This is a genomic window from Streptococcus infantis, assembly GCF_047464615.1.
Classification (GTDB): Bacteria; Bacillota; Bacilli; order Lactobacillales; family Streptococcaceae; genus Streptococcus; species Streptococcus infantis_Y.
Genome location: NZ_JASHBO010000003.1, coordinates 57,672 through 115,342, shown reverse-complemented (window position 1 = coordinate 115,342; position 57,671 = coordinate 57,672). Strand labels below are relative to the sequence as shown.

At 40.1% G+C, this 57,671-nt stretch carries 58 protein-coding genes and 1 pseudogene (1 of these 59 only partly in view); 12 read left to right on the top strand and 47 right to left on the bottom strand.

The features are described 5' to 3' along the window. The 33 genes from rpsH to QM450_RS02580 form a co-directional block, all read right to left on the bottom strand. On the bottom strand, window positions 1-237 hold the 5' portion of the coding sequence (gene rpsH, locus QM450_RS02740) for a 30S ribosomal protein S8 (protein ID WP_000245504.1). Its footprint begins 162 nt before the window's first position; the window shows 237 of its 399 coding nt (coding positions 1-237); it begins with the start codon at window positions 235-237; the stop codon falls past the left edge of the window. A 284-nt stretch (window positions 238-521) separates the two neighbouring features. Next, window positions 522-707 carry a type Z 30S ribosomal protein S14 gene (locus tag QM450_RS02735; protein WP_001085699.1) on the bottom strand — a complete coding sequence of 62 codons (186 nt, stop codon included), beginning with the start codon at window positions 705-707 and terminating at the stop codon, window positions 522-524. A gap of 17 nt (window positions 708-724) precedes the next feature. Beyond that, window positions 725-1,267: a 50S ribosomal protein L5 gene (gene rplE, locus QM450_RS02730; RefSeq protein WP_000013542.1), complete on the bottom strand. Its 543-nt coding sequence runs from the start codon at window positions 1,265-1,267 to the stop codon at window positions 725-727. Between the two features lie 23 nt (window positions 1,268-1,290). Further along, complete coding sequence (gene rplX / locus QM450_RS02725; protein ID WP_000497691.1) at window positions 1,291-1,596, bottom strand: 50S ribosomal protein L24; 306 nt, start codon at window positions 1,594-1,596, stop codon at window positions 1,291-1,293. 83 nt (window positions 1,597-1,679) lie between these two features. Beyond that, window positions 1,680-2,048, bottom strand: a complete 369-nt coding sequence (gene rplN / locus QM450_RS02720) for a 50S ribosomal protein L14 (protein WP_000616548.1) — start codon at window positions 2,046-2,048, stop codon at window positions 1,680-1,682. 25 nt (window positions 2,049-2,073) lie between these two features. Next, complete coding sequence (gene rpsQ / locus QM450_RS02715; RefSeq protein ID WP_000440801.1) at window positions 2,074-2,334, bottom strand: 30S ribosomal protein S17; 261 nt, start codon at window positions 2,332-2,334, stop codon at window positions 2,074-2,076. Window positions 2,335-2,358: 24 nt separating this feature from the next. After that, window positions 2,359-2,565: a 50S ribosomal protein L29 gene (rpmC, locus tag QM450_RS02710; protein ID WP_000772918.1), complete on the bottom strand. Its 207-nt coding sequence runs from the start codon at window positions 2,563-2,565 to the stop codon at window positions 2,359-2,361. 9 nt (window positions 2,566-2,574) lie between these two features. Continuing rightward, window positions 2,575-2,988: a 50S ribosomal protein L16 gene (gene rplP, locus QM450_RS02705; RefSeq protein WP_000960948.1), complete on the bottom strand. Its 414-nt coding sequence runs from the start codon at window positions 2,986-2,988 to the stop codon at window positions 2,575-2,577. A 3-nt stretch (window positions 2,989-2,991) separates the two neighbouring features. Then, window positions 2,992-3,645 (bottom strand): 30S ribosomal protein S3, encoded by a 654-nt coding sequence (gene rpsC, locus QM450_RS02700; protein ID WP_000529936.1) that lies wholly within the window; start codon window positions 3,643-3,645, stop codon window positions 2,992-2,994. Between the two features lie 12 nt (window positions 3,646-3,657). Further along, entirely contained in the window at window positions 3,658-4,002 is a 345-nt protein-coding gene (gene rplV, locus QM450_RS02695) for a 50S ribosomal protein L22 (protein ID WP_000818137.1), read from the bottom strand. 11 nt (window positions 4,003-4,013) lie between these two features. Further along, the gene (rpsS, locus tag QM450_RS02690) at window positions 4,014-4,295 is read right to left on the bottom strand and encodes a 30S ribosomal protein S19 (protein ID WP_000533766.1); all 282 of its coding nucleotides are present in this window, start codon (window positions 4,293-4,295) and stop codon (window positions 4,014-4,016) included. Window positions 4,296-4,397: 102 nt separating this feature from the next. After that, complete coding sequence (rplB, locus tag QM450_RS02685) at window positions 4,398-5,231, bottom strand: 50S ribosomal protein L2 (RefSeq protein ID WP_000512914.1); 834 nt, start codon at window positions 5,229-5,231, stop codon at window positions 4,398-4,400. Between the two features lie 17 nt (window positions 5,232-5,248). Further along, the gene (locus QM450_RS02680) at window positions 5,249-5,545 is read right to left on the bottom strand and encodes a 50S ribosomal protein L23 (protein ID WP_001055347.1); all 297 of its coding nucleotides are present in this window, start codon (window positions 5,543-5,545) and stop codon (window positions 5,249-5,251) included. Next, window positions 5,545-6,168 carry a 50S ribosomal protein L4 gene (gene rplD, locus QM450_RS02675; protein WP_000024549.1) on the bottom strand — a complete coding sequence of 208 codons (624 nt, stop codon included), beginning with the start codon at window positions 6,166-6,168 and terminating at the stop codon, window positions 5,545-5,547. The genes QM450_RS02680 and rplD overlap by 1 nt, the downstream gene beginning before the upstream one ends. A gap of 24 nt (window positions 6,169-6,192) precedes the next feature. After that, a complete protein-coding gene (gene rplC / locus QM450_RS02670) occupies window positions 6,193-6,819 on the bottom strand; it encodes a 50S ribosomal protein L3 (protein WP_000160197.1) in 627 nt (208 codons plus the stop codon). Between the two features lie 82 nt (window positions 6,820-6,901). Further along, on the bottom strand, window positions 6,902-7,210 hold the full coding sequence (gene rpsJ, locus QM450_RS02665) for a 30S ribosomal protein S10 (protein WP_001284513.1): 309 nt from the start codon (window positions 7,208-7,210) through the stop codon (window positions 6,902-6,904). Between the two features lie 264 nt (window positions 7,211-7,474). After that, on the bottom strand, window positions 7,475-8,098 hold the full coding sequence (locus QM450_RS02660; RefSeq protein ID WP_414319578.1) for a uridine kinase family protein: 624 nt from the start codon (window positions 8,096-8,098) through the stop codon (window positions 7,475-7,477). After that, complete coding sequence (nrdG, locus tag QM450_RS02655) at window positions 8,095-8,691, bottom strand: anaerobic ribonucleoside-triphosphate reductase activating protein (protein WP_045613165.1); 597 nt, start codon at window positions 8,689-8,691, stop codon at window positions 8,095-8,097. The genes QM450_RS02660 and nrdG overlap by 4 nt, the downstream gene beginning before the upstream one ends. A gap of 4 nt (window positions 8,692-8,695) precedes the next feature. Then, complete coding sequence (locus tag QM450_RS02650) at window positions 8,696-9,196, bottom strand: GNAT family N-acetyltransferase (protein ID WP_414319577.1); 501 nt, start codon at window positions 9,194-9,196, stop codon at window positions 8,696-8,698. 37 nt (window positions 9,197-9,233) lie between these two features. Further along, window positions 9,234-9,374, bottom strand: a complete 141-nt coding sequence (locus QM450_RS02645; protein WP_000521611.1) for a hypothetical protein — start codon at window positions 9,372-9,374, stop codon at window positions 9,234-9,236. An 11-nt stretch (window positions 9,375-9,385) separates the two neighbouring features. Continuing rightward, the gene (gene nrdD, locus QM450_RS02640; RefSeq protein WP_414319576.1) at window positions 9,386-11,593 is read right to left on the bottom strand and encodes an anaerobic ribonucleoside-triphosphate reductase; all 2,208 of its coding nucleotides are present in this window, start codon (window positions 11,591-11,593) and stop codon (window positions 9,386-9,388) included. Window positions 11,594-11,711: 118 nt separating this feature from the next. Beyond that, window positions 11,712-13,265: a damage-inducible protein CinA gene (locus QM450_RS02635; RefSeq protein ID WP_414319575.1), complete on the bottom strand. Its 1,554-nt coding sequence runs from the start codon at window positions 13,263-13,265 to the stop codon at window positions 11,712-11,714. A 269-nt stretch (window positions 13,266-13,534) separates the two neighbouring features. After that, window positions 13,535-15,451, bottom strand: a complete 1,917-nt coding sequence (mnmG, locus tag QM450_RS02630; protein ID WP_414319574.1) for a tRNA uridine-5-carboxymethylaminomethyl(34) synthesis enzyme MnmG — start codon at window positions 15,449-15,451, stop codon at window positions 13,535-13,537. Then, on the bottom strand, window positions 15,441-15,872 hold the full coding sequence (locus QM450_RS02625) for an NUDIX hydrolase (RefSeq protein ID WP_414319593.1): 432 nt from the start codon (window positions 15,870-15,872) through the stop codon (window positions 15,441-15,443). The genes mnmG and QM450_RS02625 overlap by 11 nt, the downstream gene beginning before the upstream one ends. Before the next feature lie 8 nt (window positions 15,873-15,880). Then, a complete protein-coding gene (locus QM450_RS02620) occupies window positions 15,881-16,336 on the bottom strand; it encodes an NUDIX hydrolase (protein WP_414319573.1) in 456 nt (151 codons plus the stop codon). Between the two features lie 139 nt (window positions 16,337-16,475). Next, window positions 16,476-17,597 (bottom strand): tRNA 2-thiouridine(34) synthase MnmA, encoded by a 1,122-nt coding sequence (gene mnmA / locus QM450_RS02615; RefSeq protein WP_414319572.1) that lies wholly within the window; start codon window positions 17,595-17,597, stop codon window positions 16,476-16,478. Between the two features lie 202 nt (window positions 17,598-17,799). After that, window positions 17,800-18,441 carry an ABC transporter ATP-binding protein gene (locus QM450_RS02610; protein ID WP_414319571.1) on the bottom strand — a complete coding sequence of 214 codons (642 nt, stop codon included), beginning with the start codon at window positions 18,439-18,441 and terminating at the stop codon, window positions 17,800-17,802. After that, the gene (locus QM450_RS02605) at window positions 18,438-20,546 is read right to left on the bottom strand and encodes a bacteriocin-associated integral membrane family protein (RefSeq protein WP_414319570.1); all 2,109 of its coding nucleotides are present in this window, start codon (window positions 20,544-20,546) and stop codon (window positions 18,438-18,440) included. The genes QM450_RS02610 and QM450_RS02605 overlap by 4 nt, the downstream gene beginning before the upstream one ends. Window positions 20,547-20,831: 285 nt before the next feature. Then, entirely contained in the window at window positions 20,832-21,419 is a 588-nt protein-coding gene (locus QM450_RS02600) for a hypothetical protein (RefSeq protein ID WP_414319569.1), read from the bottom strand. 362 nt (window positions 21,420-21,781) lie between these two features. Continuing rightward, window positions 21,782-22,429, bottom strand: a complete 648-nt coding sequence (locus tag QM450_RS02595) for an ATP-binding cassette domain-containing protein (protein WP_414319568.1) — start codon at window positions 22,427-22,429, stop codon at window positions 21,782-21,784. Between the two features lie 13 nt (window positions 22,430-22,442). Continuing rightward, on the bottom strand, window positions 22,443-23,249 hold the full coding sequence (locus QM450_RS02590; protein ID WP_414319567.1) for a hypothetical protein: 807 nt from the start codon (window positions 23,247-23,249) through the stop codon (window positions 22,443-22,445). Further along, window positions 23,236-24,027 (bottom strand): hypothetical protein, encoded by a 792-nt coding sequence (locus QM450_RS02585; protein WP_414319566.1) that lies wholly within the window; start codon window positions 24,025-24,027, stop codon window positions 23,236-23,238. The genes QM450_RS02590 and QM450_RS02585 overlap by 14 nt, the downstream gene beginning before the upstream one ends. Before the next feature lie 73 nt (window positions 24,028-24,100). After that, window positions 24,101-24,502 carry a hypothetical protein gene (locus QM450_RS02580; RefSeq protein ID WP_414319565.1) on the bottom strand — a complete coding sequence of 134 codons (402 nt, stop codon included), beginning with the start codon at window positions 24,500-24,502 and terminating at the stop codon, window positions 24,101-24,103. Window positions 24,503-25,029: 527 nt separating this feature from the next. On the opposite strand from QM450_RS02580, the gene QM450_RS02575 reads away from it, so the two are divergent. After that, the gene (locus tag QM450_RS02575; RefSeq protein ID WP_414319564.1) at window positions 25,030-25,893 is read left to right on the top strand and encodes a helix-turn-helix domain-containing protein; all 864 of its coding nucleotides are present in this window, start codon (window positions 25,030-25,032) and stop codon (window positions 25,891-25,893) included. Window positions 25,894-25,944: 51 nt separating this feature from the next. On the opposite strand, the gene QM450_RS02570 is transcribed toward QM450_RS02575, so the two are convergent. Next, window positions 25,945-26,571, bottom strand: a complete 627-nt coding sequence (locus tag QM450_RS02570) for a LysM peptidoglycan-binding domain-containing protein (protein WP_414318133.1) — start codon at window positions 26,569-26,571, stop codon at window positions 25,945-25,947. A 241-nt stretch (window positions 26,572-26,812) separates the two neighbouring features. On the opposite strand from QM450_RS02570, the gene sdaAB reads away from it, so the two are divergent. Genes sdaAB through QM450_RS02555 form a run of 3 tightly spaced genes read left to right on the top strand, consistent with a single transcriptional unit; the run spans window position 26,813 to window position 29,030 of the window. Beyond that, window positions 26,813-27,484: an L-serine ammonia-lyase, iron-sulfur-dependent subunit beta gene (gene sdaAB, locus QM450_RS02565; RefSeq protein WP_001191178.1), complete on the top strand. Its 672-nt coding sequence runs from the start codon at window positions 26,813-26,815 to the stop codon at window positions 27,482-27,484. An 8-nt stretch (window positions 27,485-27,492) separates the two neighbouring features. Then, complete coding sequence (gene sdaAA, locus QM450_RS02560) at window positions 27,493-28,365, top strand: L-serine ammonia-lyase, iron-sulfur-dependent, subunit alpha (protein WP_414318132.1); 873 nt, start codon at window positions 27,493-27,495, stop codon at window positions 28,363-28,365. Between the two features lie 23 nt (window positions 28,366-28,388). Beyond that, entirely contained in the window at window positions 28,389-29,030 is a 642-nt protein-coding gene (locus QM450_RS02555; protein WP_414319563.1) for an HAD hydrolase-like protein, read from the top strand. A gap of 86 nt (window positions 29,031-29,116) precedes the next feature. On the opposite strand, the gene QM450_RS02550 is transcribed toward QM450_RS02555, so the two are convergent. The 3 genes from QM450_RS02550 to QM450_RS02540 all read right to left on the bottom strand — a co-directional run bounded on the left by QM450_RS02550 (window position 29,117) and on the right by QM450_RS02540 (window position 32,545). Next, entirely contained in the window at window positions 29,117-29,533 is a 417-nt protein-coding gene (locus QM450_RS02550) for a DUF805 domain-containing protein (RefSeq protein ID WP_414319562.1), read from the bottom strand. 261 nt (window positions 29,534-29,794) lie between these two features. After that, a complete protein-coding gene (locus QM450_RS02545; protein WP_001035795.1) occupies window positions 29,795-31,645 on the bottom strand; it encodes a polysaccharide biosynthesis protein in 1,851 nt (616 codons plus the stop codon). Window positions 31,646-31,714: 69 nt separating this feature from the next. After that, a complete protein-coding gene (locus QM450_RS02540) occupies window positions 31,715-32,545 on the bottom strand; it encodes a glycosyltransferase (protein WP_414310782.1) in 831 nt (276 codons plus the stop codon). A 218-nt stretch (window positions 32,546-32,763) separates the two neighbouring features. Here QM450_RS02540 and QM450_RS02535 point away from each other — a divergent pair, with 218 nt between their 5' ends. From QM450_RS02535 to QM450_RS02510, 6 genes are all read left to right on the top strand, one after another. Beyond that, window positions 32,764-33,930 (top strand): CynX/NimT family MFS transporter, encoded by a 1,167-nt coding sequence (locus QM450_RS02535; RefSeq protein ID WP_414310781.1) that lies wholly within the window; start codon window positions 32,764-32,766, stop codon window positions 33,928-33,930. A 212-nt stretch (window positions 33,931-34,142) separates the two neighbouring features. Beyond that, window positions 34,143-36,740 (top strand): hypothetical protein, encoded by a 2,598-nt coding sequence (locus QM450_RS02530; RefSeq protein WP_414319561.1) that lies wholly within the window; start codon window positions 34,143-34,145, stop codon window positions 36,738-36,740. 160 nt (window positions 36,741-36,900) lie between these two features. Continuing rightward, window positions 36,901-37,227 carry a PadR family transcriptional regulator gene (locus tag QM450_RS02525; RefSeq protein ID WP_000273853.1) on the top strand — a complete coding sequence of 109 codons (327 nt, stop codon included), beginning with the start codon at window positions 36,901-36,903 and terminating at the stop codon, window positions 37,225-37,227. Beyond that, window positions 37,214-37,807, top strand: a complete 594-nt coding sequence (locus QM450_RS02520; protein WP_414310779.1) for a DUF1700 domain-containing protein — start codon at window positions 37,214-37,216, stop codon at window positions 37,805-37,807. The genes QM450_RS02525 and QM450_RS02520 overlap by 14 nt, the downstream gene beginning before the upstream one ends. After that, a complete protein-coding gene (locus tag QM450_RS02515) occupies window positions 37,800-38,747 on the top strand; it encodes a DUF4097 family beta strand repeat-containing protein (protein WP_414310778.1) in 948 nt (315 codons plus the stop codon). The genes QM450_RS02520 and QM450_RS02515 overlap by 8 nt, the downstream gene beginning before the upstream one ends. Window positions 38,748-38,777: 30 nt before the next feature. Continuing rightward, window positions 38,778-39,752, top strand: coding sequence for a DUF6574 domain-containing protein (locus tag QM450_RS02510; protein ID WP_414310777.1), 975 nt, complete (start codon window positions 38,778-38,780; stop codon window positions 39,750-39,752). Between the two features lie 104 nt (window positions 39,753-39,856). On the opposite strand, the gene QM450_RS02505 is transcribed toward QM450_RS02510, so the two are convergent. The 10 genes and pseudogenes from QM450_RS02505 to QM450_RS02460 form a co-directional block, all read right to left on the bottom strand. Beyond that, the gene (locus tag QM450_RS02505; protein WP_414310776.1) at window positions 39,857-40,717 is read right to left on the bottom strand and encodes a DUF4299 family protein; all 861 of its coding nucleotides are present in this window, start codon (window positions 40,715-40,717) and stop codon (window positions 39,857-39,859) included. 123 nt (window positions 40,718-40,840) lie between these two features. Then, window positions 40,841-41,827, bottom strand: coding sequence for a rhodanese-related sulfurtransferase (locus QM450_RS02500; protein ID WP_414310775.1), 987 nt, complete (start codon window positions 41,825-41,827; stop codon window positions 40,841-40,843). A gap of 132 nt (window positions 41,828-41,959) precedes the next feature. Further along, a pseudogene (locus tag QM450_RS02495) lies at window positions 41,960-42,573 on the bottom strand (lysostaphin resistance A-like protein); the annotation flags it as partial. A 334-nt stretch (window positions 42,574-42,907) separates the two neighbouring features. Continuing rightward, a complete protein-coding gene (locus QM450_RS02490; RefSeq protein WP_414319560.1) occupies window positions 42,908-44,374 on the bottom strand; it encodes an ABC transporter substrate-binding protein in 1,467 nt (488 codons plus the stop codon). A gap of 109 nt (window positions 44,375-44,483) precedes the next feature. Further along, window positions 44,484-45,404 carry a carbohydrate ABC transporter permease gene (locus tag QM450_RS02485; protein ID WP_001074703.1) on the bottom strand — a complete coding sequence of 307 codons (921 nt, stop codon included), beginning with the start codon at window positions 45,402-45,404 and terminating at the stop codon, window positions 44,484-44,486. 13 nt (window positions 45,405-45,417) lie between these two features. Next, entirely contained in the window at window positions 45,418-46,347 is a 930-nt protein-coding gene (locus QM450_RS02480) for an ABC transporter permease (RefSeq protein ID WP_001032156.1), read from the bottom strand. A gap of 204 nt (window positions 46,348-46,551) precedes the next feature. Beyond that, on the bottom strand, window positions 46,552-48,432 hold the full coding sequence (locus QM450_RS02475) for a beta-N-acetylhexosaminidase (protein ID WP_414319559.1): 1,881 nt from the start codon (window positions 48,430-48,432) through the stop codon (window positions 46,552-46,554). Then, a complete protein-coding gene (locus QM450_RS02470; RefSeq protein WP_414319558.1) occupies window positions 48,426-49,295 on the bottom strand; it encodes an ROK family protein in 870 nt (289 codons plus the stop codon). The genes QM450_RS02475 and QM450_RS02470 overlap by 7 nt, the downstream gene beginning before the upstream one ends. 83 nt (window positions 49,296-49,378) lie before the next feature. Then, window positions 49,379-52,024, bottom strand: coding sequence for an alpha-mannosidase (locus QM450_RS02465; RefSeq protein WP_414319557.1), 2,646 nt, complete (start codon window positions 52,022-52,024; stop codon window positions 49,379-49,381). A 240-nt stretch (window positions 52,025-52,264) separates the two neighbouring features. Further along, window positions 52,265-53,545 carry a glycoside hydrolase family 125 protein gene (locus QM450_RS02460; RefSeq protein WP_414319556.1) on the bottom strand — a complete coding sequence of 427 codons (1,281 nt, stop codon included), beginning with the start codon at window positions 53,543-53,545 and terminating at the stop codon, window positions 52,265-52,267. A 171-nt stretch (window positions 53,546-53,716) separates the two neighbouring features. Here QM450_RS02460 and QM450_RS02455 point away from each other — a divergent pair, with 171 nt between their 5' ends. Beyond that, window positions 53,717-55,801 carry a GH92 family glycosyl hydrolase gene (locus QM450_RS02455; RefSeq protein ID WP_414319555.1) on the top strand — a complete coding sequence of 695 codons (2,085 nt, stop codon included), beginning with the start codon at window positions 53,717-53,719 and terminating at the stop codon, window positions 55,799-55,801. 414 nt (window positions 55,802-56,215) lie between these two features. Beyond that, on the top strand, window positions 56,216-57,664 hold the full coding sequence (locus tag QM450_RS02450) for an APC family permease (RefSeq protein ID WP_223140384.1): 1,449 nt from the start codon (window positions 56,216-56,218) through the stop codon (window positions 57,662-57,664). Window positions 57,665-57,671: the final 7 nt, after the last annotated feature.

The following is a 57,671-nucleotide window of genomic DNA, read 5'->3' as shown; positions in this document are numbered from 1 at the left end:
ACGTTTCAAGTTTGTGATAACTTTTTCACCGTTTGGTCCGTATTTAAGGAATACACGGATGATGCCTTGTTTGTCATCTTCGATGATTTCTACGTTCTTAACAAAACCTTCGCGTTTAAGGATTTCAGCAATCCCTTTTTTAATGTTTGATGCAGGTACTTCAAGTACTTCGTGTTTTGCTTGGTTAGCATTACGAATACGAGTTAGGAAGTCTGCGATTGGGTCAGTCATAACCATTTTATTTTTCTCCTCTTACTAGTAGTTTGCAAGTTGCACTTGCTAGTTAATACATGATACAAAGAGCGTAACAGCAAGTGCAAAAATAGGCAATTTGATGCAGGAGCGATGCTCCAAAGCAAATTGGTCTTTTTTGCCAAAGCTGTAGCTCGTGTTCAAATTGGCAAGCCCAACTGAACCCGGGCTAAACTCTGTGTGAAAAAGATAAACTTTTCTAGAAACTAAAGTTTCTTCGTCAAGTTTCCTATTTTCACTTGGAGTTTTGACGCCCTTGATATCTTAAATTACCAAGATGCTTTTGTTACACCAGGGATTTGACCTTTATATGCCAATTCACGGAAGCAAACACGGCAAAGTTTAAACTTGCGGTAAACTGAGTGTGGACGTCCACAACGTTCACAGCGAGTGTATGCTTGAGTAGAGAACTTCGCTGGGCGTTTGTTCTTAGCAATCATAGATTTTTTAGCCATTAGTTATACCTCCTATATTATTTTGCAAAAGGCATTCCAAGGCCTGTAAGCAATGCACGTGACTCTTCGTCAGTGTTAGCAGTAGTTACGATAACGATGTCAAGACCACGAGTTTTGTCAACGTCATCGAAGTTGATTTCTGGGAAGATCAATTGTTCTTTCACACCAAGTGTGTAGTTTCCGCGTCCGTCAAATGATTTTGTTGGAACACCGTGGAAGTCACGTACACGTGGAAGTGAAACTGAAACCAATTTATCCAAGAATTCGTACATACGTTCACCACGAAGGGTAACTTTTGCACCGATCGCAACACCTTCACGAAGACGGAAGCCGGCGATTGATTTTTTAGCTTTAGTGATAAGTGGTTTTTGACCTGAGATAAGTGCCAATTCTTCAGCAGCTTTTTCAAGACTTTTAGCGTTTGATACAGCTTCACCAACACCCATGTTCAAAACGATCTTATCTACTTTAGGCACAGCCATCACTGATGAGTAGTTGAATTGTTCTGTCAAAGCAGGAACTACTTCATTAAGATATTTTTCTTTTAAACGATTTGCCATTATACTTCTCCTTTCCTTCGTGATTAATCAAGCACTTCGCCTGATTTTTTGTTGTAGCGAACTTTTTTACCGTCTACAAATTTGTAACCAACACGACCAGCTACACCATTTTTGTCCAAAACTTGAACGTTTGATACGTGGATAGCTGCTTCCTTCTCGATGATACCACCTTGAGGAAGTTCGTTAGTTGGACGTTGGTGTTTCTTAACGATGTTAACACCTTCAACGATAACTTTGTTTACTTTTGGAAGGGCAGTAAGGACAACAGCTTCTGTTCCCTTATCTTTACCAGCGATTACGCGAACTTTGTCGCCTTTTTTTACAAACATTTTTTTCTCCTTTTATTCTTACGCCCAATGGGCACCCTGGCTAGGCCAGGGGACTGTGTTTGTTTGTTTTTGCTCTGTGAAAATTAAAGTACTTCTGGAGCAAGTGACACGATCTTCATGAAGCCACCTTCACGCAATTCACGTGCAACTGGGCCAAAGATACGTGTTCCGCGAGGAGTTTTATCTTCACGGATGATAACTGCTGCGTTTTCGTCAAATTTGATGTATGAACCATCAGCACGACGAGCACCTGATTTAGTACGAACGATAACTGCTTTAACAACGTCACCTTTTTTAACCGCACCACCAGGAGTAGCTTGTTTTACAGATGCCACAATAACATCACCGATGTTCGCAAATTTACGTTTAGAACCACCAAGAACTTTGATAGTCAAGATTTCGCGTGCACCGCTGTTGTCTGCGACTTTCAAACGAGTTTCTGTTTGAATCATTTCAGTTTTCTCCTTTCAGGTTTGATTAGATGATAACCGCTTCTTCAACGACTTCTACAAGACGGAAACGTTTTGTAGCTGAAAGCGGACGAGTTTCCATGATACGTACGATATCGCCTTCTTTGGCAACATTGTTTTCATCATGTGCTTTGTATTTTTTAGAGTAGTTAATACGTTTACCATAGACTGGGTGGTTACGTTTTGTTTCAACTACAACTGTGATTGTCTTGTCCATTTTGTCAGATACAACACGTCCAACAAGAACTTTACGATTATTGCGTTCCATTGAAATTTCTCCTTCCCTAGTCTATTATTTCGCTTCAGATTGAACTGTTTTGATGCGAGCGATTTGTTTTTTAACTTCTTTCAAGCGAGCTGTTTGTTCTAATTGACCAGTAGCAGCTTGGAAACGAAGTTCAAACAATTCTTTTTTCAATTCGTTTTCGCGCTTCGCGAGTTCTTCTTGAGAAAGACCACGAAGTTCTTTAACAAATTCTTTTACTTCATTAAGTTTCATGCCTTCTCCTTATTCTGCTTCACGTTTTACGAATTTACATTTAACTGGCAATTTGTGGCTTGCAAGACGAAGCGCTTCGCGAGCGATCTCTTCAGATACACCAGCAACTTCAAACATTACTTTACCACGTTTAACTGGTGCTACCCAACCTTCAGGTGCCCCTTTACCAGATCCCATACGAACCCCGATAGCTTTAGCTGTGTATGATTTGTGTGGGAAGATTTTAATCCAAACTTTACCACCACGTTTCATGTAACGAGTCATGGCGATACGAGCAGCTTCGATTTGGCGGTTAGTGATCCAGTGGCTAGTTGTAGCTTGAAGACCGTATTCACCGAATGCTACTTCTTTTCCACCTTTAGCTTCACCGCGCATTTTACCACGGAATTCACGACGGTGTTTAACACGTTTAGGTACTAACATTGGTTATTTACCTCCTTTAGTGTTTTTACGAGCTGGAAGAACTTCACCACGGTAGATCCATACTTTAACACCAAGTTTACCGTATGTAGTGTCTGCTTCTTCCCAAGCATAATCGATATCTGCACGAAGTGTGTGAAGTGGAACAGTTCCTTCAGAGTATCCTTCAGCACGGGCGATATCTGCACCGTTCAAACGACCTGATACTTGAGTTTTGATTCCTTTAGCTCCAGCACGCATTGCACGTTGGATTGCTTGTTTTTGTGCACGACGGAAAGCAACACGTTGCTCCAATTGTCGAGCAATTCCTTCACCAACAAGGTGAGCATCCAAATCAGGTTGTTTGATTTCGATGATGTTGATGTGTACTTGTTTTCCAGTCAATTTGTTAAGTTTTGCACGAAGTGCATCAACGTTAGCACCACCTTTACCGATAACCATACCTGGTTTAGCAGTGTGAAGTGAAACGTTAACTTTGTTTACTGCGCGTTCAATTTCAATAGTTGAAACTGCTGCGTCAGCAAGTTCTTTTTGAACGAATTTACGGATTGCAAGATCTTCATGAAGGTAATCCGCGTATTCTTTTTCAGCATACCATTTGGCATCCCAATCACGGATGATGCCGACACGCATACCAATTGGATGTACTTTTTGACCCACGATTTTACCTCCTTATTTTTCTGCAACAGCTACAGTGATGTGAGCTGTACGTTTGTTGATTGGTGAAGCTGAACCTTTCGCACGTGGACGGAAACGTTTCATAGTTGGTCCTTCGTTTGCGAATGCTTCAGATACTACCAAGTTAGCTTTATCCAAACCAAAGTTGTTTTCAGCGTTAGCTACAGCTGAGTTCAAAACTTTCAAGATGATTTCAGCAGCTTTGTTTGGAGTGAATGTCAAAATTGCGATTGCATCGGCTACGCTTTTACCACGGATGTTGTCAAGAACAAGACGTGATTTACGAGGTGAAACACGTACTGTGCGAGCCATTGCTTTAGCTGAAGTAATTTCTGCCATTTATGTTCTCCTTATTTTCTACGTGTCTTCTTGTCGTCTGCGGCGTGACCTTTGTAAGTACGAGTTGGTGCAAATTCACCAAGCTTGTGACCTACCATGTCTTCTTGGATGTAAACAGGTACGTGTTTACGTCCATCATAAACTGCGATTGTGTAACCAATGAAACTTGGGAAGATCGTTGAACGACGTGACCAAGTTTTGATAACTTTTTTCTTTTCGTCGTTAGCTTGAGCTTCAACTTTTTTCATCAAATGCTCATCGACGAAAGGTCCTTTTTTAAGACTGCGTCCCATTTTTATTTTTTCTCCTTTAAATGTTGTACCACAGCGGCTTGCGCTCTCAAGGAGCGCTACCGAGCTGGCGGATTATCTAGTGCTTAAGCGACTAGTTTTAAATTATTTCTCGTTGCGACGACGAACGATAAGTTTGTCAGATTTCGCTTTCTTGTTACGAGTTTTAAGACCAAGAGCAGGTTTGCCCCATGGAGTAGATGGTGCTTTACGACCAACTGGTGCTTTACCTTCACCACCACCGTGTGGGTGATCGTTAGGGTTCATTACAGAACCACGAACTGTTGGGCGGATACCTTTCCAACGGCTACGTCCTGCTTTACCAAGGTTTACAAGTCCATGTTGTTCGTTTCCGACAACACCAACTGTAGCACGACAAGTTCCAAGAATCATACGAACTTCGCCTGATTGAAGACGAACAAGAACGTATTTACCTTCTTGTCCCAATACTTGAGCAGAAGCTCCAGCAGCACGAACCAATTCACCACCACGACCTGGTTTCAACTCAATGTTGTGAACCAAAGTACCAACTGGGATGTTAGCAAGTGGAAGAGCGTTACCTACTTTGATATCTGCTTCAGGACCTGAAACGATACGTTGACCAACTTCAAGACCTTTTGGAGCGATGATGTATGCTTTCACACCGTCAGTGTAGTGTACAAGAGCGATGTTTGCAGAACGGTTTGGATCGTACTCGATAGTTTTAACAACTGCTTCAACGTTATCTTTGTTACGTTTAAAGTCAACCAAACGGTAGAAACGTTTGTGTCCACCACCTTGGTGACGAACTGTGATACGACCGTTGTTGTTACGACCAGCCTTGTTCTTCAAAGCAACAAGCAAAGTTTTTTCTGGTGTGCTTGTTGTGATTTCAGCGAAATCCAAAGAAGTCATATTACGGCGACCGTTTGTTGTTGGTTTATAAACACGAATTCCCACGATATTTCCTCCTTAGATTATTCAGCTTCAGCAGCAAACAACTCGATTGCTTTTGAATCAGCTGTAAGTGTGATGATAGCTTTTTTAGTTTTGTTAGTAAAACCAGTGTAACGTCCAACACGTTTAGCTTTAGGTTTTACGTTGATTGTGTTAACATTTGCAACTTTAACACCTTCGAAAGCAGCTTCAACAGCTTGCTTGATCAAAAGTTTGTGCGCACGAGTGTCAACTTCAAATACATATTTGCCTGCTTCAAGTTGAGCCATTGAGCTTTCAGTGATAACAGGTTTTTTGATAACATCATACAAATTCATTATGCAAGAACCTCCTCGATTTTAGAGATAGCTGCTTGAGTAACAAGAAGTTTGTCACTATTTGCGATGTCAAGAACACTTGCAGTTGTAGCAGTCGCAACTTTCACGTTTGGAAGGTTACGAGCTGAAAGAGCTGCGAATTCGTTTCCTTCTTCAAGAATAACAAGGACTTTAGAATCGATGCTCAAAGCTGCAAGAACTTTTGCAAATTCAGCAGTTTTTGGAGCTGTAAATTCAAGAGAATCAACGGCTACAAATTTGTTTTCAGCAACTTTTTCTGAGTAAACAGATTTTAGTGCAAGGCGACGAACTTTTTGAGGAAGTTTGTACGCATAGCTACGTGGAGTTGGTCCGAAGACGATTCCACCACCACGCCATTGTGGAGAGCGGATAGAACCTTGACGAGCACGTCCAGTTCCTTTTTGACGCCATGGTTTGCGTCCGCCACCTGAAACGGCTGAACGGTTTTTAACAGCGTGAGTTCCTTGACGAAGGCTAGCACGTTGGCTGATGATGACATCAAACACAACAGATTGGTTTGGTTCGATACCAAAGATTGCATCGTTAAGAACAACTTCGCCCGCTTGTTTACCAGTTTGGTCGAATAATGTTACATTTGCCATTTTGACTGTATTCCCCTTTCCTTATTATTTACCAGCTTTAACTGCTGATTTGATAGTGATAAGAGATTTCTTAGCACCTGGTACGTTACCTTTGATAAGGATAACGTTCTTTTCTGGAACAACTTGTACAACTTCAAGGTTTTGAATTGTTACACGGTCGCCACCCATACGTCCTGCAAGGTTTTTACCTTTGAATACGCGGTTAGGTGCAACAGGGCCCATAGAACCTGGACGACGGTGGTAACGAGAACCGTGAGCCATAGGTCCACGTGATTGTCCGTGGCGTTTGATAACACCTTGGAAACCTTTACCTTTAGAAGTACCAGTTACGTCAACAACATCTCCAGCTGCGAAAGTTTCAACTGTGATTTCAGCACCAACTTCCAAGCCTTCAACGTTTTTGAATTCACGAATGAAGCGCTTAGGAGCCGTGTTAGCTTTTGCTACATGTCCTTTAGCAGGTTTGTTGCTCAATACTTCGCGTTTGTCATCGAAACCAACTTGGATAGCGTTGTATCCATCTGTTTCAACAGTTTTAACTTGAAGAACAACGTTTGGAGTTGCTTCAATAACTGTTACAGGGATCAATTCGCCAGCTTCAGTGAAGATTTGAGTCATTCCCACTTTTTTCCCTAAGATTCCTTTTGTCATGAGAAAATAGTTCCTTTTCTATATTTTTTATTCAAAAAGTTTTTAACGAGCGTTTTTTATGCTCAAGTTATCAAGCTTTAAATTAAAGTTTGATTTCTACGTTTACACCACTTGGAAGATCCAATTTCATCAAAGCGTCAACTGTTTTTTGAGTTGGGTTAACGATATCGATCAAACGTTTGTGTGTACGCATTTCAAATTGTTCGCGAGAGTCTTTGTATTTGTGAGTCGCACGAATGATTGTGTAGAGGCTACGCTCAGTTGGAAGTGGGATTGGACCCGCAACTTGTGCACCTGTACGAGTAGCTGATTCTACGATTTTTGCAGCCGCTGTGTCAAGCGTACGGTGTTCGTAAGCTTTCAAACGGATACGGATTTTTTTGTTTGCCATCTTTTTCTCCTTTTCGTCTATTTAAGATAATAGGCTAGCTCCACAAGAAAACCGACGCGCGTTGTGTGGCAATGCAACCGAGCGTGTCGCAACCTCTTGCATCAAAGCTAAAGCTGTAATTTACAGCACCATAATAGAATAACACAAAGCCCCTGCGATTGCAAGGGATTTGACAGATTTTTTTAAATTTTTTAGATGAAACTGTTTTCTTATTCCATTTTAATAAATTTTCATATTTAAGTGCTAGATTATCTGCCTTTTCTTCTATATAATGTTAGTTTTAATTTGAAATTTATCATCTGATTGATCTACCAAGATATCAGCTCTTGACTCGGTTTCTTTATAGTATTGTAGATACTGCTCTCGTCTCATCTGCTGACTAGCCAATATAATGGATGCATCACCATTTCTCACAGTCGTATCTCGAGCTAATCGCCTCTTTAATTCGGTCTCCTCATCTGTGTAGAAACAAATGGTTTTGTCAAAAAGTTCCTTGGGTAAAAAACCCACAGACATCCCTTCGACAATCAAAATCGTTTTTTCTCCAGATAAGATCTCACTAGCTTTCCAAGGTTCTTCTATTGTCAAGACATCCATACCCGCTTGCAGAGCAAGAATATCTCTTTGTAAACTTGCCAGCTCATGTGCTACCGGTAAACATGCTGTCACCTTTTGGTCTGGTGTCTCTTTAGGTACCACTAAATGTCGTCCCGAAGTAATGTAGGGATCTGTCTCTAGTAAATTTACCTTTTGGGAATCAAGTTCTTGGTACAATTCTTGAGCAAAAGTTGATTTTCCTGAAGCGCCGTGACCGTAGATACCCAGTGTTTTTACTTTTCCCGAATCTATTTCTGATACTAGTCTTTCTATTAACTCTTTTTTATTCATTCTCTCTTCACCTGTTCATAGCTTTCTTTTCCATCGTTAAGCTTGTCCCAAATGACTACCTTTCCACTTTGGAGAGACTTTTGCACATCGATAATCCGTTGGTTGGAAGAGCCACGGAACTGAAGCATGAGATTACGCTTGCTTTTATCATAGCGACCATCTACCAGGATATCAATCAGGGATAAAAGTTCGAGTTTGTCAGGAGTTTCCAACATCATTTCTTCCCAAGTGTAGCCTGTCCAAGACCAGATGTCTTTTTCTGGCAATTCCTTTCGAATGCGTTTTACAAGGGGCAAAAGAATACCTGTATTAAGGAATGGCTCTCCTCCTAGCAAAGTCAATCCTTGAACATAGGGCTGGGCTAAGTCTGCCATGATTTGTTCTTCCAATTCTGGCGTATAAGGAATTCCTGCATTAAAGGACCAGGTCGCTACATTGTAGCAACCTTCACAGTGAAACATACATCCTGCCACATAAAGCGAATTGCGCACCCCTTCGCCATCCACAAAGTTAAAAGCCTTATAATCAATAATACGTCCCTGACTTAGCTCTTCACTCTTCCACTCGCCTGGTTTTGGTGTATTCCATGTCATCCTTCTACTCCACCTCTATCCAATAACGCTCCGTTCCATTTCGAACATCCTCTAACTTCCCACCATTAGCTAAGATAACAGCTCGGCTGGCAGGATTTTCTGTGCTACAAGTCACCAAAGCACGATGGATGTTCTTTTCCTTGGCAATTTGCAAGCCCTGACGGAGAGCTTCCTTAGCATAACCTTTTCCCCTTTCAGAAGGGCGGATGGAATAGCCGATATGGCCAGCATAATTCAGTAAACCCTCATTCAGTCTCAATCGTAAATTTAAAAAACCTAAAGCATGACCTGATTCATCAAACAATACGAACTGAATTGATGGAACGCGATTTTCAGGCAAGTTTATTCCCATTTCTTTATTAAGGTTAGTTTCTAGCCAATTCTCGTAAGAAAAACCCTCAGCATCCCAAAAGCCACCGTCGTGGGCTGATTGAGTCTGCTCAAACTCTGCCATCATCTCTAAAATTGTTTCTTTATCTGCCAATCTTGGTCTGCGTAATATCATCTTTACCTCCAACTAAGAGAAAAGTGAGAGGGAACTCTCACTTTTTCTTATTCTTATTTAAAAATTGCTCTCTAAGACTAGCCACTCGGTCTTTTTTATTAACTCCACCTTTTGAATGTTTTTCGTGGAATCGTTGTACCAAGGCCTTGCCCTTATCATCTAATTGATATTTTCCCATTTCACTTCTTTCTAATTTGTTACTTGATGCCCAGCTATTTTAATCGTTGAACCATTCATATGTTTGACACGCGCTGCGATTTCCTTGTGACGTCCATTAACCATCGGACGCGCTTGAGGATTGCCTAAATAGCCACAAGTCCGTTTAACAACGTCTACTGTTTTAGGGTCGCTATTTCCACAGTTTGGACAAGCAAATCCTCTCTCAGTTGGTTCAAAATCCCCTTCAAAGTCACACTTGTAGCAACGGTCTATTGGAGTATTGGTCCCAAGATAGCCCACACGGTCATAGGCATAATCCCAAACAGCTTCCAAGGCCTTTGGATTTTGCTGAAGGACTGGATACTCACAATAATGGATGAAACCACCTGACGCACCTGCTTCCGGATAGACTTTCTCAAAGTCTAATTTTTCAAACGGTGTTGGATTTTTACGAACATCGTAGTGGAAAGAGTTGGTGTAGTATTCCTTATCTGTAATATCAGGAATAGAACCAAACTTCTCTGTATCTAGTCGGCAGAAACGATCTGTCAAACTTTCAGATGGTGTTGAGTAGATAGAGAAATGATAGCCATATTGATCTGACCACTCTTCTACACGGCGTTTCATATCGCGAATGATGTCTAGCGTGAATTCCTTAGCATCTGGATTGCTTTCCCAGCTGTTACCAAAGAAAACAGTTGCTACTTCATACAAACCGATATAGCCTAGCGAAACTGTGGCACGACGATTCTTAAAGAGCTGGTCAACACTTTCTTCTTTACCTAGACGATGACCAAAAGCACCGTATTGATACAGGATAGGAGCATTTGCTGGTGTTGCTTCCTTGGTTCGTTCGACACGATAAACCAGAGCATCTTCCGCAATGTTCATTCGCTCGTTGAAGATTTCCCAGAACTTATTCATATCACCTTCAGACTCAAGAGCAATACGAGGCAGGTTAACTGTCACAACACCCAAGTTCATCCGACCTGAATTGACTTCTACGCCATTCTCGTCTTTCCACCCTTGAAGGAACGAACGGCAGCCCATAGGAACTTTGAAAGAACCTGTCAACTCAACAATCTTATCATAAGACAAGACGTCTGGGTACATCCGTTTGGTTGCGCACTCTAGAGCCAATTGCTTGATATCGTAGTTGGGTGTCCCTTCCTCTAAGTTAAGGCCTCTTTTAAGCGTGAAAATAAGTTTAGGAAAGATAGCTGTACGGTGTTCTGAACCAAGCCCATTGATACGAATGTTTAAAATTGCCTTTTGAATTTCCCGCTCAAAACGATTAGTTCCTAGACCAAAACCTAGCGAAGTAAAAGGTGTTTGTCCATTTGAAGTAAAGAGAGTATTGATTTCATACTCGAGTGATTGCATGGCATCGTAGATGTCTTTTTGCGTTTTCTTCCAGGCATAATCTTCCCGTTTTTCAGGCAAGACCCACTCTTCCGCATCTTTGAGGTGTTTTTGGTAATTCTTTTCTGCATAAGGCGCCAAGACTTCATCGATACGGTCAGCTGAACAGCCCCCGTACTGGCTAGAAGCAACGTTGGCGATGATTTGGGAAATCTGAGCTGTTGCAGTCTGGATAGACTTAGGACTCTCCACCTCCGCATTTCCAATCTTAAAACCATTCTCCAACATCCCCTTGAAATCAATCAAACAGCAGTTGGTCATCGGTGTGTAGGGGCTGTAGTCCAAATCGTGATAGTGGATATCTCCCTTTTGGTGGGCATTGGCTACATGCTTAGGAAGCATTTGCAGTCCGATTGACTTCCCAACAATCCCTGCTGTCAAATCACGCTGGGTATTAAAGACATCACTGTCTTTATTAGCATTTTCATTGACAACTGCCTGGTCTTTGTTGAGTAGTTTATGGATACTAAAGTTGATATCTGTCGCTTTTGATCGCTCAAAATCCCTTTGTGTCCGATAAGTAATATACTCCTCAGCCAGCGCATATTCTTTGGCTTCAAGCAATTCATGTTCTACAATATTTTGGATTTCATAAATCTTAACTCCCTGCGGAAAGCGACTATGAATCTCTTCTACAATACGTTCAACTAGAGTATTAAGACGCTTTTCTACCAAGGGGGTTACATCCATGACTTTTTCCGCAGCCTTATGCAAGGCTTTGTCAATCTTATCTATATCAAAAATGACGCGTCTACCGTCGCGCTTTTCAACAAATAAGGTTGGATCAGGGGTTGTTTTCTCTTCCAATACAATCATATCCAGGCTCTTTTCTTAAATATTCTTTCTTAAAGTATTATATCACTATAAAAATAAAAATCAATATCTAGTATTAAAATTCATATTTTCATAAAATTTACACTAGATATTGATTATTTTATTTTAATTTGTAAAGTTTAAAGTCTTTGACTTCACTTTGAACTGGTTGATAACTTTCTGCCAGAAGCTGTTCTACTTCTGTCCAGAGAGTTGTTTTGGTATTGACCACAATCACTTTAGGCTGATTATCACGTAAATCATTGACAAGTTTGCTACGATTTGCATCAAGGCCAGTATATAATTTTGGTGATAGCAACTGACTAGCTGCTAAACGTTCACTAGTCTTATAACCATTAGTAAGATCATCCCATATATAAATACGATCTGTTGCCTGTGTTTGTCCTTTAACCGTAGTTTCGATACGAGCACGTTCTTGATATTGTTCTGAGTGAAGAACATAGCGTGCTACCAGAGGGGCTAAAAATAGGTAAGCCAGGGCCAAGATAGGCAGGTAAGCATTCCCTTTAAGGAAGATTGCCCATACCGAAGGGGCTTCGCTATATCTTCTTCGACGACTCACTCCTTCTGTATCATTGGCACGAATTCGAGTCAATAGTAAAATAGACAAGAAAGGAAGCAACTCAGCTAGACGACTACCGTGAATCGGTTCTGTAGAGAAAATTTCCAATCCTAGTAACAATAAGATAGCTACTGAAGCAAATATGGATAAGACGTATTGTTTGCTTGGTTTAGACTGGAAAAATCCTGTGAAGACCGATGTCAAGCCTCCAAGACCAATTGCTAATAATCCATAAAAGAGAAGATTATCTAACAGACCTGGATTGGACATGAAATTCAAACTATCAATTGGATAGAGAATTTGACTGATAGCACTTCCGAAACTCCCATTATAAGCCGTATAATAACCAATCGGATAAAAGAAGAGTGAAAATCCTAGACTAACCGCAAGAAATTGATAAAAGCCACGAGCCCAGTAACCACGTCCAATATTAAAGGCTAACAAAGCAAAGGATAAGACTAGAGCATATAAAGTTGTGACTAGCGGGGCAAAGAAAAATGCTAGAGCCAGGCTAATCCCAATACGTACGAAACCTTTGTCATGATTATACTCTACCAAATACCTTGTTACTAAACTAAGAGCGTAAAACAGGAATGGAAGGGCAAGAATTGTGGCATAGCCACCACCAAAGCTAAGACCTCCCGCAAGAAGGTAAAAAACCGTCAACACTTGTCGCGACTGCTCATCCTCTTTCGTCAAGTCATAGGTTGAACGGAAAAGAAAAATTCCAGCACCCACTAGAGCAAGCCAAGTAAAGGCTGCAAACAAAATACTACCCTTGCTTAGATACTGTAAAAAGTAATAGAGAAGACCACTCGTTCCAAAATAGTCTGTGTAGATATCTCCCCCCTGGTGCATAGCCCATCCCATATAAAAATCTTGTGCCTGCTCTGGGCTAGTTAGTCCTAGCAAGAAAGGAAGAACTACAGATACAAGTACAACTAGAGTGCTCCAGATTAGGATCTTAAATAATGGTAAGGGAGCAAATGAACTTGGTTCATCCTCGAAGCGCTCCTCTCTCCCAACTAAATCATCCTGAATTCCCGTCCAAGATGGAGTTGGTTCCTCTTCTAATCTGCCATATACGTTCATTCATTCTCTCCTATGTTTTAATTTGTTCTAGTATATCAAAAAGTCTAAAGCTTGTCAGCCTATGGTGGCCATTTGTCTAACTTTTGACAGAGACTAGTGAAGCGCTCAATCTCATAAAAACGATGATAGGAAGCATTTTTATAGTGGTCTAAAAAATTTTTTTCTTCTACTGTCAGCATGGTCATTCCTCCTTTTCTCTTTATTCGAAAATAGAGGACGATTCTATCAAAAAAAGCTGAATTCCCAAAAGAGAATTCAGCACTTTTTCTTTAGTCAGCCTTTTTTTCTAAATTTTTTGAAATACTTCGATTTTTACCTTCCAGATACACCATCAGAATGGAAATATCTGCTGGGTTAACCCCAGAAATACGGCTGGCTTGACCGATGGTTTCTGGATTAATGAGCTTGAACTTCTGACGAGCTTCAGTCGCGATAGAGTCAATATCATCCCAGTCGATGTTGGCTGGAATCCGTTTTTCTTCCATGCGTTTCATCTTGGCAACTTGATCCATGGCTTTTGAGATGTATCCTTCGTACTTGATTTCTGTTTCAATCAATTCGATAATCTTGTCATCTAACTCTTCAGCGGCAGGTCCGATGAAGGCAACCACATCTTGGTAAGAGACTTCTGGACGACGGAGAAATTCCTTGGCTGTCACTGCATCTGTCAACGGCTTGAAGCCCATCTCCACAACCTTGGCATTGGTTTCCTTGACTGGCTTGAGTTTGATACTGTCTAGGCGCTTCATCTCATTGTCAAATTGATTTTTCTTGATCTCAAAGCGTGCCCAGCGTTCATCATCCACAAGACCAATCTCGCGTCCCATCTCAGTCAAACGCATATCGGCATTGTCATGACGGAGGATGAGACGGTATTCAGCACGACTGGTCAAGAGACGGTAGGGTTCAATGGTTCCTTTTGTCACCAAGTCATCAATCATCACCCCGATATAGCCGTCACTGCGCTTCAAAATCAACTCAGGATTGCCTTGGATTTTCAGCGCTGCGTTGATACCAGCGATAATCCCTTGGCCAGCAGCTTCTTCGTAACCTGACGTTCCATTTGTCTGACCAGCAGTAAAGAGACCTGAAATTTTCTTGGTTTCCAGAGTCGCACGTAATTGATGAGGCAAGACCATATCGTACTCAATAGCATAACCAGTACGCATCATCTCTGCATTTTCCAACCCTTTGATGGAATGTACCAAGTCACGTTGGACATCCTCAGGCAGACTGGTTGAAAGTCCTTGAACATAGACCTCCTCTGTATTGCGCCCTTCTGGCTCAAGGAAAAGTTGGTGGCGTTCCTTGTCCGCAAAGCGCACAATCTTGTCCTCAATCGATGGACAGTAACGAGGCCCCACTCCCTTGACCACACCTGTAAACATAGGCGCACGGTGGAGGTTGTTTTGGATAATTTCATGACTGGTACCATTGGTATAGGTCAACCAGCACGGTACTTGGTCTTTAACATAGTCCTCATCACGTGAAGTGTAAGAGAAGTGATTTGGCGCTTCGTCTCCTGGCTGAATCTCTGTCACATCGTAGTTGATAGAGGAAGCCTTGACACGTGGAGGGGTTCCTGTCTTGAAACGACCGATTTCGAGACCAAGTTCCTTGAGATTGTCAGCTAGATTAATAGAAGCTAGGCTGTGATTTGGACCTGATGAGTACTTAAGGTCTCCGATGATGATTTCCCCACGGAGGGCAGTCCCTGTTGTAACGATAACAGCCTTGGCAGCATATTCTTGATGGGTCGCTGTACGAACACCGACAACCTTGCCATCTTCCACCAAAATCTCATCAATCATGGTTTGACGAAGGGTCAGATTTTCTTGATTTTCAACCGTCTTGCGCATTTCCTTAGAGTAAAGTTCCTTATCAGCCTGCGCACGAAGGGCACGAACCGCAGGACCCTTACCAGTATTGAGCATTTTCATTTGGATGTAGGTCTTGTCGATGTTCTTCGCCATTTCTCCACCGAGGGCATCGACTTCACGCACGACAATCCCCTTAGCAGAACCACCGATAGAGGGATTACAAGGCATAAAAGCCAGCATTTCAATGTTAATAGTCGCAAGCAAGACCTTACAGCCCATACGGCTGGCAGCCAAGGAAGCCTCAACCCCAGCGTGTCCCGCACCGATTACAATAATATCGTATTCTTCAGTAAAATTATAAGTCATTTCTTAACCTTTCAAAAATTTCTCGCAAATAAGGAACTAACTTCTCCTCCTCTAGAGCTTGATCCATAGTAACCCATTTAAAGTGCGTATGCTCTTCAGGATCTAATCTGATAATTGGCTTCTCCCCAACCCACTCTGCTTTATAAACTAAGCGAGTAAAGACAGTATCCTTAGAGGTATCCAGTTGACTATCTTCGTGAAGAAGTTTGAGCGAACTGCCGTCTAACATAACTCCCGCTTCTTCAATACATTCTCTAAGAGCTCCATCTCGCGGAAGTTCACCCTTTTCAACCCCGCCACCAGGAATATCCCAGTAAGTTGGATAAACGTTGGGTTGTTCTCTTTTAATTTCCGAACGCTGAATGAGCAAATAATCACCACCACTATGAACAAGCACATGGGCAATAAGCTTAACCATTATTTTCTCTCCTATTCGTTAAGATGGATGTGTCGTAATTGTCCGTCCCATTCTGGTAAGGCGGTTTTTAAAAATGCCGGAACCAACTGAATATTCTGGAGCTTATCCAAGTCAATCCACTCACAGGGTTGCGTTTTCTCATCTTCCTGCATGGTCAATGGAGCATCTTCAAGCAAGTCTACCAGATAATGAAACTCGATATTGTGATAGTAAACACCGTCCTGTTCAAAACGATTTTCAACCACGAAAGCTAGTTGTCTAGCCTCAGCTTTGACACCTAATTCTTCCCTGACTTCACGGACTACCGCGTCTTCCGTGCTTTCATTGACTTGAATCGCACCGCCAATAGTGTAATACTTGCCCTTATCTTTGGTAACTAGGAGCTTGCGATTTTGGAGAATCAAGGCTGTCGCCCGAACACCAAAAACAGTGTTTCCCACCTTTGTCCGAAAGTCTTGTTGAGTCATTTTTATCCTCTCCTTTAAACGACACAAAAACAGTCAAAACTCCAAAGAAGTGCAGGACAAAAAGCCTGCAACATCCATGAGCTTTGACCATCATTTCTATTGCTTTTATTATTGTAGCAAATTGAGAAAATTTGTCAATCTAAATGTACTGACAAACCTTGCCATCACGGTAGGCATTGTCAATCAAACCGCCACCGAGACATTCTTCACCATCGTAAAAGACAACTGCCTGTCCTGGTGTAATGGCGCGTTGTGGCTCCGCGAAAATGACCTCTGCCTTGTCTCCTTTGACATGCACTGTCACCTTAGAATCAGGCTGACGGTAGCGGAATTTAGCCGTACATTCTAGCGTAAATTCCTCTGGCATCTCACGAGTAAAGTGGACTTGGCTAGCCTCTAGGCTGGTTGACATGAGCGAATCATGGTAGAATCCTTGACCGACATAGAGGATATTCTTACTTAGGTCTTTGCCGACAACAAACCAAGGGGCATTGTCACCGCCGTGTTGTCCACCGATACCGAGACCGCCACGCTGACCAATCGTATAGTACATAAGGCCGGCATGCTCGCCCATATCGCGACCATCCACAGTCATCATGCGACCAGGCTGAGCTGGTAGGTAGTTGCTGAGGAAGTTTTTAAAGTTCTTTTCTCCGATAAAGCAAATCCCTGTCGAGTCTTTCTTCTTAGCCGTCGCAAGTCCTGCTTCTTCAGCTATTTTTCGTACTTCAGGTTTTTCCAAATGTCCCAGTGGGAACATGGTTTTTTGGAGTTGTTCTTGCGAAAGTTGACTGAGAAAATAGGTCTGATCCTTGCCATTGTCCACACCACGAAGCATGTGAACGATGCCATCCTCATCACGCGCCACACGAGCATAGTGCCCAGTTGCCACATAGTCCGCTCCCAAGGTCATCGCATAGTCCAAAAAGGCCTTGAACTTGATTTCCTTGTTGCACATAACATCTGGATTTGGTGTGCGTCCTGCACGGTATTCCGCTAGGAAATACTCAAAAACGCGGTCCCAGTACTCTTTTTCAAAGTTGACAGAGTAGTAAGGAATACCGATTTGATCTGCCACTGCAGCCACATCCTTGTAATCTTCGGTCGCCGTACAGACGCCGTTTTCATCTGTGTCATCCCAGTTCTTCATGAAGATACCGATCACATCGTAGCCCTGCTCTTTGAGCAAGAGAGCCGTCACCGACGAATCGACACCACCACTCATCCCCACGACAACACGTGTTTTAGAGTTATCACTCATGGTAGTTCTCCCATCTATTCGTTTATTCACGATTGAAGGTCGTGTGTGCTTCACGATTGAAGGTCGTTTGAGCAGTTTTCATTATAACATGCTTAGATAGAGAAGACAAGGAAGAGGCTGATAATCTACCAACCTCTGATATTCTCTTTCACTAACTACCTTTTATAATTTAAGTCAAGTTAGAAGATTTTTGACAACATAGCTACATCCCCTTGCCCAATTCAATGATCCGATGACATTGTTGGGCTACATAAGCATCGTGGGTCACGATAATGACTGTTTTCCCTTCTCGATTCATCTCTAAGAGAAACTTCAAGACCAAATCTCTATTTTCAGGATCCAGAGAACCTGTTGGTTCATCGGCTAAAATTAGCTGGCTGGGTTTTAAGATGGCTCTAGCAACTGCAATTCGTTGTTGTTCGCCACCAGACAACTCGGAGACCTTTTGATGCAAAGTAGCTGACAAACCTACTCTATCTAAAATCTCTTCCACCTTTTTGAGCTTGTCTTTCTTAGACAATTTCACATATTTCAGCGCCAGCATGAGATTGTACTCGACCGTTTCATCATCAATCAGGGCAAAATTTTGAAACAGATAAGAGATATGTTCACGGATTATTATTTGCGACTTAGCAGAATTGACCGCTAGATTTGTCTGACCAAAAATCTCATACCGTCCACTATAATCACCATCTATCAAACCTAATAAATTTAACAAGGTCGACTTACCACTACCACTTTTTCCAACGATGGCAACCAAATCTCCCTGATCAATCCTGAGAGACAAGTGATCCAAAATCACTTTTCCTCCAATGGTTTTCGTAATATTTTTCAACTCAATCATAAGATGCCCCCTTTCAATAACTCTACTAGACTTCTTTTCTCCATCCTAGAAGCCAAGGCTAGCACAAATAGTATATCCAAACATGTAAAACCTGCAAACAGTAGAAGTGGCAGGAGCGCATGGGCAAAGAAAATCAAGACTAGAAGAGGGAGACTATAGCCCAACAAGAGCAGAACGAGGAGAGGACGGTAGCGATCGACCAATTTCCACCCCATAAACTTCTTGGTAATGATATCCCTGCGCTTCAACAAGAAAGTGGTAACGAGTAAAAAGTAGGAGATAATCATACTGAGAAGAGCAAATAAGGCAAACAGAACGTTAAAATTGCGAACAGAATCCCGATAGGTATCAACCATCTCCTCTTGAATTGCTTGAATCGATGAAAATTTTAAATAGCTACCATCAGATAAGTTATCGACTAACTCTGTAATCACTTTTTGATTTTGTTCTGTATTTTCAATTTTCATCGGGTTGTTTAAACCTGTCGTTGACAAGTGAGTCTTTTCTTCCCACATCATGTCTTGATCATTTACCAGACTAATGATTGGATTGTGGAGATTTTCCTTTCGCTCATTATTATAAGGGAAGAAAGACCAATCTCCTTCATAGTAGGCAATTTCTACATCCATATCTTCTATTGTTTGCTTTTGCTGATCTTCATACCTCATAGAAAGATAGGCGATGGATTTTCCCAAGAACTGATTCTTGCCTTCTTGTCCTTTATCACTGGCTGGCATCAAAATAACTTTTTTAGTGCCGGTATCTGGTAACTTGAATCCCTTACTCTCTAAAAATTGACGGTTTGCATAGTAAACATCTACCTTATCAGGCAGTTGGTACTGCTGCACTTGTTCAGCTTTGATGACTGGTTTGATAGGAAGACTCGCACTTCGCACATAGTTTACTTGTGTTTTTGCTAGCAAGTCTTGATAAAATTGGTAGAAATAATCTGTAGATTTCCCTGAACCTGCTAGCTCTTCTTGCCACAGGTTATCATTGAGTTTGAAGGTTTCTAAGGTCAGGTAATTACCTTGGCTTACCCACTGTTGCTGATAAGCAAGTTCTTTGTTTTCTTGTTCTAGACTTTTGCCCACCCCAATCAGTAAGGCCGTCAGTAAAATAGTTGTCCCTATTTTCATCACATAATTGAAGATGAGACCAAGTTTGACAGATGAAAAACCTTTCAACATGGAACTGACTGTCATTTTCTGAATCATCAGGTAGGTCAGCCAACTGATGAACAAATACAACTGTAAAAGCAGAAATTGGGATAAGAGTAAACTTGGGAACAGAAGTTTTGGTCTGTAGTCCAGCACTAAAAATAGCCCCAAGTCAATGATAAGACTTCCACCCAAGAGAAGATAAAAATTAGTCTTTACAAAACCAGCCAAAATCGCCCTACTTTGAAAACCAAGTAACTTTTGAACCCCCACTCGTTTCATCTCCATCATCGGCTGATAAACTGTCATTAAAATCACAAGCAAGATTGCCAAGATAAAGATAATGATAGATAGTAACAAAGCTTGATTTAGCACTCCAACCTGACTTCGGTAAGTGGGTTCTAATAAAATCGTCTTATCTATCTGGAAAAAATCACTCCACTTTTGTAGAATGGTATCGCGATCTATTTCTTTGCTGGAGGTAATCATGTAGCGTCCATTTATAGTATGGGATTTATCCTCAATATAGGATCGAAAGGTCTGGAGTCGAATGAGTTTCACCTTTAAAAAGGTGGGAATGGTTCCTAGATTATTGGGAAGATCCTGGTTGCTGTAGACTCCCTTCTCATTCTTTGAAAAATCAAGAGAAGTCAGACCGAACTCCTGATAAGGGAAGGTTTCCTTATCAAAAACACCAGCCTTGACCACCTCATCGCCATTATCTACTTTGATAATAGAGACCTTGTCTTGACTTGCAACCTCTTCAAAAAACTGGAGAATAGTTTCTGTCGGTTTAGTGACATCTTTCAAGTACAAGTCAAATGAATAAGTTGTCTTGCCCATCTCCTGAATCCGCACTATTTCTCGTGTAACATTTACATTCAGGACAAAAAACGTAGTACACAGCAAGAGCAAGAGCATACAAAGATGACTGATTTTTTTCATAGAGATACCTCCCGTGAAGAGACGAAAGCGAGATAGGTGCAGGTACTTTTTATTTTTTACTAAATTTTAAGTAGATGTAAATAAATCCTGCACTTATAGCCAAAGTTGTCCACCATTTAAAATCAATATGCAAAAGTGAAAAGATTATAAAACTGATGATTAGCGAGGCTAAAATATAAACAATGATTAAAATTTTATTTTTCATAGGAATTGCCTTTCTGAATGGATTCTAGTGTTTGCAGCTCATTTGTAAAGTTTACAATAAACAACTAGGGCAATTGTCAATCAGAATGTTCTTTTATCTGTCAATAATCCTAAAAAATCTTGTCGTTTCAAGTCTGAGAAGTGTTTGGTAGAAAGGCTTCCCTTTTGAAGTCCATCATCTCTAACCTGTAAATAATAGCTATGTTGGCTTGTTTTAATTGTCAAAAAATCGCCAAATACAAAAAATTTTTTCCAGTTACGAATCTCAAATTCTTTCATCTCTGATTTTGGAATGCGGATAAGTCCTTGTCGCAAATCACGATGATGCTCACTTGTGAAAGTCATCCCATTCCCAAGATTTCTTATCAGCAGTTCATCTGGGGTTACCATCACCAACGCTATTTTAGTTAAGAAAATTTCAACTGTTGGTGGTAAAATAGCCAAATCAAACCAAGGATGTAGGTAGCGATAGGCTAAGAAATAATGAGGCTCCTCACCCAATCCTAGTTGTTTAAATAAGGCCTTGACCTCACTATCTAACCTCGCTTCAAAAGACACATCCGAATGCTCTTCTTCCTTCCTCTGATTAACATAACTCACCCAGACTAGGAAACCTATAAAGACTATGATAAATAGTCCTGATAAAAGATATTTTAAATTGTAGTTCATCACTTAACCTCCTGATTCACGACTCCGCCTAAAGCAGAGTCGTATTTATTTTGAAAATAGTTCCATGACAACTTTAAATAAGACGGGTGTCATTAAAATTAGGATGGTTCCTATCACAAATATCATGACTACTCGAAAAAGCTCCTTATTTTTAAACATTTTTCCACCTCTTTTCTAGCTACATCATAGTACTCCTTAAACTTATTTTAGTTTTCTCCCTTACTTTCTATATTACTATTATACAATATTTTTGCTAGGATTTTATTATTTGTTAACTTTTTCACAAAAAGGAGTAAATCATGCGTTATGATTTCGGGAAAGTGTATTGAAAGACCTATAATAAAGTTAGCCACCTACCATTACTAAAAGTTAGATGTCTCAACTAATTTACCGTTTTTCAATTCAAGAACAATATCAGATAATACTTCAATATCCTCTTTATTGTGAGATGTGACCAACATAGTAATATGATTCTTTCGAGCATAACTCTTAATTATTTTTCTAAGTTCTTCTACACCTTCATAGTCCATACTATTAAATGGTTCATCTAGGAGTAAAATCTTAGGATTTTCCATCAATGCTTGGGCAATCCCTAATCTTTGTAGCATGCCTAATGAATAATTTTTTACTTTTACATCTTTATCCTGATATAAACCTACCTTATTCAATACTTCCTCAATCTCTTTCTTAGTAATTTTATTTTTGATTGCAGCTAATTGCTCTAAATTCTCTAATGCAGTTAGACTAGGCAAAAATCCCGGATGTTCAATAAGTAACCCTACATCAAGTGGCATAGATCCATTTTCCCCAACAATTACACTCCCAACTGTAATCTTACCAGTAGTAGGTTTCATTAATCCTGAAAGCATTTTAAATAATACACTTTTCCCGCATCCATTGGTTCCTACAATTCCATATATTTTACCTGATTCAAAAACATAACTAACATCATCTATAACATACTTTTTCCCAAATATTTTTGAAAGATGATCTACTTTTATACAATCCATACGTTTCAACTCCTTACTCATTTTGATACTGCTTACTTCCTTTAGGTAATGTAATATCTTTATTTTCAAATATTTTAAAATTTAATAGAAGCAACATTGCATCAACAAATACCAATATCCCACATCTACCAATGAAATTTATGCCGTAACCATACACTGAGCCAGAAATGGAAAACAATGAAAATGCTCTCAGATGTTCTCCTAAAAAGCCCAATGCTGAACCCGCCATTACAATCAAAGTGCCCGTATAGATAACAAATACTAACGATTGTGATATTCTAAACTGTGTTAAAAGTGCATGGAGCAGGGAAAAGAAATATAGCAACAATCCTTGTAAAATTATTATCTTTACTATCTCATAAATTACTATATTCGTTTCAAAATTTCCAAATAAATACGTTTCTGAAAATTTTTTTGTGGCTGTTGAAATGCCGATGCCAAAGTTAGAATCTCCTATTCCTACTATGGTGGAAAATATACAAATACTAACCACATAATAAATTACACTTTTCAAAATTTTGAAATGCTTATTTCTATAAAAATCATTTCTACTTGAATACCTACTTAGTACAAAAAATATATTTTGTTCAACTGGGCTTTGTAGCATCATTATGAAAGCTAATAAAAACGGAAAGGTGAAATATCCAGTATAGGAATCATTAAACATGATAAGAATCAGCTCACCAAAATGAAAATTCCCAAATTTATATTTCAATACTATCAGCTGACTAAAATTTGCTAATATAGCAAAAGCAACTAATAAATATATAAAACCTATATAAAAATCTTCTTTATTTTTTAATTCTTTAAATTTCTTCATCAGTTTCTATATCCCTTTTAAATTTTTTATACGATATCCAATATGATATTACTACTATAAGGATTAAGTATACAAAAACAAATATTACGCTTATTCCTTTTACTCTTGAAACATCAAAAATTGCCATTGGTTCAATTTTAGTAAGACCTAAAAACATCGCAAACAATGATCCTATTGTCGTTAAAATAAATGGGGATAACCATGCAACAAATTTGCTCTTAATAAAGTATGACATCGCCAATCCAACACTACTATATGCAACGCCAACAAAGGAACAATGTAAAATGATTATTACTACATAAAATAACGGAGATGTCCTCACTGCTGATTCATAAATAGAAACTTTTGTTATTGCATAATAAGCATCCATATTTATACTTCTATTAAAAAATAAAATTGACATTATCAAGAATAATAACATTCCAAAAATAAATGTTGTAAATGATATGAATCCATTGATTATAAAAATAGAATTAAAATACTGTTTATATCCCATCCTTGATACAATATATTTCATTGTTCCACTTTTTCTATTTTCGATATGCTGTGACGCAAAAGGAATTGTTGCAATAAGAGGTGCCAAAACTATTAACAACGACCTATCACCATTATAACCTTGTAAAAATGCCACAATATAATCATGATTAAAAAAATACTCCATCCCCTCTTCAATAAATGTACTTACAGAAAATATCATAGAAGTTAAAATAATTAATATTGCTAAAAAGAATTGCTTATTTTTCATCCCTTTTAAAAACATACTGACCTTGTAATCCATACTTCTCTCCTATAAAACAAATGGGATGAGCGAACATGCTCACCCCCAAATATACAAACCTATATTCTAGCTCTTAATACTCATCAGGACTCCATGAACCGCTGGTTTGAACTTTAACATATGTTGAGAACCCTGTCCATCCACCCAATCTAAGATTAGATCCTTCTGCATCTGATGGACTATTATAATTCAAATAAATCCTATCTCCACTGCCTGCAGAATATGTATGTGTCATTTGAGCGTCACCTCTAAAAATAGCACAGTGCATTGTATAACCACCACCGATTGATGTATTATTATTTACTCCTCTTGATTGATTTGTTTTATATAATGAGTCAGTCACTGTACGACCTCCGAATCTCGGCATAATCATATCGTAGTCCGAAATTTCTCTAGCAGAGACAGCCATTGCACCAATCATTAACGTAGCACATATACTTGCAAATAACTTTGTTTTAGTATCTGGTTTTTTCATTATTACAATCCAATCCTTTCGCTCCACTTACGACACAATACAAAATGAAAAACATGTTGTATTGTATTGTTTTCTTTAATTTGGGATATGATATACTTTCTGTGAAACCAAATATGATAAACTAAAAATCAAAATTATAATGAATTCAAATTTATAGAATAACTACCTTAAAACGAAATTAACATTCACAGAAAATCTTATGTAATCACTAAATAATCCATTGGACTCACCTTCCTTTCATTTTTACAACTAGCGCATTATATCGGCCATTTCCATGGGAAAACCGTAGCAATGCTGAATAAGAAAGCAAGAATAACTAAAAAGCGAAAAACTTTTTTATTCATACTTTTTCCCTCCTCCCTGTATTTTGTATATACAGTATACCTCTTCTTTACTCTATTTTAAAATTAGTTAACTTTTTTCACACAATATTTTAGTTTTCTTTTTTACTATTCCTGTTATTATGATACAATATTTTTAATAGGATTTTATTATTTGTTAACTTTTTTCACGAAAAGGAGAAAATTATGCGTTATGATTTCGGAAAGGTCTATAAAGAAATACGCGAGTCAAAAGGATTGACCCAAGAAGAGGTCTGTGGAAATGTCATCTCAAGAACCAGCCTATCAAAGATTGAAAGCGGCAAGGCAACTCCCAAATATGAAAATATGGAATTTCTTCTCCGTCAAATCAATATGAGTTTTGAAGAGTTTGACTACATCTGCCATCTCTATCAACCGAGCCAACGAACAGAAATCATGCAAACTTATCTCAATATGACTTCTATCATTGGCAGTAGTAGTCTAGTTAATTTTTTTGAAACATGCCAAGACTATCTCAAGACCCACTACGACCTGCCTATAGAAGAAATAAGGGATATGCTAGAAATTGTCATTCATATCCGTCAACATGGTACAGAGCAACTGTCAAACCAAGTAAAACAGACTATCACAAAACTTTGGGAAAAAATTGAAAAACAAGATACATGGTATGAGAGTGACCTGAAAATCCTCAATACCATTCTTTTCAGTTTTCCCATTGAACACCTCCATCTCATCACTGGAAAAATATTGCAACGCTTGGAAGTCTATAAAAACTATCAACATTTATATGAATTACGAGTGGCAATCCTACTCAATCTGTCCACCATCTACTTGTACAATCAAGATAAAAATACCTGTCAACAAATCTGCTACACCTTACTAGAGGACGCTAAGAAAAAGAAAAGATACGATATTTTGGCAATCACTTATGTTCGAATAGGTATTTGCACTGGTAATAATCATCTTATTCAAAAGGGCTTCTCCCTTATGGAGTTAACTGATGAAACCTCAATGCTATCTCACCTCAAAAAGGAAGTAGAGACCTGTTATCAAGCAAAGGAAATATAAAAAAGTCGAGGAAATCCCTCGACTTTTGCATCTTATTTTGTTCGTCAGTTCTTAGTACCAACCGTTGTTAAGCCAGAAGTTCTTAGCTGCAGTCCATGAACCGTAACGTCCTGCAACGTAGGCATCTGCTACACGTTCTTGGTTTTCAGCTGAGTAGTCACCGTTCAAGTATGAATCTGTCAATTGGTAACGTCCGATGTAACGTCCGTTTGTAGCTGTGTAGCTACCGCCTGATTCTTTTTGAGCGATCCATTCTTTAGCTTCTGCTTCAGATCCGCTTACAGTTGAAGTTGATGATGAAGTTTCTGTTGTAGCAACAGTTTCTTCTGCTACAGTTACGCTTGCTGCTGGTGCTTCATAAGTTGTTGTTTCAGTAGCTGCAAGTGCTGCTACTGGAGCTTCTGCTGTCGCAGCTGAAGTAGTTGAAGTTGCTGGTGCTTCACCATCAATAACCAATACTTGGTCTACATAGATCAAATGAATATCTTTAATCTTATTTTTTTCTGCCAATTTTTCAACAGTTGTATTGTATTTTTCAGCGATTCCTGATAGAGTGTCACCTGATTTTACTGTGTAAGTTGTTGTTTCTTGTGCAAAAGTAAGTGATGGTGCAAGGAAAGCAAGCGCTGCTGCTACTCCTACAAGTCCTGTTTTAATTTTGTTAGTTGTTGATTTCATATTAAAAGATTCTCCTTCTTTCTTATATTTCCATCATACCCTACTATTATTACTGTTTCTTGACGGTTTTATGTAGAAATGTTACAAGACTATGTTTTATTTCACTTAAATAGCCTCTTTTTGTTACAAAAGGCTTGATTTTATAGGCTTTATGGGGATTTTAGATATTTTATCATGGAATTGAGCGCTTGTATCTAATCTTTGATATAATAGAGTTAAGAATCTTTTTAAGGGGAAACAGATGCAATCACTTCGTTTTCAATCTGTCTTTGATATCATTGGCCCAGTCATGATTGGCCCATCTAGTAGTCACACGGCAGGAGCTGTTCGTATCGGTAAAATCGTCTCTTCTATCTTTGACGATACTCCAACCGAGGTCGAGTTCCAGCTTTTTAATTCTTTTGCAAAAACCTATCGAGGGCACGGAACTGATCTCGCCCTTGTCGCTGGAATCCTGGGAATGGACACAGATGATCCAGAAATTCCAAATAGTTTAGAAATTGCCCATAAGCGTGGAATCAAAATCGTTTGGACCATCCAGAAAGACAGTAACGCTCCTCACCCAAATACTACGAAAATCACTGTTAAGAATGAGCACAAGACCATCAGTGTGACAGGAATTTCAATCGGTGGTGGAAATATCCAGGTAACAGAGCTCAATGGCTTTGCCGTATCCCTCAACATGAACACCCCTACCATTATCATCGTTCATCAGGATGTTCCTGGTATGATCGCTCACGTAACAGAGGCCCTCTCTCGCTTTGACATTAACATCGCCCAAATGAATGTAACCCGAGAAAAAGCTGGTGAGAAAGCCATTATGATTATCGAAGTTGATAGTCGCAACTGTGACGAATCTATCGAAGAGATTCGTAAAATTCCTCATTTGCATAATGTCAATTTCTTTCAATAGGAGAAAATATGTTTTACTCTATCAAAGAATTAGTCGAACAAGCCGAACTTGATTTTCAAGGCAATGTTGCTGAGCTCATGATTACGACCGAGTTTGAGCTAACAGGTCGTGAACGTGAAGAAGTTCTCCTTCTCATGGAGCGCAACCTTGAAGTCATGAAAGCTTCAGTTGAGCTTGGTCTTAGTGAAAAAAAATCTCGTAGCGGTTTGACAGGTGGAGATGCTGCCAAGCTTGACCACTACATCAAAAAAGGAAAGACCCTATCAGACTTCACTGTCTTGTCTGCAGCCCGTAATGCTATCGCCGTTAATGAACACAATGCCAAGATGGGACTGGTCTGTGCAACACCTACTGCTGGTAGTGCAGGCTGCCTTCCAGCCGTTCTCACTGCTGCTATTGAAAAGTTGGATTTAACCCATGAGCAACAACTAGACTTTCTCTTTGCTGCTGGCGCTTTCGGGCTCATCATTGCTAACAACGCTTCTATCTCAGGAGCTGAAGGAGGCTGCCAAGCAGAGGTTGGCTCTGCTTCTGCCATGAGCGCCGCTGCTCTGACCTTAGCTGCTGGAGGAAGTCCCTATCAAGCTAGTCAGGCCTTGGCTTTTGTCATTAAAAATATGCTCGGTCTCATTTGCGACCCTGTTGCAGGCTTGGTTGAAGTTCCTTGCGTCAAGCGTAACGCTATGGGAGCAAGCTTTGCCTTTATCGCAGCCGATATGGCCCTAGCTGGTATTGAATCCAAAATTCCAGTTGATGAGGTCATTGACGCCATGTATCAAGTAGGTTCTAGCCTACCAACTGCCTTCCGTGAAACTGCTGAGGGAGGCCTCGCTGCCACACCGACAGGCCGTCGCCTTCAAAAAGAAATCTTCGGCGAATAATTTCAAAATAACTAGGAGAGTATATGTCATCAATTTCTGCTATTTTTTTCGATTTAGATGGAACACTCGTGGACAGTTCTATCGGCATTCACAATGGTTTCACCTATACCTTTGAGCAACTGGGAGTGACAAGTCCGGATGCCAAGACTATTCGTGGTTTTATGGGTCCTCCGCTAGAAACCAGCTTTGCCACTTGCTTACCAACTGAGCAGATTGAGCAAGCTATCCAGCTTTATCGCTCCTACTATAAGGAAAAGGGTGTTTACGAAGCCCAACTCTTTCCACATATCAAAGATTTACTCGTAGAACTAGCTGAGCATTATCCTCTCTATATCACTACTACGAAGAATACACCAACCGCAGTTGACATGACTAGCAATTTTGGGATTGACCACTTCTTTGATGGCATTTATGGTTCAAGCCCTCAAGCCCTACACAAGGCAGATGTCATCCGTCAAGCTTTGACAACTCATAACTTGGAGCCAGAAAAAGTTGTTATTATCGGAGATACCAAGTTTGATATGATTGGCGCCCAAGAAACTGGCATTAAAAAATTAGCGGTTACTTGGGGATTTGGCGATGAAACGGAGCTCATGACCTATCATCCTGACTGGATTGCTCACCACCCAACAGACATTTTACAGCATCTACAATTAAAACGTTAAACAAAAGACTCCCAGCCTAAAAGTTAGGTTTGGGAGCTTTTTGTCTGATCATAATGAGGAGAATGACATTCCCCGTATTCGTCCAATTATTCAAAAGGGGAAACTTCTTCGCTTTCAACTTCTTTAGGTCTATTGATTGTTACTATTTCTACTTCCTTACTTGGCATCGCTAGCAGAACTAATAGAGCAAAACGTCCGACCATTGGAACAAAGTGAAGGAAGATAAAGGCCCAGTGGAAACCTCCATCACGCAAACGTCGAATCTTTAACGCTAAAGTAGGCAACAAAAGGAGTAGAGCCAAAATGGCATAAATACTGACAACCAATATAACTAAAGTAAAGTTCAGAGAAGGCCCTTGGTTTATCTCATTATTGAAGATAAGAATATACAGGGGTAGGAACAAGATATGATTCATCAGCCAAATCCACCAATACTCTGAGCGTGTTGAACGGCCTGTAAAATCTACATAACCTTTAAAGAAATTCTTATATGCGTTAATCATAAGTTACTCCCTATTTTTTTAATTCATACGAAATGAAAATGAAAGAGCAAATTAGAAAGTTCGTTATAAACCATATCTAAGTACAGTCAAACGATGCAGACCTCATTTACTTTGATTTTCAAATAGTGTAAATTTAGTTTACCATAAATGTTCAACATTGACAAGTTTGTTCAAAAATTGGTAAAGGAGTAGCAGTTATCAATAAAAGGTATGATTCCACTTACCTCTAACATGAAGCTAGGAATCATACCTTTATCTTTTTTAATGAATGTGAGTTGTTTCGTTAGCAAAACCGATAATAGCTTGCTTCAACTCTGAACCTTGCAAAGCACGGAATTCTTCAATCTTTTGATTGATGACTTCAAGTGGCATGACATTAACCTTACCAACAAAAATCTTATCCATGACTTGATTATCAACTAATTCAGTAGATACCAACAACTCCTCATAGAGTTTCTCACCTGGACGAATCCCCACTTCTACAATCGGAATTTCATTTTCAGTACGTCCACTAAGAAGAACCATTTTCTTGGCCAAATCATAAATCTTAACTGGTTTTCCCATATCAAGGATAAAGACTTCCCCATCTTTAGCATAAGCTCCTGCATGGATCACCAAACGGCTAGCTTCTGGAATGGTCATAAAGTAACGAGTCATACGGAAGTCCGTCACAGTCACTGGACCACCCTCTGCAATCTGACGCTCAAAAACTGGAATCACACTACCACGGCTACCAAGAACATTCCCAAAACGAACCGCACAATAGGTAGATTGACTACGCTGGTTGAATCCTGTAACAATCAACTCTGCCACACGTTTGGTAGCTCCCATTACGTTTGGTGGATTAACGGCCTTATCGGTCGAAATCATAACCATCTTCGGTACCTTAGCGGCGTCAACTGCCTTGGCAACATTGTAAGTTCCGAGGATATTATTTTTAAAGGCTTCTTTTGGATTACGTTCCATCATTGGCACGTGCTTATGGGCAGCAGCGTGGTAAACAATGGCTGGTTGGTACTGCTCAAATACTTGAAGCAAGCGATCGTAGTCTTGGATGTCTGCAATCACAGGAACATAGTCAATTCCTTGGAAGCTACGAATCAATTCATGATAGATCAGATAAATAGAGTTTTCCCCATGACCCAAGAGAACCACGCGCTCTGGATTAAAACGACTAACCTGACGGCAAATTTCAGACCCGATAGAACCTCCTGCACCTGTCACCAAGATCGTTTTTCCAGTAATTTCTGAGCCTAGGCGTGACTCATCTAGTTGAATTTCTTTACGTCCCAAAAGGTCAGTAATATCGATTTTTTGGAAACCACCTACCTGAGGATGCAATCCTTGTACAACCGACTCAATCTTGGGCATCTTATAACACTTCAAGCCAAGTTGGTTACACATTTTTAGGATACGCTCATACTCGGATGGATCAAGAGAAGGAATCGCAACGATAACTTTTTCAATCTGATGACGTTTAGAGAGTTCTGGCAACTGTTCATAAGATCCTAAGACTGGGATTCCACCTAGTTTTTGACCTTTTTTCTTTTCATCATTATCCAAAATACCCACTAACTCAAGATCACTCGTAGGATGTTGGTAGCTGTTCATAAAGAGAGCTCCACCGTCTCCCGCACCAATCAAGAAGGTACGACGATGTTCCCCTTCTCCATCACCCTTTTTGCGTCTTGAATAGATCAACTGCCAAGTAATACGTGGGAGCAAGATCAAGAAGGTGCTGAGCAAGATAAAGAGAACGATGAAACGCACAGAGAAAAGTGGCAAGAAGGCATAGCAAAGGAGATAGGACAAGACACTGCTGACACTTACTCCGATGAATATCTTCATAAAGTCTGTGATTTTGCTATAACGACTAATGCTAGCATTGAGCCCCCAGAATCCAATCATGATTTGATAGAAAAGGAAGGTCAAGCTTGTATAGATGACATAGTCCACAGGAGCTGGATTGATCAATCCATAAAACAAGATGTAAGAAACAATGATTGAGGAAATCATGCTGGCAGCATCAAAAATCCCCCAAAAGACTTGTTTTTGTTGTTTATTTAACACTTCAACCAGATCAATTACATAATCTGTCATTTTTTTATTCATGTGAATGGTATCCTCCTACACAAAATCACATTTTCTAGTAATTACAAGACATTTTTTTAAACTAATTAGCTATTTACTTTTTCTCAATAGTTTTAAAAAGATAAACTGTCGGACAAAGCCTGGACATAGGGCAACGACAACTTGGATTAAAACACTTTTCAGATACTCACCATAAGAAATCTGTCCACGCGCGTGCATTCTTTGACGTGCCTGACGATAGAGTTTAAGATAGCGAAGGCCACCACGGCGTTCAAACATCCCTGCTCCCACGCGTACCTTACAAAGAATCTGATCCACATTTCCAGTCCGAGCACCAGCACTAATCATATTGAGCCAGAGCAAATCGTCTTCCATATAGAGCCCATCTTCGTAGTTACCTGCCTTGAGAACCATCTCTTTTTTAAACATAACAGTCATGTGATTAAAAGCACTTCTCATACGTTGGTAGGCGATAATCTCTTCGTGCTTAATCGGCACACGACGGTAAGAAACAATTTCATCAGGTTGATTGATGAATTCTGCAATATGACCGCCTAGTAGATCCAATTTCCCCTTTTCCATCAAGTCAAACTGTTGCTCGAAGCGATCTTCAACAGCAATATCATCCGTATCCATACGGGCAATGACATCATACTGACACTGCAAAACACCATACTGTAGTGCCAAGCCCAGACCACGGTTTTGCTCCAGTGGACAACGTTTGATTGGAATACTTGACTGTGCTACCAATTTTTCCAACACTTGATAGAGTTCAGGTGTCAATGGACCGTCTTCAACGATAACCACTTCACTAGGCTTAAGCGTTTGATGTAAGATACTCTCTACCGCTTCTTCTAGAAAGGTAGGATTTTCTTTGATATAGACTGACATCAAGACACTAAATTTCCGATTTTCAGACACAGTTTTTCTCCAATGTATATATTTTCTTTCACTATTTTATCACAATTTTTCAGACTTTCCTATTTTTATTTGAATCCCAGAAAAAAACTAGTAAATATATTGTCCTTATTTTCTATGATTTCTATCGGCTACGTAGCGAATCACGTCAGGTCAACTTGACATCTTTAGGAAAAAAAATTAAAATAAGCTGTTATCAAAATCAGCTTATTGAGGTGCACATGAACAAACGATCACTCTTTTTTATTCTAGGAATTATCTTAATCGGAGCGGTCTTAAGAGCTCCTTTCACAGCTTTACCAACTGTTTTGGGAGATATTGCCCAAGATTTAGGCGTGGAAGTTAGTTCACTTGGTGTTTTGACCAGTCTCCCTCTCTTGATGTTTGCCCTTTTCTCCTCTTTTGCGACGCGTTTGGCTCAAAAGATTGGACTTGAGCATCTTTTTACCTACAGCCTCCTCGTCTTAACCATCGGTTCAGTGATTCGTATCTTCAATCTTCCCCTTCTCTATCTGGGAACCTTACTCATCGGAGCAAGTGTCGCTATTTTTAACGTACTTCTTCCTAGTATGATTCAGGCAAACTACCCACAAAAGATTAGCTTCCTGACAACGGTTTATGTGACGACTATGGGAATCGCGACAGCACTAGCTTCCTACCTCTCTGTACCCATTACTCAGGCAACATCTTGGAAGGGGCTGATTCTCTGTCTGTCCATGGTCTGCCTGCTAACCTTATTGGTCTGGTTCCCCAACCATGGCCACAATCATTTTCTAGAAGGGCATGAAGAGAAAAAAGAAAAAGAGAATATCCTAAAAAGCAAGCAAGTTTGGGCTATTATTGTCTTCGGTGGACTTCAGTCCCTACTCTTCTATACCAGCATGACCTGGTTACCAACCATGGCCATCAGTGCAGGGCTAGCTCATACGGATGCCGGACTTCTGGCTTCTATCTTTTCACTAATTAGCATTCCCTTCTCCATGACCATTCCAAGTTTAACGACGCGTTTGTCAAATCGTCACCGTCAAATCATGTTAGCAGTCATCTCTCTGGCTGGTATGTTAGGAATTGCTATGCTTTTATACCCAAGTAGTAATTTCTTTTATTGGCTGATGGCTCACCTCTTGATTGGCACGGCCTGTAGCGCACTTTTCCCCTATCTCATGGTTTGCTTCTCTATTAAAACAAGCTCGCCTGAAAAAACGGCTCAATTATCTGGACTTGCCCAGACCGGTGGTTACATTCTAGCTGCCTTTGGACCAACTCTCTTTGGTTACAGTTTTAACATGTTCCAGTCTTGGGTTCCAGCGGTACTGATTCTTCTAGTAATTGATATCATCATGACAATCGCCCTCTTTATGGTGGATCGAGCGGATAAAATCCTTTAGAAAGTTTTTAGAAGTTACCACAAACAAACACACTTTGAAAGCCAGACTGAGTCTGGTTTTTTTGTATGAGTATATATTTAAAAAGCATCATACATATACTAGGAGAAAAATGTGGTTTTTGATATAATAAAATATGTAGAAACTAATTAAGAAACGAAAAGGCAGATTAGTTTTAACTAGCAATAATTACTATTTCAAAGTGAGGACATAGTATGGATGAACAGAAATACAATTTGGAACAAAGTATAGCAGAGTTAGGTAAGCTCCTTGACTTATCAGCAGAGGAGACCGATAAGACTGCCTGTGAAGCTCTAGCAAAAAAAGCAAAAATAATTTATGAGAAATTTCCAGAATATGAAGAGATTGCTTTGCAGTATGCCAGGATTTTGCTCATTTTATCTACCAAGCAGACTGTGTTGAAGGAACTGGAGACTACTGCTGAAAAATTAGAGAATTTGCAACAAAAATTCCCTAAATCGAATGATATAGCTTTGCACTATGCTAGGTTTTTGTTCATTTTATCAAGCAAGCAATCTGTATTAAAAGAACTCGAAGCTACTGTCGAGAAATTACAGAGATTGCAGCAAAAATTTCCTGAATCGCATGATATAGCTTTGCACTATGCTAAGATTTTAGTTAATTTATCAATCGAGCAGACTGTGTTGAAGGAACTCGAAGCTACTGTTGAGAAATTACAGGAATTACAGCAAAAATTCCCTGAATCGCATGATTTATCTTTGCAGTATGCTAAGATTTTAGCTAATTTATCAATCGAGCAGACTGCGTTGAAGGAACGGGAGGCTACTGTTGAGAAATTACAAGAATTGCAGCAAAAATTCCTTGAATCGCATGATTTAGCTTTGCACTATGCTAGGTTTTTGTTCATTTTATCAAGCAAACAGACCGTGTTGAATAAACTTGAGATTGTTGCTGAAATATTAGAGAATTTGCAACAAAAATTCCCTGAATCACATGATATAGCTTTGCCGTATGCCCTGGTTTTATTTAATTTATCAAATAAGCAGACTAAGTTAAAGGAACTAGAGACTACTGCTGAAATATTAGAGAATTTGCAACAAAAATTCCCTGGATCACATGATATAGCAGAAGCATTTGCTATGATTTTGTTCAACTTATCAATTAAGCAGACTGTGTTGAAGGAACTAGAGACTACTGCTGAAATATTAGAGAATTTGCAACAAAAATTCCCTGAATCACATGATATAGCAGAAGCATTTGCTAGGACTTTGGTCCTTTTATCGTTCGAGCAGACCGTATTGGACGAACTGGAGACTACTGCTGAGAAATTACAGGAATTGCAGCAAAAATTCCTTGAATCGCATGACATAGCTTTACAGTATGCTAGATTTTTGTTCGTTTTATTAATCAAGCAGACCGAGTTAAAGAAAATCGAGGCTACTGTCGAGAAATTAGAAAAATTGCAGCAAAAATTTCCAAAATCCGAAGAAATTGCTTTTATATATAGCACGGTCTTAGCAAGCTTATTTGAACACCAAACAGAGTTAAGCGAACGTCTGCAAACCACAAAAATAATTAAAAAACTCTATGAACAGTTCTCCAAATTTATGTTACAAAATTTTGATGATCTATTTTTTCATGATGATAATGTTTGTTATAGAGAGGAGTACAAGCTATTCAACTTTATCCTAAAAGAAGGTCTTTTAAAGAATACTAAATATGCTATTTTACAAACATGGGTAAAACGTTATAAAGAAGACTCGAGTGAACTAAAGAACTTGCTATCTATTTATCAACTTGTTCAAAAAATCAAGTATCAACTTGGGCTAAAAGACGAAGATAAAAATCAGATGCTTAAATTCGGCCACTACACCAAGGGAAGCACTCTCCAAATTATGTTAGATCAAGAGGAGAATGAAAAGAAGAAAAGTACTTTTTCGGTATCTGGGAAAACTCGCTTGTATAATGCTAATTATATGAATGATCCTGAAGAAGGAATCGTCATAGAACAGATATTAGGTTTAGATAGACGAGATATCTTAGAACCAAGCTCATGGTTTTTAATGAGTTTTACAAACAAAACGGATGATCTGGCCATGTGGTCCCAGTATGGTGATGATGCCAAAGGTGTTTGTCTAGTACTTCGTGAAGATGATTTTTCTAGATTTACTTCCTTCAATGATGTTTCGTGGCGTCAAGAAAAAAACATTTTAGAATTCTCTGATAAGATGTATTTACTGAAATCTGAATTAAATAGTGGTTTTGAAAAATCTATCTCTCGGAGTGAAAGCGAAAATTCAGTCGATACTGTTAATGATGAAGGAACTGAACCGAATTCTGTAGAAAAAGCTAGTGATTCAAAAGGGAATCGTGATTATCTCTACCGAATTGCCTATGTTAAGCATATAAAGGAAAATTTAAAACTAGAACGAACTGAACTATTTGAGAAGTCGGAAATAGAAGAATTAGAAAAATTGTTGAATAGTTTAAAAGAAAAACTAGATATCGGTTCAAAAGTCACGGAGGAGAACTATCAAAATGCTATTTCTGAATGTATCGAAGAAATTCGCTACTTATTTAAATCTGTCGATTACAAATATGAAAACGAACTGCGCATCTTACGCTATGCTAATCTAGACCCAAGTAACGATAAAATAAAAATTGATAAAGAATCTGGAATTGGTAAACTTTATGTAGAACGGGAAAACCCAATTCAAATTGAGAAGGTAATTTTTGGTCCTAAGTTTCCAAATCCAGAATATGTAACGCCTTTACTGAAGCTATTGGATAATGATATCAAATATAAAAAATCTACGATAAAATTCAGATAAATTTCTCAGAAAATCCTCTAATCTTCTAGTTTTCACTAGAAGATTTTTTATATATAAAAATTTTACACATATTACTTGACAGGGCTTACATTTAGATGTATGATGTATGTGTAGAATAATTATATATAAAATTTTTACATACTAAAAAAGGAGGTGCCCCATGTATTTTCCAACATCATCGGCCTTGATTGAATTTCTCATCTTGGCCATCCTAGAACAAGGGGATTCCTATGGTTATGAGATTAGCCAAACCATTAAACTCATTGCCAAAATCAAGGAATCTACCCTCTACCCCATCTTGAAAAAACTGGATACCAACCGCTATTTGACTACATACTCTCGCGAATACCAAGGTCGGATGCGGAAGTACTACTCCTTGACAGAAATCGGAGAGGAGCAACTCTTTGTCCTTCGAGAAGAATGGACACTCTACACTGACACTATCAACGGCATCATAGAAGGGAGCATTCGCCATGACAAGAACTGAATATTTGAATCAGCTTGAAGCCTATCTGATGAAGCTTCCTCAATCTGATCGCATTGAAGCCATGGATTACTTCAAAGAACTCTTTGATGATGCGGGTCCAGAAGGTGAGGAGGAGCTTATCGCTAGCCTGGGAAGTCCAAAAGAAGCTGCCCATGATGTCCTGACTACACTTCTTGATAAGAAAATCAACGAAGAAAATTCCAGTAAGAACGACCGCCATATTTTACGCATCGCTCTACTAGCCCTTCTTGCAGCCCCTATCGGAATTCCAGTCGGAATTGCTATTCTCATGGCTATCATCGGGATTTTTATCGCTGCTGTCAGTATACTTATAGCCTTCTTTGCTGTATCAGTAGCTGGACTAATCCTAGGAGGCGTTCTCCTATTTGAAAGCTTCTACGTTCTGGCTGAATCGACATCTGCTTTTGTACTGATTTTTGGTGGAGGTTTACTGGCAATCGGAGCTTCGTCTCTAGTCTTACTAGCGACTTCCTATGTAGCACGTTTCTTTGGATTACTAGTCCTTCGACTTATCCAATGGATTCTTAATAGAGGAAAGAGAGGTGAAAGACATGCGTAAATGGACAAAAGGATTTCTTATCTTTGGTGTTGTTACCAGTATCATCGGTTTTTCAATGATGATCATCGGCATCCAAACAGACGGAGTCAGAAGCCTCCTTGCAATGTCTCAAAATCCAGTCTTTGAAAGTCGAATGGAAGAACTCGTTTTTGATCAAGATATTGAAAATCTAAACATCTCACTAACAGAACATTCGCTCGTCATTACGGAGTCAAATGATGATAAGATTCACCTCCAGTATCATCCAACCATCTCTGAAAAAGAAAATCTTCAACACTCTATCAAAGAGAAAAGTCTTGAAATAACTGACACCAAGTCTACTACACGTCGCTCTATAGGTTCTAGTATCGAAGGTATCCTCTTTATCGCAAGCGGAATTTCTAGCCGCAATGATGAAGTTGTTCTCTCATTACCAAGAGGAAAAGACTTAAAAAATCTAACTGCCCAGGTAAACCATCGTATCCTTTCAATTGCTAATGCAAAACTCAGCAATGCCAAGATTCTGTCAAATGGATATCTCCTTCGTATCACTGATAGCGAGATTAAAAATAGCCAACTGATCACAACTGGAATTGTCAATGTATTTGAAACCAGTCTAACAGATAGCCGCATCCAAGCAGACCATGAACATATCTCTGCTGAGGATATTCAAGTACATGGTAAGGTAGAGCTAGAGTCAAAAAAAGATATGGTCATCAAGCTAGCTAAAAAAGAACTTGAGAGAATTAATGTAGAACTTTCTTCTGACCATGGTTCCATCTATCATCGTAGTCGGGAAGGATATAATCCAAACGAGGAAAACAAGGAAGATGAAGAATTCTCAAATCCTTACAAAGTAGAGAAAAAAGATACGCAAGATTTACTTGTCGCAAAAGCTGGTCAAGACATCAATCTACCAAAAGAGGATGTTCGCTCGCCTTCTTATAGACATCATGAATAAAAAGTTACTAATCAAAAGGGAGGTCTCATCATGACTCAAGAATGGTTTGAAAGTGCTGATTTAGATAAAACAGCCATCAATGATAAAAAAGAAAGTCCATCTGACCCAGTCATTCCCGAGGAAGAACTAAAAGAAAAAGAAGAGTTGCCAGTAGTCGAGGAAAATTCCCAAGCTATTCCAGAAGATAAGGATGCTGATTTAGAAAAAGTAGAGGCTGAAGAACAAGAAGCTGAAGAAGAAGAACTGGCAACAAAAACAGACAAGTCAGAAAAACCTGTTAAAGAAGTTTCTCAGACAAGCAAACCTTTAACCAGCAAATCTTTGGAAAGCCCATTTTTACCAGACCCTACACCTACAAAAACTGCAATCTTCAAAGAAGAACTGGCTGATTTTTGGACCTGGCTACTAGGTGCTCTGAAAGAGCCGACAGCTCGTTTTGATACAGATAAAAAACATAGTTATAATGCCTTTGCACTCCTAACTATCTTTTCTGCTACGAGTTTCCTCTTTACTGTTTACCATGCCAAACATAGCTACTACGGCCACATGGCAAGTATCGATGCCAACTTCGTGGAACAATTCCCATCTCTCAATCTCTTTTCTATCTTCTCTATCTTAGTAGCGACAAGCCTCTTCTTCTTTTCTATCCTTATGGGTGGATTCGTAGTCAAACGTTTTGTCGATCAGGACAGCGATTGGACACTGGAAAGAGCCTTTCAAGAGTATGGCAGGATCTTCGCCCTTCCTATCCTACTGACAGGCGTCGCTAGCTTCTTTGCCTTCTTTAATGGCCTACGCTTTGCGGCTCTTCTCTGTCTCATTAGTATTGGTATGCTCCTACTTGGCAACCTCTACATCATCTCAAGACCGAGTAAGGATAGCTCAACTGATCCCTTTTATCGCCTGCTCTTGGCTGTCCTCGTCAACGGAAGCGTCCTATTTCTCTTCTTCCTAGCAGAAATGGCACTGGTTTCTGATTATCTCCGAATCCTAGCTTTTATGTAAGATAAAATCCTGTCACTCTGACAGGATTTTTTGTGTACACAAAAAGCAGACCAAACGATCTGCCTTATCACATTATTTAAAACTGGTATCCTTCATATATGCCTCTAGTTACCTTTTACTAAGTTCTCAAAATCTTCCCCCAAAACAGGTCCTACCACTATTTGGTTAGCATCCAAATCCTGACAAAGTTCCTTTGGAAGAACTTCTAAGAAGGTTTGATAATCCAGTCTAGCTACTGCTTCATAGTCTTCAGGCTTAGAACCATCTCCAGAGATTTTTACCAAGTCAATCTCCCAGACAAGGTCCTTACCAGCCAACTGCTCAACATAAGGCACAGGAACAACAGGACCTTTCGGCAAAATAGTCTTAACCCCCTGAGCCAGGTGATAGATGCCATGAACCTTACCCTCACTATCTGGGTAGAATTTCACACTTGCAGGGTAGGCATCTGACCCTTGAACCCTCTTAACTAATTCTTCAAAACGTGCCAGTCCATCTTCTTCTAGGAAACTTTCTAAATCCTTCTTATCAAAGTAAACAGGTGAAAGAATTCCTTGGCAAAAGGCCAAACGAGCAGCCTTATCCGCTAGATAGCTCTTAACCGTTTCTTGAAAATAGTTTTCCAAATCAAAGTCTGCCAAGCCTTCAACTGCTTCACCAACCTTGCTAGACAAAGCCCGCAAGAGCCCTTCTACAACCTCCCAGTCAGCTCTTGTAATTAAGTCAGGAATGATCACTTGATAGCCTTTTTGAGCATCTAGATATCGAACTTTAAAGAGAAATTGAGACTTACCTACGATTCCACACTCGATATACTCAAGGCGATTGAGAGGTTGACGGAGGTAGATAGCATCATAACTATGCGATTCCAAGCCATCTACTAGGGCCAAGACTGACTTAGCTGTTAAAATCTCCTGTTGTCCTAAAATACTTTGTTTATTTGGAATAAAAAATGTTTTCACCATAATGGTCTCCTTTGAAATCGTTTACATATAGTATACACCATTTTCCTGAAAGATGCAGAAACAAATTTAAGATTTTTTAGTCAAAAGCATAGAAAAACAGCCCTTTAGGACTGTTAATGTTTATTATACAACTTCAGAATGGTCTAAACTCTCACCTATTGCTGCTAAACGCTCGATGACTTGATCTTGTGTCAATTCATGTTCTAAAACATAGCGATTACGTGGGTGAACACGACACTCGTGTGAGCAACCACGAAGATATTTATCTTCGTTGTCTTCTGATGCCAAGATACGGCGGTTACAGAATGGATTTCCACAGTTGACATAGCGTTCACATGGTGTTCCATCAAACCAGTCTTTGCCTACAATGGTTGGATTGACATGGTTGACATCGACTGCAATACGCTCGTCAAAGACATACATTTTCCCATCCCAAAGTTCCCCTTGAACTTCTGGATCTTTACCATAAGTGGCGATTCCTCCATGCAATTGACCGACATCTTTGTAGCCTTCACGAACCATCCAACCTGAGAATTTCTCACAGCGGACTCCACCTGTACAGTAAACCACGACACGCTTGTCCATGAATTTTTCCTTGTTATCACGAACCCATTGTGGTAACTCACGGAAGTTACGAATGTCTGGACGGATAGCCCCACGGAAGTGTCCAAGGTCGTACTCATAGTCATTACGAGTATCAAGGACCACTGTATCTTCGTCTAGAAGAGCTTCTTTGAATTCTTTTGGAGACAAGTAAGCACCTGTTGTTTCAAGTGGGTCGATGTCGTTGTCAAAGTTATCATCCTCTAAACCAAGGTGGACAATCTCTTTCTTGTAGCGAACAAACATCTTCTTGAAGGCTTGCTCACTTTCTTCGTCAATCTTGAACCAGAGGTCTTCCATACCTGGGAGGCTGTGAACGTAGTCCATGTATTTTTGCGTTGTTTCGTAGTCTCCAGAAACGGTTCCGTTGATCCCTTCGTCTGCGACTAGGATACGACCTTTGAGGCCGATTGATTTACAGAAAGCCAAATGGTCTGCAGCAAATTGTTCCGCATTTTCAATTGGAGTATAAAGGTAGTATAGTAAGACACGAATATCTTTTGACATAAGATTAATTCTCTTTTCTAAGATTAAATTATCAGAATTTTTCATTCAACTATACCAGTATACTCCCCCAAGAAAGCGAATGCAATTTATTTGACCGAAAATTGAAAACAAGACCCAGTTTCAGATCTTGTTTCAGCTAAATATTCGATGAAGAAAGGTTACCAAAAACGGCAAGGTAGCTACGATATTATTGATAACATGAACTGCATAGCTAGGATAGATACTCTTGGTATAGCGAGTTAAACCAGCACAAAAGATTCCAAATGTCGAAAAAACAAGAATATCCAGTACACTGGGAAAACTTGAAAAGTGAGGAAGAGCAAACAAAAGCGAAGGAAGAATCAGGTCAAGCCCAAATTTCGAATCTTTAAAGAAGGCATGTTGGAACAAGCCCCTATATATCAACTCTTCCATCAGAGTACCTAGGAAAAATAAGGTCAAGTAGAGACCCAACTCAGCAAAATTTGTCTCACTATAGCCAATCAACACAGCCCAACCTTCAGAAGTTGATTGTACATGTCTAGCTGTTTGGAAATTAAAAGTTATAAGGAGTACAGCTACAAGAACTGTTAGTAGTCCATACCACAACCATTTTTCTTAGGAATGACAAAAAGATAACCATGGCCTGTCTTGATTAAAATCCCTATCATGATGCTAATAAAGACAAGACTGATAAGGTTTCGGATCCAGAAAAAATTGCCAATCTGAGAAGAAAATTGCCAGTAGTTTTGAACCTTAAGTGTTAGCTAATACTCAATGAAAATCAAAGAGCAAACTAGGAAACTAGCCTCAGGCTGTACTTGAGTACGGCAAGGCGACGCTGACGTGGTTTGAATTTGATTTTCGAAGAGTATAAGAAAGCCCATATACGAAAAATAAGTAGGATAAGATTGCACTGATTTTAAAGAATGGATGGTATTTTTTCATATGTCTATAACCAATGTTAAATGTTAGAACAAATCTCTAAACAAAAACACAGAATATGCATTTATTATAAAAAGAATCACCACCTTATCTGGAAAGCACCAGACAAGGCAGTGATTGCAATTTTTAGGAATGAATACACGAAATCAATTATTCTTATGATTTTTTGCTTTTCAAGAATTCGTCGTATTGTTTTTGCATTTCATCCAATACTTTTTGGTAAGCACCTTCAGATTTAAGTTTTTCCATCAATTCTGGAATAGCTTTTTCTGGGTCTACAGTACCAGTGTTGATAGCTGTATCGAATTGTTGCATAGTGTTAGTGATAGCTGAAATTTCAGATTTCACGCTGTCAGTGTTAAAGATGAATCCAAGAGCTGGAGATTCTTTTGCAGTTTCCAAGTCTTTCTTAGATTGTGCGATTTGCTCATCTGTAACGTTTTCGTTGATGTAAAGGATCCAGTTGTTACCAGTGTTCCATCCTGACATGTGAGTGTTTCCTTTGTATCCATCAAGGACACGAACACGGTTTTCTTTACCTTCAACTTTTTCCCAGTTCTTGCCTTCTGGTCCATAAACAAGTCCGTTCAAGAGTTCTGGGTTAGTGTTCAAGAGGTTCAACACTTCCATTGCTTTTTCTTTGTTCTTAGAGTTGTTTGAGATTACAAAGTTAGCAACTTGAGTTGTTTGGTTTTTCTTGATGGAGTTAGTAAATGGTTTGATTTGGATGTCTCTGTTAGCAACACGAGAAAGCAAGCTGCTACCGTAGTCAGCTGGTCCTACTGTTTCTTCGCGAACAAGCCAAGTATCTTGAGTAAGGTCATATGAAGTATCACTAGTTGCTACGTCTTTTGGAATGTATCCTGCTTCATAGAATTTGTGAAGAGTCTTCAAGTGTTCTACAAAACGAGGAACTTCGTAACGGTTTACGATCTTAGTAGTGTCACCTTCAAGGTCGATGACGAATGGAAGTCCGTTTGCAACTGGGTAGTCAAAGTTTTCTGATGGGATAAAGTTTTTACCAACAGCAAATGGCATTACATCTGGAGCTTTTTCTTTGATTTGTTTCAATACTGGTTCAAGTGTTTCGTATGAAGTTACACCTGAGATATCGATTCCATATTTTTCAAGAAGTGGGCCGTTGAAGGCAAAGTTTTGTGAAGATGCAACGTTGGCTGCAACTGGAACTGCATAGATCTTACCGTTTACAGTGTTACCTTTGATGTAAGCTGGGTCAAGTGCTTTGTAAAGATCAGCTCCTTCTTTCTTGTACAATTCTGTCAAGTCAGCATAAGCACCCTTTTGAGCGTTTACAACGTAGTTATCTGCAAATGCGATATCATAGTTTTCACCTGATGAAGTGATAACTGACATTTTCTTGCTGTAGTCACCCCAACCAAGGTATTGGATATCCAATTTAGCGCCAACTTTTTCTCCGATGATTTTGTTTGCATTTTCTAGCAATTCATCCAAGTTATCTGGTTTGTCACCGATTTGGTACATTTTGATAACAGTTGTATCACCTGATGATGATGATTCAGCAGCTTTTTGGTTATTTCCTTTAAGGTTTCCACAAGCAGCAAGGCTAGCAGATGCAAAAGCATATTTTTTCCAGTTTTTCATTATAAAAACTCCTTTTTTTATTTTTAAAGTTATTAACAAAATTAGATTGTTGATTTTCCTTTGTCAGAAAAATCAGAGTTAGAGAAGAAACATTGTTTCTTAGACTTCCTTACTCTTTAACACCACCGATAGTCAAACCTTTTACAAAGTAACGTTGGAAGAATGGGTAGAGGATCGCAATCGGAACAGTCGCAACTACGACCATGGCCATACGACCTGTTTCTTTTGGTAGGGCAACCGCAAGTTGTCCTGACATACCAACTGACTTAGCAATGTAATCCATGTTGTTTTGAATTTGCATGAGCAAATATTGTAATGGATACAAGTTATCACTCTTGATGTAAAGAAGGGCGTTAAACCAGTCATTCCAGAATCCAAGCGCTGTCAATAATGTGATCGTTGCGATACCTGGTAGTGACAGTGGCAAACAGATTTGGAAGAAGATACGAGCTTCACTAGCTCCATCGATACGAGCTGATTCGAGGATTGCTTCTGGGATGGTTTTCTTGAAGAAGGAACGCATCAACATGATGTTGAATGGTGATAGAAGCATTGGAACAATCAAGGCCCAAATAGTATCACCAAGGTGAAGCAATTGAGTCACTACGATATAGCCTGGTACCAAACCAGCGTTGAACAACATACTAAGAAGAGCAAAGATTGTAAAGAATTTACGATACTTAAATGTTGAACGCGAGATGGCATAGGCGTAAGTTGTCGTGATAAAGACGTTTGTCAATGTACCGACAACTGTCACAAATACTGAGATAAAGAGCGCTTGTAAAATCTTATCTTTGAACTGAGCCAAGAACTCAAAACCATCTAATCCAAACTGTGATGGGAAGAAGCTATATCCATATTGAACGATACTCTTCTCATCTGTAATTGAGATAATAATGACAAAGATGAAAGGCAAGATACAAGAGAAGGCCAGCAAACCAGAAATGATACTAAAGAAGATATCTGCTTTCTTGCTGAAGGAGTGTATGCCAACATTATCAATTTTTTCTTTTTGAATTTTTTTTGCCATATGCTCCTCCTTTCTAGAATAGTGCTGAGTTAGGATCAACACGTCTTGCAAGTAAGTTTGATAGGATAACCAGAATCAAACCGACGACTGACTGATAGAGACCAGCTGCTGAAGCCATACCGATGTCTGCTGTCTGTGTCAAACCATTAAAGACATAGACGTCCAATACGTTTGTTACGCTATAGAGCTGACCAGCGTTGTGAGGGATTTGATAGAAGAGACCGAAGTCTGCACGGAAGATGTTTCCGACTGCAAGGATGGTCAATACTGTCACAAGTGGTGTCAACTGAGGGATGGTTACGTTGCGAATACGTTGCCATTTGCTAGCACCGTCCACTGTCGCTGCTTCGTAGTAAGTTGGGTCAATACCCATGATAGTTGCGTAGTACATAACACTACTATATCCGAAGCCTTTCCAGATACCTAGGAAAAGGAGGAGGTAAGGCCAGATACTGATATCAGCGTAGAAGTTAATACCCTTCATCCCGAGAGCTTCTAAGGTGTGATTGATAAGCCCTTTATCGATATTTAGGAAAGCATCTGTAAAGAAACTGATGATAACCCAAGATAGGAAGTACGGGAATAACATAGAAGTTTGGTAGATTTTAACCATTTGCTTAGAGCGAAGTTCACTAAGGATAATGGCAATCCCAACCGATACGATCAAACCGATAAAGATAAATCCAAGGTTGTAAAGGACAGTGTTTCGAGTGATGACAAAGGCATCTTTTGAACTAAATAAGAATCTGAAGTTATCTAGTCCAACCCATTTACTATTTATAATACTGTGGACGAATCCTTCACCAGTCATATGGTAGTCTTTGAAGGCAACCACATTTCCAAATACTGGGATGTAGAAGAATAAGATCAACCAAAGTGTCCCTGGTAAAACCATTAAGAGAAATATCCAATTATCTCTCAAAGTTTTTGAAAACTTGTTCATAATTTCCTCCCTTTTTATTTTTCTAAAACTTGATAATCTCACAATTTTTAGGCTTGATAACGTTTACAAAAATAGTATACTCTTATTTTAAGGATAGTTTAAACTACTAATTATAGAAAAAACTCCACAAATTATTTTATGTGGAAAACTTTTTTATATAAGAAGGATGTTTCACGAGAAACTTTCTTCCTGAATAGAGTTTTTCTAGGTTGTATAAATGGTCGAAGCTGTCGCAATGGTATGCCATTGGTTGGCTGTTGTTGCTGCGAAGTCCTTGTCTCCGTAGAAATCATTAAATGGCAAGATGTCTACTTCTAGTTCTTCGATGCGGTCAATTTGACCAGCAAGATAAGCCTCGATACGACTTTCTGCTCGCTTGATCCGCTGCAAGAGTCCACCCATACGGATGTCCACTGTATCCAAGCCAAAGACCTTGTTCTCTTTTAGCCATTGTTGGCTAAAGAGCTTGTGGAAGTTTTCAATCTCGCTTCGGAGTTTTGGTAATTCTTCTCTAGCAACTTGTTGCAAGCTCTCTTTATTGCCTGATTGATAGGCTTGACGGATACGTCGTCCCACATCAACCTTGCTACTTAAAATAGCATTCAACTGAGCCTGCGTTTCAAAGAGATAAGTGTAGACGCCTGCTTTTTCTTTAATAGTAGCAAGAGTCTCAGCTGCTTGGGCAAAGTGTGGTTTGTCCTGTTCAGGTGTCATGTGCTTGTCAAGAATTGGGCAGAGAACATCCTGATAAAAGACATAGCGGTTGGGGTTAATTCCACTGAGATTGTCTGGCAGGTCAGGCAAGAGGTTTGCCAAATCAAGCTGCATAAAGTCCTCAACGGATAATCCTGCATTGGTCTTGAAATGAGCTGATAGACGTTCTAAATCATTGCGGTAGCTGAGTTCAGCCCAAATTTGCAAGCTTGGCAGAATCGAGAACTGGGCTGTTTCACCACCATTATCCCCCCAGCCAGTCACAATGACTTCTTTGATCTGATTAGCACGGCAAGCTTTGTTGGCTTCGACTGCAATGAGACGGCTGAAATGGTTGTGGGGCGTAAAACCAATCCACTTCCAGGCACCACCTGCAAAGGCGATATCCTGGCTGAGCTTGTGGTGATTATTAAAGTTACGGTTGTATTTTTCTTCGCTATCCTGATAATAATCCCAGTAAACCAAGGTCACACGGTCTTTGAGACGGTCAAGATAAACGCGTGTTTCTTCTGGAATTTCCACCTCACGGTCGTACTGGCCATCTGCTGACATGAGCTTGAAGAACATATCACTCCACATCTGGCAGTGGAAACCGTACTTATCGGCAATATCCAGCACGCGCTCCAAGTGTTGACACATAAGGAGACTACGGTCCACAATACCGTTCAAGATAAGGTAGCGTCCCAAACCAACCAAGTGGGCTTCATCCATCCCGATGTTGACCTTGCGAGTTTGTAGTTTAGATAACGTCGCAAACATACCGTCAATCAGGTCGTAGACTTTTTCTTCACCGATGAGGAGGATATCTTCTACATCGCGGAGTTGCTGCACTTCCTTGACACCCCATTTGACAAAGGCTGATAAGTGAGCCAAGGTTTGGATGCAGGGGACAAAAGTCATGTCAAACTGCTGGGCGTAGGCTTCAATTTCCTGTAACTCTTCAGCAGAGTATGCTCCACGAAAATAACCAAAATAGGGCTGCCCCTCGATTTGATAAGTGTCTTCCATGTAGAGCTCAAAAGTTGAATAACCCATGAGAGCCAAGACTTCAATCATCTGTTTGGCAGATGCGACATTGAGCACTGCATTTCGCGAACAGTCTGCCATGTAAGCCAAATCCTCATAAGCAGCTTGTTCTTCAATCTCTACCTTGTCACCTTCTGCTAAAGCTGTTGCGAGGACAGACAAGGCACGGTAGAGTTGATGAGGTTTACGGTAGGTCAGTTGATACTGCCCATTCTCACCCTTGATAGAGATGGAGGCTTGGTCAGATTGAGCGACTGCCACCTCTACATCCGGTAGGGAAATGTGATTTTTTAATGCTTCGACAGATTGGGATTGTTTGGGACTAAGTCCTGTAAAACTTACCATTGGTTTTCCTCCTGTAACCAGTTGACAAGGGCACCGTAGAGATTGGCATCTGCGTGATAGGTGCAGGCTTGAATGACTGGAGCAATTGTATATTCTTCATATCTTTCCACAAAGGAGTCTACTGCTTTTTGCACACCCTTGATAAAATCAGGGTTCTGACTGATAGAGCCACCTAGGCTAATCACATCTGGATCAATGAGATACTGGATATTGAGCAGTCCTTGAGCAAGATTACGATTCATCCGCTCAATGGCTTCCTGGCAAAGATCATTGCCGGCTGCCGCTTCTTGGTAGATCTTACGGCCATCCCAGTCTGACTGACCTGATTTTTCAATCACATAACGAACCATGTTTCCTGTAGAAGCTAATAGTGACCAATTGTTGAGTTTTTCTGCTGGTTCGATGGTTGTCATATAACCAAACTCTCCACCCAAGCCATGACGACCACGGTGAAGCTTGCCATTGATAATCATAGCCCCACCGATCCCAGTACCAATCACGACACAGGCTGCATTTTCAATCTCAGGATGAGCTAGCAGTTCACTGAGCCCAACACAGTTGGCATCATTTTCTAGATGGATTGGAAGCTTGTGATGAGCAAGCGCTTCATACCAAGAAAATCCATGAATGTAAGGAATGGCACTAATCCCCTCAATCACTCCTGTTTCTTGGTTAACTGCACCTGGCACACTCATAGCAATCCCACGATAGTCTTGTTCTGACAAACGTTGATCCAACCAAGCAAGCAACTCTTCTAGAGTCTCTGGCGTTGGTGTGCTGATCTTATCTAAAATCTTTCCATCAGGAGTTAGACTAGCAAACTTAATCCCAGTCCCTCCGATATCAATCGTTGCAAGGGTCATTGCTTTTACCTATAAAAAGGAGCGAGTCAGTAGTTAGTTCTTACTTTGTCGCTCCTCCTTTCTTTTATGTTTTCTTTTTGAAATTAAATTTCTTCTTTTTTGATCAATTCTGTACGAATTTCTTGTGGTGCCAATAATCCTGAATGAACTGGATATGGGCGTTCCAGCAAATCAAGAATAGTTTGTTGTTTTTCAGACACGCGAACATTTTCTTGACTCATATTGTAGTAACGTAGGACGTATCCTTCTTCATTTTCAGCAACTTTGAAGGCTGTTGGGCAGACTTGTGGCAAGTTCAGTGCCGGATGGTTAAAGAGGCTACCCGTTGCTGCAACGCTACCTTCTTGTTTTGCAACTTGAAGAGCTGTAAATGGCACCTGGAAGGCTTTTGCACGACGGAAGGCCGAGAAGCGTTCCCCTGCTTGATGGCATTCTACTGCAAACTCAACTTCGATATCGCGCAAGCACTGGGCTTCTGGTGTTGGGAAATAGCCCCAGTCACCTAGCTCACCTGAAGCACGGAGAAGGGTTACAGCCATGGTATCATCCTCAAGGATTTCGTATTCGTGCAATCCTTTATTGGCTACTGTCACTCCTTTAACATCATCATACAAGCTGACAAAGGCTTGTTGGTGTTGTGGATTTTCAGGATTTTCCCAAGAAGCTGCTGGTTTATTTGGTCTTGTCACAACTTCATAGATGCTTTCAGAATCATTGCTTGGACGAGTATTATGAGTTTTTACCAAGAGACGGATACGGTGGTCTTTGGCTGTATTGGTAAAGCGAGTCTTGAAGCGAATCTGTGGATTGTCCACAAAGACTGTCATTTCTGTTTCAAGAGGAATGGTTGTCAACTCTTCTGAACGACCTGCATCTCGTTTCATGAACTCGATGATACCTCTTTGTTCCGCATCCAATTTTTCATCTGCGCTAACTGGAATGGTCAAGTCGTGTTTGAGCAAAACCTTAGCATAGCGAGCATTATTTTCTAAGACTTCATAGCCTTTCAGTTGAGCGTAGATTGGCTCAGTTCCTTTTGGTTGGAAGTAAATGTACTCGTTACCAATATCTCCACGGTCCTCAAATTGGATAAAGTCTTCGTAAGCTTCGTTTGTAGTCTTGTCATAGACTGTAATTCCTTGGTCTACACTCACAGTTACGAATGGTGTATCAATGACTCCATTTTGGTAAATACCATCACGGTGATTTACTTGACCTTCAACCAATTGGAAGCTTGCCCAAGAAAGCGGAGCAAGGTGAACTGGGATTGTCACGCGCACTTGGCGTGCAATATATGGTTGGCGGAATTTATCCTTAGGTAAAGTATAACCAAAACTTGCTCCCAAGTCTTCAATCTTGGCTTCAAGGACATGACCATCCAAATCTTCAACATGGTAATCTGGCAAGGTCACAGCCGCCATCTTCTTGTACCCTTCTGTTGGATGCAATTCTTTGAAATCACAAGTGACAACATCCACTACAACACTAACTGTATCAACCTTGTCATGTAATCCAGTGTTAATAACCGTAAAGAGGTGGTCACTTTGCGCTTCCTGAGTTGCTATTTTATGTTTCCACTCATTGAGAAGGTTGGTCTTGACAAAGTTTCCAACTTGGTTGACCTTGGCAAAGCGAGTTTCCATTTCACGGTGAACTTCGTCAATACTGCATCCACAGATACTATCATGTGGTGCATTTTGCAAGAGTACTTTCCAAGCATAGGTTAATTGATCCTTGTGGTTATGTCCACCAGTAATGATGGTCAAAGGTTCTACTACTTGCTCCAACAAATTGCTGTTTTCTTGAAAGGCTTGTTTGAGATAAATACGTGAAGAAGAGGTATTAGCAAGAGTGTACCAACCATCCGTTTCCTGGCTAGTCAACTCACCTGTAACAGTTGATAGGTGTTCAGGAAGTGCACTTTCCACTGCTTGAACGTATTCATCAAAGGAGCTGTGAACAAAGGTCACGTCTGGGAAAAGTTCGTTGGCCACACGAATCGCTTCACTAATATTTCTCTGTACAGGCTGGTGGTCACAACCGTTCATCATCAACCATTGGTTAGTAGATGCATAGTCACGCACATCTGCCAATTTTTGTTTCCAGAAGGTCAAGGCTTCGTCTTTATCCACTGGAATTTCATTTCCATTACTGTACCAGTTAGCAAAGAGGATACCGAGGACACGACTCCCATCTGCACCCTGCCAGTACATCTCAGAAAATTGAGAGGTAAACTGCTCATCTTCGAGGACTTGGTTGTCAAAGCCGATTGGTTTAACACCACGACCAAAGGCTGCTACGTGAATGCCTGATTTTTGAAGGATTTGAGGAGCCTGCCCCATATTTCCAAAGGTATCTGGGAAGTAACCAATTTGAGTTGATTTTCCCCATTTAGCACATTCCGCTTGTCCAATCAAAGTATTGCGGACATTAGCTTCACTGGAAATCAAGTAATCATCCTGCAAGATATAGAAAGGCCCAATCTTGAGCTTGCCTTCGTCGATATAGCGCTGCACCTTGTCGCGGTTTTCAGGGCAAATTTCTAAATAATCATCAAGGACAATAGTTTGTCCATCCAGGTGGAAACTCTTGAACTCAGGATCATTTTCAAAGAGATCAAAAAGATTGTCAAAAAGTTCCACCAATTGCATACGGTGACTTTCAAAAGGTAGATACCACTCACGATCCCAGTGACTGTGAGAGATGATATGTACAACAACATTTTCCATGAGTAAAACCTCATTCTAACTTAAATTTTTAATGTTTTAAATATAAACTTGTGATTCTAACAAGAATCAGTGAAGCTAAAGCGTGCTCCTTATACTCAATGAAAATCAAAGAGCAAACTAGGAAGCTAGCCGCAGGCTGCTCAAAGCACTGCTTTGAGGTTGTGGATAAACTGACGAAGTCAGTAACAATACCTACGGCAAGGCGAAGCTGACGTGGTTTGAAGAGATTTTCGAAGAGTATTAGCGAATATCCAAGTAATCCAAGACTAATTCGCAGAACATCATGTTGGCCCATGAGAACCATTCGCGTGAGTAGAGTGTTGGATCGTCTACGTGGAAGCTTTCGTGCATGACACCTGTTCCTCCATCGCAGGCAACCAACTGATCTAGCAAGAATTTCTTCTCTGCCTTATCCGTCGTTGTCAATCCTTGGATAGAAAGGGCAATCGGCCAGATATAGCGGTAGAAGGTATGAGAACTTCCGAGTCCACTTGCGTACTCTCCTTGGTAGAAGTATGGATTTTCAGGGCTCAGAATAGTGCGACGAGTGGCTTGATACACTTCATCATTGACATCACAGTAACCCAGATATGGAGCAGCTAACAAACTTGGCACGTTAGGATCGTCCATGATGCTAGCATTTCCCAAACCATCTACCTCAAAGGCATAAATTTTTTCACCCTTGCTGTTTGTAGTGTAGGCGTAATTTTCGATACCTTCTTGAATCTCAGCTTGCAGGCGTTTTGCATCTGCAATGATACTCTCGCTATCGGCTAGATTCAACTCTGCAAAGATTTCCTGCACATAACCCAAGACAACTACTGCAAACATATTTGAAGGAATCAAATAGCTATACTGACAGCAGTCATCGCTTGGACGAAAGGCTGACCAGGTCATCCCTGTCACAGCAAAGTCTGGTCCAAAGCCGTCATTTACTAAGGTATCTTCCTTACGATCAGTATCACGGACGAAGCGATAAGGCGAGTTCTTATGATCTTGTTCCACCGTCCAGAGATGAAGGATTTCCTTAGTCGCTGTAACAAAGGTTTCATCAAATTGACTAGTCTCGCCAGTCTCTTTCCAGAGGAGATAAGCCAACTGCAAGGGGTAGCAAAGTGAGTCTACTTCATACTTACGTTCCCAAATCCAGCCATTGAGGTCTGTATGGTCTGTCTCGTGATGACCCTTCCAGTTCTCCTCAATATTGAAAGAGTTGGCATAGGGATCCTTGAGAATCAAAGTCATCTGGCGTTTAACCAAGCCAGCAATGGTCTGGCGCAAACGAGGGTCTCTTTTTGCCACATGAAGGTATGGTCTAAGCTGAGCAGTTGAATCACGGAGCCACATAGCTGGGATATCTCCAGTCAGTACAAAGGTCGAGCCGTCTTCTAAGATTTCAACTGTATTGTCTAAAGTGTCTGTATAGCAACGTTCAAAGACATCTACCCATTCAGGATGATCTTTAGCACGCTCTGCCACCTCATCTAGCCACTCTCTGACAATTTCTTTTGAATATACCATAAACTATTTTGCCTCTTTCAAACAGATTTTCATTTTCAGTATATAGCTTTTAGTCCAGAAAATATATACACAAATGTTAGTCATTATTCTACAAAATTGTTATATTTTGAAGTCGCTTTCTAAAAGTCTCCTTTTTCTGATATAATGTAGAAAACTACTGAAGGAACTGCTATGAAACATATACTTGAAACCATCAATACCCGCTTTGGAACAGCAAGTAAACATGCTTTTTCACGAGGAAACACCCTACCCTACACAGGAGTTCCTTTTGGGATGAATTACTTTGTACCCCAGACTAGTGACCAGGAAGGATCTTGGTTCTTTGATCCCCATCTTCCTATCTTTCAGGGTATTCGACTAACCCACCAACCTAGCCCTTGGATTGGCGATTACTCCTGGCTCTTGCTGACACCAATTACAGGAGAAATCAGCGGCGATACTCTCTTTCATCGTCAATCTTCTTATAATCTTGAACGTGCTATTTTTAATCCTCATTTTCTAAAGATTTTTTCTGAGCGTTATCAGATTGAAGCGCAGCTAAATCCTACTTGCTATGGCGCTTCCCTTCAGATAAGACAAGGACAAGGAAAGAACCTCTCCCTCTATCTTCACGCAGCAGATAAACTGACAGTTGAACAAGTCGATAAGCGAATTCTGGCCCTGAGACAAGAAGGTGAAACCGAAACAAATAAAAGTCCTCTAGTCATGTTTACTGCTCTTGCATTTTCTGTAGAAATCTTATCTATCAAGCAAGAGGGACAGGACTGGCGGATTGACTTGGCTGGAGCGGAAGCTCAGGTTCAACTGGCAACTTCTTTTATCTCCAAGGAACAAGCCCTCTTTAATCTGCCTAGAAAAGACTTTGAAGAAACGAAATCAGAGGCTAAAGCAAGTTGGGAAAACCTTCTAGGTCGTTTTGATGTCGTAGAAACCGGCTCAGTAGACCGAACATTTTTTGACCACTGTCTATACAGACTCTTTCTTTTCCCACAAACCTTCTATGAGGTAAATGAGCAAGGTGAAAATATTCATAAGGACCTAGCTTCAGGAACGATCAAGCCCGGTCTGCTCTTTACCAATAATGGTTTTTGGGATACCTTCCGCACTTCATTCCCACTCTTTGCCTTGATTATTCCGGAACGCTATCGTCAGTTTCTCGAAGGCTTCCTCAATATCTACCGCGACACTGGGTATCTCCCTAAGTGGCTGGCTCCTGACGAACGAGGCATGATGCCGGGTACTTTGATCGATGGTCTTATTGCAGATAGTGCTTGTAAAGACATGGCACCTGAACTTGAGGAGGAATTTCTCAAAGCTATGCTTGAAACTGCGACTAAGGCTGATCCAAAAGCTATCAACGGACGCCATGGTCTGGCCCAATACCAAAAGCTAGGCTACCTATCCACAGACTATCACGAAAGTGTCAGTCATACACTGGACTATGCCTACAGTGATTTTTGCATCTCTACTTGCGCAGCAAAATTGGGTCATGAAGAGCTGGCACAAACCTATGCCCACTATTCTAAAAACTATCAGAATCTATTTGATCCTGAGACAGGATATATGAGGGCGCGTGATGTAGATGGCAACTTCCGTCCTGACTTTTCTCCCTATAGTTGGGGCCGTGACTACGCTGAGTGTTCAGCTATTCAAGCCAGTCTCGGTGTCTTACATGATATTTCTGGACTTAGCCAACCAATGGGTGGAAAAGAAGCCTTTAGCAACTATCTCTTAAAAGCTTGTCAAAGTCTCCCACTCTTTGAAACGACGGGTTATGGATATGAAATTCACGAGATGAGCGAAATGGCAACAGCACCTTTTGGTCAACTAGCCATTTCAAACCAACCAAGTTTCCACATCCCTTATCTTTTCCGTTACAGTAATTATCCTCAGTACACCAGTCTCTTAATCAAGACTCTCCGTCAAAAAGCCTTTCGAGCTGGCTGGGATGCTTATCCAGGAGATGAGGATAACGGTAGTTTATCGGCTTGGTATATCTGGTCCACTCTTGGGCTTTACCCAACCTGCCCAGGAAAAGCAAGCTATGATCTTGGGATTCCGCTCTTTGATCACCTTCGTGTCTATCTTGCAGAAAAAAACCAGTGGTTGGATATTCGTACGCAACAAAATCATGAACACTTCCACTTTGTCCAAGACTGTCATCTTGACGGAAAAGAAGTTCAGAGTATTGGTCACCAGGATTTGCTAAACGCCCAAAATCTCAACTTTACCCTCAGTTGGTTACCAAATCACTGATAGTTCAAATCCCTTTGTCATGTACAAGGGGATTTTCTGATTTATACCAAATCCTCCACAAAGTTATCCACAGATTGTGTATAACTTTCAAATCAATTTCATGTACTTCCAAACGATTTCTATCAACCATTTTTTTGACATTCTAAAGTAAAACACCCTCAATAGACTATTCTATCAGTCTTTATAACCGACTAGCTTAGTACCCAACTCATACATTCTATCTCTTTTTTCTAAACTAACATTTAGAAAACAATTTTTTATTTCACAAAGTTATCCACAGATTGTGTATAACTTTTACTCAAGTACAAACTCCAGCTGATAAATCCCCCCTACTTTTTTTATAGGAAATTTCGGATTTTGTTAGGCGCTTTCAAAAAAACATGATATACTGAAATTAATAGAAAAGGAGACATTATGAAAAAAGATCAACACCAACTTAATTGGCTGATGGTTTCTCTGATTGCCTTCAACATGGTTTGGGGGCTAGGAAACGTCGTCAACAACTATTCTCAACAGGGAATTTCAGTCGTCGTATCTTGGATTTTAATCCTCGCACTCTACTTTATCCCCTATTCCCTCATCGTCGGACAACTAGGTTCTACCTTCAAGGAAAGCGGAAGCGGTGTTAGTGACTGGGTTGAAAAAACATCAACCAAACGTTTAGCCTACTTTGCTGCTTGGACCTACTGGGTTGTACATATCCCGTATCTCGCACAAAAACCTCAAGGAATTCTTATTCCGCTTGGTTGGGCCTTGCAAGGTAACGGACAATTTCTTAAACAAATCGACATCCACTGGATCGTTATTCTCTGCTTGCTAATCTTTGGACTTTTCCTCTACCTTTCTACAAAAGGATTGGCAACTCTAAAAGTCATTGGTAGCTTGGCAGGAAGTGCTATGTTGATTATGTCTTTACTCTTTGTGCTTTTGGCTGTCGGTCTGCCTTTCATTAAACCAGACATCCAATTTGCGACACCACACATGGATCAACTGAGCACCTACATTCCAAACTTTGATTTTTCTTACTTTACAACAATTTCACTACTAGTCTTTGCAGTCGGTGGTTGTGAAAAAATTTCCCCATATGTTAATCAAACTCGCAACCCTGCAAAAGAATTTCCAAAAGGTATGATTGTCATGGCAATCATGGTCGGTCTCTCTGCTATCCTCGGATCAGTTGCAATGGGAATGCTATTTGATGGCAATAATATCCCTGAAGACCTCATGCGTAATGGTGCCTACCAAGCCTTCCAGATGTTAGGGAATTCTTGGGGAGTTGGAAACCTCTTTGTCGTGATCTACGCTCTTACAAATATGGTCGGACAAATCGCCGCGCTTGCCTTCTCTATTGACGCACCATTACAAATCCTTCTCAATAACGCTGATGAAAACTACATCCCAAGCTGGCTTCGAAAACGTACTGAAAAAGGTGTCCTCATTAACGGCTACCTCCTTACAGGCGTACTCGTTAGCCTTATCATCATTCTTCCAATTTTTGGTATTCAGGAAATTGACGGACTTGTAAAATGGATGACAAACCTCAATTCTATCGTAATGCCAATGCGTTATCTCTGGGTATTCCTTGCCTATATGATGCTCAACCGTGCTTGGAAAACATACAAAAATGCCGAATACAAGTTTGTGAACAATCCTAAGCTTGGCTTTATTATCGGTACTTGGTGCTTCCTCTTTACTGCCTTTGCTTGTATCCTAGGTATGGTTCCAAAAATTAACTACGCTGAGAATCCAACTGCTTGGCAATTCTCGCTTCTTACAAACATCTTGACCCCAATTATTCTGATTGGATTAGGTGTGATTCTACCAGTACTTGCCAAAAAAGAACAAAAGAAACAAATCAAGTAAGTCTACT

Bases quoted from the DNA above. Each gene is read 5' to 3' on its own strand.
- QM450_RS02605 (WP_414319570.1), bottom strand. From the start codon at position 20,546: ATGAAAAAAATCAGTCATCTTTGTATGCTCTTGCTCTTGCTGTGTACT.
- rplE (WP_000013542.1), bottom strand. From the start codon at position 1,267: ATGGCAAATCGTTTAAAAGAAAAATATCTTAATGAAGTAGTTCCTGCT.
- mnmG (WP_414319574.1), bottom strand. From the start codon at position 15,451: ATGACTTATAATTTTACTGAAGAATACGATATTATTGTAATCGGTGCG.
- rpsQ (WP_000440801.1), bottom strand. From the start codon at position 2,334: ATGGAACGCAATAATCGTAAAGTTCTTGTTGGACGTGTTGTATCTGAC.
- QM450_RS02680 (WP_001055347.1), bottom strand. From the start codon at position 5,545: ATGAATTTGTATGATGTTATCAAAAAACCTGTTATCACTGAAAGCTCA.
- QM450_RS02515 (WP_414310778.1), top strand. From the start codon at position 37,800: ATGCGTAAATGGACAAAAGGATTTCTTATCTTTGGTGTTGTTACCAGT.
- rplD (WP_000024549.1), bottom strand. From the start codon at position 6,168: ATGGCAAATGTAACATTATTCGACCAAACTGGTAAACAAGCGGGCGAA.
- QM450_RS02525 (WP_000273853.1), top strand. From the start codon at position 36,901: ATGTATTTTCCAACATCATCGGCCTTGATTGAATTTCTCATCTTGGCC.
- QM450_RS02535 (WP_414310781.1), top strand. From the start codon at position 32,764: ATGAACAAACGATCACTCTTTTTTATTCTAGGAATTATCTTAATCGGA.
- QM450_RS02450 (WP_223140384.1), top strand. From the start codon at position 56,216: ATGAAAAAAGATCAACACCAACTTAATTGGCTGATGGTTTCTCTGATT.
- QM450_RS02485 (WP_001074703.1), bottom strand. From the start codon at position 45,404: ATGGCAAAAAAAATTCAAAAAGAAAAAATTGATAATGTTGGCATACAC.
- QM450_RS02470 (WP_414319558.1), bottom strand. From the start codon at position 49,295: ATGACCCTTGCAACGATTGATATCGGAGGGACTGGGATTAAGTTTGCT.
- rpsS (WP_000533766.1), bottom strand. From the start codon at position 4,295: ATGGGACGCAGTCTTAAAAAAGGACCTTTCGTCGATGAGCATTTGATG.
- QM450_RS02455 (WP_414319555.1), top strand. From the start codon at position 53,717: ATGAAACATATACTTGAAACCATCAATACCCGCTTTGGAACAGCAAGT.
- sdaAA (WP_414318132.1), top strand. From the start codon at position 27,493: ATGTTTTACTCTATCAAAGAATTAGTCGAACAAGCCGAACTTGATTTT.
- mnmA (WP_414319572.1), bottom strand. From the start codon at position 17,597: ATGAGTGATAACTCTAAAACACGTGTTGTCGTGGGGATGAGTGGTGGT.
- rplC (WP_000160197.1), bottom strand. From the start codon at position 6,819: ATGACAAAAGGAATCTTAGGGAAAAAAGTGGGAATGACTCAAATCTTC.
- QM450_RS02645 (WP_000521611.1), bottom strand. From the start codon at position 9,374: ATGGGAAAATATCAATTAGATGATAAGGGCAAGGCCTTGGTACAACGA.
- QM450_RS02575 (WP_414319564.1), top strand. From the start codon at position 25,030: ATGCGTTATGATTTCGGAAAGGTCTATAAAGAAATACGCGAGTCAAAA.
- QM450_RS02505 (WP_414310776.1), bottom strand. From the start codon at position 40,717: ATGGTGAAAACATTTTTTATTCCAAATAAACAAAGTATTTTAGGACAA.
- rplN (WP_000616548.1), bottom strand. From the start codon at position 2,048: ATGATTCAAACAGAAACTCGTTTGAAAGTCGCAGACAACAGCGGTGCA.
- QM450_RS02520 (WP_414310779.1), top strand. From the start codon at position 37,214: ATGACAAGAACTGAATATTTGAATCAGCTTGAAGCCTATCTGATGAAG.
- QM450_RS02555 (WP_414319563.1), top strand. From the start codon at position 28,389: ATGTCATCAATTTCTGCTATTTTTTTCGATTTAGATGGAACACTCGTG.
- QM450_RS02610 (WP_414319571.1), bottom strand. From the start codon at position 18,441: ATGATTGAGTTGAAAAATATTACGAAAACCATTGGAGGAAAAGTGATT.
- QM450_RS02480 (WP_001032156.1), bottom strand. From the start codon at position 46,347: ATGAACAAGTTTTCAAAAACTTTGAGAGATAATTGGATATTTCTCTTA.
- QM450_RS02585 (WP_414319566.1), bottom strand. From the start codon at position 24,027: ATGGATTACAAGGTCAGTATGTTTTTAAAAGGGATGAAAAATAAGCAA.
- QM450_RS02620 (WP_414319573.1), bottom strand. From the start codon at position 16,336: ATGACTCAACAAGACTTTCGGACAAAGGTGGGAAACACTGTTTTTGGT.
- QM450_RS02490 (WP_414319560.1), bottom strand. From the start codon at position 44,374: ATGAAAAACTGGAAAAAATATGCTTTTGCATCTGCTAGCCTTGCTGCT.
- nrdD (WP_414319576.1), bottom strand. From the start codon at position 11,593: ATGATTGTATTGGAAGAGAAAACAACCCCTGATCCAACCTTATTTGTT.
- QM450_RS02500 (WP_414310775.1), bottom strand. From the start codon at position 41,827: ATGTCAAAAGATATTCGTGTCTTACTATACTACCTTTATACTCCAATT.
- rpmC (WP_000772918.1), bottom strand. From the start codon at position 2,565: ATGAAACTTAATGAAGTAAAAGAATTTGTTAAAGAACTTCGTGGTCTT.
- QM450_RS02550 (WP_414319562.1), bottom strand. From the start codon at position 29,533: ATGATTAACGCATATAAGAATTTCTTTAAAGGTTATGTAGATTTTACA.
- QM450_RS02650 (WP_414319577.1), bottom strand. From the start codon at position 9,196: ATGATATTACGCAGACCAAGATTGGCAGATAAAGAAACAATTTTAGAG.
- QM450_RS02510 (WP_414310777.1), top strand. From the start codon at position 38,778: ATGACTCAAGAATGGTTTGAAAGTGCTGATTTAGATAAAACAGCCATC.
- sdaAB (WP_001191178.1), top strand. From the start codon at position 26,813: ATGCAATCACTTCGTTTTCAATCTGTCTTTGATATCATTGGCCCAGTC.
- QM450_RS02595 (WP_414319568.1), bottom strand. From the start codon at position 22,429: ATGGATTGTATAAAAGTAGATCATCTTTCAAAAATATTTGGGAAAAAG.
- QM450_RS02530 (WP_414319561.1), top strand. From the start codon at position 34,143: ATGGATGAACAGAAATACAATTTGGAACAAAGTATAGCAGAGTTAGGT.
- QM450_RS02600 (WP_414319569.1), bottom strand. From the start codon at position 21,419: ATGAACTACAATTTAAAATATCTTTTATCAGGACTATTTATCATAGTC.
- QM450_RS02545 (WP_001035795.1), bottom strand. From the start codon at position 31,645: ATGAATAAAAAAATGACAGATTATGTAATTGATCTGGTTGAAGTGTTA.
- QM450_RS02460 (WP_414319556.1), bottom strand. From the start codon at position 53,545: ATGGTATATTCAAAAGAAATTGTCAGAGAGTGGCTAGATGAGGTGGCA.
- QM450_RS02580 (WP_414319565.1), bottom strand. From the start codon at position 24,502: ATGAAAAAACCAGATACTAAAACAAAGTTATTTGCAAGTATATGTGCT.
- nrdG (WP_045613165.1), bottom strand. From the start codon at position 8,691: ATGACATGGAATACACCAAAACCAGGCGAGTGGAAGAGTGAAGAGCTA.
- rpsJ (WP_001284513.1), bottom strand. From the start codon at position 7,210: ATGGCAAACAAAAAAATCCGTATCCGTTTGAAAGCTTACGAACACCGT.
- QM450_RS02570 (WP_414318133.1), bottom strand. From the start codon at position 26,571: ATGAAATCAACAACTAACAAAATTAAAACAGGACTTGTAGGAGTAGCA.
- rplV (WP_000818137.1), bottom strand. From the start codon at position 4,002: ATGGCAGAAATTACTTCAGCTAAAGCAATGGCTCGCACAGTACGTGTT.
- QM450_RS02475 (WP_414319559.1), bottom strand. From the start codon at position 48,432: ATGGTAAGTTTTACAGGACTTAGTCCCAAACAATCCCAATCTGTCGAA.
- QM450_RS02465 (WP_414319557.1), bottom strand. From the start codon at position 52,024: ATGGAAAATGTTGTTGTACATATCATCTCTCACAGTCACTGGGATCGT.
- rplX (WP_000497691.1), bottom strand. From the start codon at position 1,596: ATGTTTGTAAAAAAAGGCGACAAAGTTCGCGTAATCGCTGGTAAAGAT.
- QM450_RS02590 (WP_414319567.1), bottom strand. From the start codon at position 23,249: ATGAAGAAATTTAAAGAATTAAAAAATAAAGAAGATTTTTATATAGGT.
- rplP (WP_000960948.1), bottom strand. From the start codon at position 2,988: ATGTTAGTACCTAAACGTGTTAAACACCGTCGTGAATTCCGTGGTAAA.
- QM450_RS02635 (WP_414319575.1), bottom strand. From the start codon at position 13,265: ATGAACGTATATGGCAGATTAGAAGAGGAACCAACTCCATCTTGGACG.
- QM450_RS02660 (WP_414319578.1), bottom strand. From the start codon at position 8,098: ATGAATAAAAAAGAGTTAATAGAAAGACTAGTATCAGAAATAGATTCG.
- QM450_RS02735 (WP_001085699.1), bottom strand. From the start codon at position 707: ATGGCTAAAAAATCTATGATTGCTAAGAACAAACGCCCAGCGAAGTTC.